Here is a 56,907-nt window from a genome sequence, read left to right as displayed (position 1 = left end):
TATCTGCGCCCACACGCCGGCTTCATGGCTTTCCAGCGACTTCGTCGCCGTTTCCTGCTTCAGCTGCTTGCCCACGGCGGCCAGCCGCAGGTGCTTGTTCGGTTTCCATTCCACGCCGACCATGTGGTACCGCTCGCGGGTGCGCGGATCGATGTCCAGACTCATCCGGGTCTCCTCGTGGCGGCTGAACACAGCGTACTGTGGACTCAGCTGGTAGCTGCCCCACACCGACCAGCCACGCTGGTCATCGCTGCCCGGCTTGACCACCCGGGTCCAGTCTTCCGCACGGAAGTACTGGGCGCCGATCCGCCCCCGCTCCCCCACCCAGCTGGCCATCGCATTCCAGCGCTGGGCAGTGTGCTCACGTGGTCGATCACCCGCATCCAGCGCGCGGGTACCGCGGTAGCCGCCCAGCGCCAGCTCAACACCCTTGGCCGGTGCCCAGCCCACCCGTGCCTCGACGTCCGGGCGCTTGCCCAGACGCGGCTTCTGGTAGCCACCACCGGTGACCACCGAAGCGGCATAGGTGAAGTCGCCGCGGGTGTACTGGCCGTGCACGCCGTAATCGGCCGCGTTGCCCATCTTGCTGCGGGTGATCAGGGCACCATCGACATAGCGGTAACCATCACGCGCCGACTCCTGCTGGATCCACGGCAACGGCGCATTGCCCAGCCGCAGCCAGTTGCCCTTGCCGAAGCTGCGCTGCAGATAGGCGTGGCGCAGCCACACGTCGGTAGGATCACTGTTGCGCAGCCACTGCACATCGGTGGTGACCTGCGCCGACCACTGCGCGTTGAAACGGTGGTCGACGGTGATGAAGGTACGCTTCAGATCCAGCGCCAGACCTTCATCGTCGGTGACCACGCCATCACGATCCAACTGGCTGGCGTTGACGAAGATCTGTGCCGACACCTTGGTGGCCGGCGCGGCGTCCTGCGCCCAGGCAACTGCCGGCAGACAAAGCACGGCCACTGCGCTGGCTACTGCATTTCGGGATACAAACGGCATCACAACTCTCCTGGTGCCAGCCGGGACTGGCGGTTTGCGATCAATCGGGTATGTCTTTGGCCTGCGGTCTGGCTGCGCGGCACTCGGAAAACACGTGTCTCCGGCCGTTGCTTCGGGCTCGCCCGTCCCCTGCGCTGACGACGGCGGCAGGCGCCGAACCGAGGGGACGATGCAATGTTCGAAGGCTGTCCGCCGCTGCCCGTGGGCAGCTTGCCGGCACCACCCGTGAACGAGGCGTTCTCCCATAACGGCAGCGACAGCCATTCATTGAACGCCGTTGTGGCCTTGCCCGCGGCATGGCGTGCCATGACTGCCATGGGGAGACAACCATCAAGCCCCTCCCTTCGGCTGACAGCGCCATCCGGCCTGCCCCAACGCATTCCGCCAAGCTCGTTCATGTTTCCTGCCCTGCACGAAGCAGGTCCATTGTGGGCAAGCCGGGGCGCACTGGCCCTGATGATTATCAACCTCGCGGTGATCTGCCGTTCGCAGGAATTTGGCGCGGCCGAAACATTGCCCGGCGCAGAATCGATGTTGCCTGTTACCGCTGTTTCACCAAAGACGGCCCCACGCCGCCCGTCCCACGAGGCCCGCCATGTCCTACGTTGATGGTTTCCTGGCCGCCGTGCCGCTGGCCAACAAGGCCAGGTTCATCGAGCACGCCCATATTGCCGATGCGCTGTTCATCGAATTCGGCGCCCTGCGTGTGACCGAATGCTGGTCCGACGATGTGCCACACGGAACCCTGACCGATTTCTACCGTGCCGTGCAGGCCCGGGACGATGAAGCCGTGGTGTTCTCATGGATCGAGTGGCCAGACAAGGCCACCCGTGACATCGGCATGCGCAAGATGATGGAAGACCCGCGCATGGATCCGGCGACCAATCCGATGCCGTTCGACGGCAAGCGGCTGGTCTACGGCGGTTTCCTGCCGGTAGTGCACCTGGGCGAGTAAACCGCTGCGCAGAATGCGCAACGGCGTAGCCCGGGTAAGCGCAGCGCACCCGGGGCCTATCTGCGCAAGAGCGGCAAGACTGTGTGGATTTCCTTCCCCGGGTGCACTGCGCTTACCCGGGCTGCGAAACTGCTGTGAGCGTGCAGGAGCGGGGGAAGAGCGCCGCTGACCCCGCGGTCAGCGCCCGCCCCCCAGCACGAGGATCATCACCAACAGGCCGACCACAGCACCCAGCACCGCGAAGAAAATCTTCCACGCGCTGTAAGGGCGTTCGCCTGCCAGTTGCCCGGTATAGCCATTGGCCAGCATCTGGAAGCTGCGCCTGCCGTAGGTGTAACTGACCAGCCATACCGGCACCAGGATGTGTTTGAAGGTGCGCCTGCTGTAATCGGCCTGCACGCGCAGGTTGCGCTGGGTGTCGCCAGGCACCTGCTCGGAACACAGGCGATGCGTCTGCGCCTGCATCTGTTCCTCACCCTGCTCCGCAGCCTGACGCAGATCCACCTGGTAGCGCTCCACCGTCCACCCGCGCACGAACTCGGGCGAGTACGGCTTCAGGTCGCTGGTGGTCGGAAAGCGCCCGATCTTGGCCAGCAGTTCCGGATGCACGCCTACCGTGCCCGGCACCAGTTCATCATCGAAGAAATGCTGCAGCGAGCCGGATGCGGGTTCCCAGCGTATGCGGCGTTCCTGCCGGGTCTGGGTGTTCCCCTGGGAATCGCGGTAACTGACGGTGACGTAATAGTAGTAGCCGGCCTCGGCGGTCCAACGCGCCGCAACATGCGCGTCAAACGTCCAGTAAGGCAGGTAGACGCCCTTGAGCGTATCGGTCAACGCCGCGCGCTTGAGCTTGCTCGGCGCAAACCAGCGCGTGCCGTACCACCGGCGGATGCTGTCACGTACCTGGCCATCACTGATCTGGAACGGCAGCACGCTCTGCGGGGTAATCGCATCACCCAGCGATTCATGCGCGATGATCGAGGGCGAGCCGCAGAATTCGCAGCGGTCGGCCACCTTACCATCGACGAACACCGAGATCGCATGGCAGCTCTGGCATTGCACCTCGCGGGGCTGTGCACCGTAACCGCGTTGTTCGGCCGGGGTTGCCGCCATGCTCTGCAGCATGCCAACCACGCCGCCTTGCGGTAACGGTGGCAGCGGAGGCGGAAGGGCTTCCTCCGCCTGCAGCCGCTGCAAGGCGGCCAGCAGGTCCTGCTCGACCACGCCGGCGCTGCCATCGCCCACGCCTTCGGCCGCCGCCGACAGCGGCACGATGGTGCCGCAGTAGGGACAGGCCAGGGCTTGCTTGGTGGCGTTCCATTGCAGGTCCCCGCCGCATTCCGGGCAGGGGTGTTTGCCAACTGTTGCGTTGTTCATCAGCCGCGCAGGAACTCTTCCAGTGCCGAGCGCGCAATGCGGGTGGCATTGCCGATCTTGCGTGCCTTCAGCTCACCGGCGGCAATCGACGCCATCACGTCCTCGACCGACACCGACAAAGCCTGCGCGGCCTGCTCGGGGGTCAGTACGTCCAGCGCCGGCGCATCCGTGCCGGCAGCCGGCAACGGCGGCGGCACCGCCGGACCGGGCACCACCGGCGCACCGGTCTGCATGTTGCGCATCATTTCCTGCGCCATGCCGAAGCCCATCGCCATCTGTGCCGGCACCGCGGCGGCAGCGGCACCTTCACCACCCTCGCCCATGCCATGGCCCATCTGGTACTTCACGTAGTCGTTGAGGTTGCCGATCACGCCCATGCTGGAGCGCTTGTCGATGGCCTGCTCCACTTCCGGTGGCACCGACACGTTTTCCAGGATGAAGCTGGTGATCTCGATGCCGTACTTGCCGGACATGGCCGGGTTGATGATCGGCAGCAGCGCCTCGCCCAGCTCGGAGTAGCGCGCCGCCACATCCAGCGCCGGCACGCCGGCCTTGGCCAGGGCTTCGGTGAACACGCTGACGATGCGCGAACGCATGGTGTCGGCAAATTCGTCCAGGCGGAAATTCTGGTCGGTGCCGGCCACTTCCTTGAGGAACTTGGGCGGGTCGACGATGCGGAAGTCGTAGGTACCGAAGGCGCGCAGGCGGACCACGCCGAAATCGGCGTCACGCATCATCACCGGATTGGCGGTGCCCCATTTGTTGCCGGTGAACAGGCGCGTATTGAGGTAATAGACATCGCACTTGAACGGCGACTCGAAACCGTACTTCCAACCCAGGATGGTGGACAGCACCGGGATGTTCTGGGTGCTCAGGGTGTGCTTGCCGGGGCCGAACAGATCGGCGTACTGGCCGGCGGCGACAAACTGCACCATCTGCGATTCGCGCACGATCAGCTGCGCGCCGTTCTTGATCTGGCGGTCCTCGTCGGGCCAGCGGTAGGACAGCGTGTCACGCGAGTCATCGGTCCATTCGATGATCTCGATCAGTTCCTTCTTGATGAAGTCCAGAATGCTCATGCTCGGTCCCTAGTCGACAAGGCTGTGATTCTACGGCGGGAATGTTAAGAACGCGCGTGACGCCACGCAGACATGACTGGGCGCAGCATGGCCGCATCTTCCGGACCCGCAGGTACGCCATGCGTGTACTGACCCTGTTGTTGACCACGCTGTTCGGACTGGCCCTGGCGATAGGCGGCGCCTGGTTGCTGGCCCTGCACGGCAGCCCGTTCTACCTGCTCAGCGGCCTGCTGCTGTTGGCCGTGGCCTGGGGCCTGTGGCGCCACCGACGCTGGCCGACCTGGTTGTACGCCGGTTGGCTGCTGGTGCTATTGAGCTGGTCGCTGTGGGAAGCCGGCCTGTACTGGTGGCCGCTGGCCACGCGCCTGGGCGTACCTGCCCTGCTCGGCCTGCTGATGGCCTTGCCGGCCTCGCGCCGTTCCAGCCCGCGCGGCTATACCGGCCCGGCCGGCTGGCCGGTGCTGCTGGCCTCGCTGGGGGTGGCGGCGGTGGCCTTCGCCGGCATCCCGCGGCATCTGCATGAGATCGATGGCCAGCTGCCGATGGAGATCGTCAACGCCACCCCGGCGCTGGGCGACACCCCGCAACCGGCAGGCGAATGGCAGGCTTACGGGCGCAGTGGCTATGGCCAACGCTACTCGCCGCTGACGCAGATCACCCCGGCCAATGTCGGCCAGCTGCAACTGGCCTGGCAGATGCAGACCGGCGACGTGCGCCTGCCGCAGGACGTGGGCGAGACCACCTACGAGGTCACCCCGCTGAAGATCGGCAATACCCTGTATCTGTGCACACCACACAGCCTGGCGTTCGCGCTGGATGCGGACAACGGCAAGGTGCTGTGGAAGTTTGATCCGGGTGCCGGCATGGAGCCGCAGCGCCAGCACCAGACCTGCCGCGGGCTGTCGTATTACACCGAGCCGGCTGCCAGCCCGCCTGTGGCAGCAACAAACGCGACCAGCTGCAGCAGCCGCGTGTTCCTGCCCAGCGCCGATGCCAAGCTGCATGCGCTGGATGCACAGACCGGCCAGCATTGCCCGGATTTTGGCAACAACGGCGTGCTCGACCTGCTGCACAACATGCCGTTCAAACAGGCCGGTTATTACTACTCCACCTCACCGCCACTGGTGGCCGGCGGCAAGGTCATCGTCGCCGGCGCAGTCAACGACGACTATGCGATCAACTCGCCCTCCGGGGTGATCCGCGCCTATGACGTGCACAGCGGCCAGCTGCTGTGGAACTGGGACTCGGGCAACCCCACCCAGACCGCGCCGCTGGATCCGAACAACCCCAACCAGGTCTACACCCCCAGCTCGCCGAACAGTTGGTCGGTAGCCAGTGCCGATGAAGCATTGGGCCTGGCCTACTTCCCGATGGGCAACCGCACCCCCGACCAACTTGGCATGTACCGCAGCCCGGCCGAGGAAACCTATGCCTCTTCGGTGGTGGCGCTGGATATCGCCAACGGGCAGGTGCGTTGGGTGCAGCAATTCGTCCATCACGACCTCTGGGACATGGATACCCCGGCGCAACCGGTGCTGCTGGACCTGGACCTGCCGCAAGGCCGCGTGCCGGCGCTGGTGCAGCCAACCAAACAAGGCGACGTGTATGTGCTGGACCGTCGTGACGGCAAACCCCTGCTGCCGATCAGCCAACGCACCGCACCACAGTACGTGGACATTCCCGGCCAGTTCGCCGCACCCACGCAACCTGCGTCGGCGCTCAGCTTCGAACCCGAACCGCTGCGCGAGGCCGACATGTGGGGCGCCAGCCTGATCGACCAGATGCTGTGCCGCATCCAGTACCGGCAACTGCGCTATGACGGCCGCTATACGCCGCCGACGTTGCAGGGCAGCCTGATCTATCCGGGCAACTTTGGCACCTTCAACTGGGGCAGCGTGGCGGTGGATCCGCAGCGGCAGGTGATGTTCGGCATGCCCACCTACCTGGCCTTCGTGTCGAAACTGGTGCCAAAGCAGCAGGCCAGTGGCCGTGCGATGAACAAGGGCGAGCATGGCCTCAATGAGAACAAGGGTGCCGACTACGCGGTGGAAATGACGCCTTTCATGTCGCCTATCGGCGTGCCCTGCCAGGTGCCGCCATGGGGCACGATCGCCGCCGCCGATCTGCGTACCGGCAAGATCGCCTACCAGCATCGCAATGGCACCATCCGCGATCTCTCACCTGTGCCGCTGCCGATACGCATCGGTGTACCCGGCATTGGCGGACCGATGCTGACCGCGAGCGGCGTGGCCTTCATGAGCGCAGCCACCGAAGACAACTTCCGCGCCTACGACCTGGCCAGCGGCAAGGTGCTGTGGGATGTGCGCATTCCGGCCGGTGGACAGGCCACGCCGATGACCTACCTCAACGGCCAGGGCGAGCAGATGGTGCTGCTGGTGGCGGGTGGTCATGGCTCGACCGGGACCAAGGCGGGCGATTATGTATTGGCGTACAAGTTGAAGAAGTAGGGGCTTCTACGAGTGGAGCGGGAGCAGAAGCACCCCTCCCCAACCCTCCCCTTGCCTTCGGCAAAGGGAGGGAGCGCAAGCAACAGCCCAGCGCTGCACGATCCGCCCCCTCCCTTGCGCAACGCGCAGGGGAGGGTTGGGGAGGGGTGCCTTTCGCGAGGAACCCGATCAGCCCAGATCAATCCGCGGCACGTCATACCACTCCGCATCCGGAAACCGCTTCAACACCCACTCCCGAATGAAGCCGCGGCTGTCCTCCGCAATCACCTCATCACAGCTGTCATCACGGCTGTTCCAGGCAACGCCATGCAACATGATCCCGCGCGCGGCAATCGCTTCCAACGACAACAGCGTGTGGTTGATCGAACCCAACCGCCCGGAGGTCACCAGCAGCACCGGCCAGCCCTTTTCGGCAACGTAATCAATCGTCAGCAGTTGCTCGGTCAGCGGCACCATCAAACCACCGGCACCCTCGATCAACACTGTCTCGTAGCGCTCACACAAGCGCGCTGTAGCGCTCTCGATTGCAGAAAGATCCAACGCCCTGTGCTCCAGCCGCGCGGCCAGATGCGGCGACGCCGGGTAGGCGAACAGCGCCGGCATCGTGGTGCCGTCACGGTCCTCCTCGAACAAGCCAGTGCCCATGATGCGCCGGTGCAGCAGGATGTCATCGGAAGCGGCCACGCAACCGGTCTGCACCAGCTTCTGGGTGATCACGTCCTGGCCCTGCTCGGACCATTGCCGGGCCAGCCAACCGGTCACCACGGTCTTGCCGATCTCGGTATCGATACCGCTGACAAAAACAATCTTGCCACTCATGCGCGCATATCCTCTTCCTGCAGGCTGGCCACCAGCGTGACCATGCCATCACACAGCTGCTGCAGCTGTGCATCATCGATTACAAACGGCGGCATCACATAGACCAGCCGACCGAACGGCCGGATCCAGATGCCATGCTCCAGCATCCGCTGCTGGATACGTTCCAGCCGCAGCGATGCCTTCAACTCGATCACGCCGATGGCCCCAAGCACGCGCACGTCGGCTACCTGCTGCAGGGCACGTGCAGGTGCCAGACTCTCTTCAAGACGACGCTCGATCGCCGCCACCCTGCCCTGCCAATCCTGCGACAGCAGCAGCTGTACCGAGGCCAGCGCCACCGCGCAGGCCAGCGGATTGGCCATGAAGGTCGGGCCATGCATGAACACGCCCGGCTCGGCACTGGCGATCACATCGGCAAGCTCGCGCGTGCACAGCGTTGCGGCGAGCGTCATGTAACCGCCAGTCAATGCCTTGCCGATGCACAGGATGTCGGGGCTGATGCCCGCATGTTCACAGGCAAACAAGCGCCCGCTGCGACCGAAGCCAGTGGCGATCTCATCGCAGATCAGCAGTACGTCGTGCTCACGGCACAAGCGTGCCAGCTCGCGCAGGTACTGTGGATGGTAGAAACGCATGCCACCCGCACCCTGCACCACCGGCTCGATGATGAAGGCGGCCAACTCATGGGCGCTTTCAGCGAACAGCTGCGCAAGCGGTGCGATATCGGCTGGGTTCCAGTCCTCGCCGAAGCGCGTCTGCGGCGCGGGCACAAAACGTCGAGTCGGCAGTGAACTACCGAACAAACCATGCATGCCGGTAACCGGATCGCAGACCGACATCGCGTTCCAGGTATCACCGTGATAGCCCGAACGCGTGGTGGCGATATTGCACTTGCCCGGCTTGCCGCGCGCCGCCTGGTACTGGATCGCCATCTTCAGCGCCACTTCCACCGACACCGAGCCGGAGTCCGCGTAGAAGATCGCGTCCAGCCCCTTGGGCACGATCTGCAGTAGCTGCTTGCCCAGCGCGATGGCCGGCTCGTGGGTAAGCCCGCCGAACATCACATGTGACATGCGGCCCAGCTGGTCAACCACAGCCTGGTTCAGCTGCGGATGGTTGTAGCCATGAATCGCGCACCACCACGAGGCCATGCCGTCGATCAGCCGGGTGCCATCCTCCAGCTGCAGCAGCACGCCATCGGCACGGGCAACCTTGAGCACCGGCACCGGGCCGCCCAGGGCGCTGTAGGGGTGCCACAGGTGTTCACGGTCGAATTGATCTGTCAGCATCGTTCAGTACAGCTCTCGCCGCGGGAAGGCGGCTTGCAGGGGGCGTACCTTACCGCTTGCGCGGCTGCCCTGCATGCATCAGCGGCAGCGGATCAAAGGGCCCATCGCCGCCGTAGATGCCGTAATGCAGGTGCGGCGGCGTACCGCGCGCATTGCCGCTGTCACCGACGAAGCCCAGCACATCCCCGGCCTGCACGATGCGCCCGTAGGCCAGCCCCGGCGCCCAGTCCTGCAGGTGCGCGTAGTAGTGCCGTTGCCCGGCCGGCCCGATCACCCATACCTGGCGCCCGCCCAGGCCACTGTCGCGCACCGCCGCAACCACGCCCGGGGTAGCGGCGACTACCGGCGTGCCGCGCTTGGCGAAGATATCCACGCCATGGTGTTTGCGCTCGCGTCCGCGCGGTGCGCCGAAGGTATCTGCAATCTGCCGCGGTTTGATGCCTTGCACCGGAACGGCTATCGCTGTTGGCGCCGGCAGGCGTGAAAGCTTCCAGCCTTCGCGGGCGACCACGCTGAACGGCTGTCGCCACAGCCAGCTGGCGGCCAAGGCCAGCACCATCAGCAACAACACGATACGTACGGCGCGCGGCCACTTGTTTCGTTCGGAAGAGTTCAAGATTCGCCCAAGCTGTGTGTTCGAGATGGCGCAAGCTAGCAGCAGCCAAGCTGACATTTCCAGCACTTTCTTGCTGCCGACCGCAGGCAACCATCACTTCAAATTCGCTTCACATTGGGCGCATATCCAGCACATGCAGTGCACCTAGAATTCGTCGCCACCCCGCCAACAAGCAGGCATTCCGAAGATGGACATTCTCTACTTCGTCGCGCGGACACCAGCACTGCCGGCGACGATGTATCTGCTGATCCTGGTTGCTGCTTGGTACTTCAGTCGATTGCTGTTCGATGCACTTTCCATCCTCGGATTCATTGGCTTGCTGATGGCTTTCCTGGCCAGCGACGGTGAAGCTGCCATGATCATTGCCGTTGCCGCGTGCACACACCTGTCGCTAAGCTTCGCCGGCAACAGGAAGCAACGTCGAAGCGAAATCAACAGCGAAGCAATTGCTCCCACCAACAAACCTTGAGCGCCCCGATGCAGGAGCGACGTCAGTCGCGAAGCGCGTAGATCGTGAGATCGCCGTTGGTTTGAGTGCCAACTGCTGCCAGCTTCGCGGCTCACGCCGCTCCTACAAGAGCGTGGCATCACGCTCATCTGAAAACCTCAGAACGATGCCTGCACCGCGGCCTCCCAGCGCGTGCCGGCGGCCTGCCCCCCAAACAGCTCACGTGCGTGCTGGTCGGTGAAATGCCCGCTCAGACGCAGCTCGACCGGCGCTGCCACTGCCCATATGGCGCTCAATTGGCCGTGCGCATAACCACCGCCAACCGCATCCTGCAGCTGGTACCAGCCGGCAGCGGTCTCCACCCGCAGGCGCGGTGACAGCGGCGCGCGCACGCCGACCTGGGTGTACAAACCATCCTGGCGGGTGCCCAGCGCCTCAGGCGACCAGCCCAAGGCCAGCCAATAGTTGTCCTTCCAGGTCAGCGTGGCATTGAGCTCGGTCCAGTTCAGATCGACCGTTGTCGCCGGATAGCGGTAGTGCAGCAGGTTGGCATCCAGTGCCCAGTCATCGGCCAGCTTGCCGTTCCAGCCGACAATGAAGTCCAGCTCGCTGCTGGCATGCGTTTCCGGTGCGAACTCCACACTGGAGCCGGACACAGCCGCATACACCCCGCTGTCGCCAGCCACACGGAAACCGGCCTGTACGGCAGCGTCACCCTGGCTTTGGGTGGAGCCGCGCCAGACATAGTCGCTGGTCAAGGCAGCGCTGCCGCTGGTGTCGATGGCCAGTGCATCCGCGCTGGCGACGAGTGCAATGAGGGCAGCGAAGTACAACGAAGAACGTGAGCGTTTCATGGGGTTTCCGAATGCGGCCACGCGAACTGCGCAGCGATGCGGAATTGTTCACGCGACGCCCATAAACCGGCGATGGCGACAAGCCGCGCGCCGCATCAAATCTGCGTAAAACCGGAAATCCCTGCGCCTGCATCAGTTCTCGCGCGTGAACACCTGCCGGGTCGCACCCGCCGGCATCGGCTCGGCGAAGACAGGCTTGATCTCCAGCGGTCCCCGGTCGCTTTCACAGTGGGTGAACTGCCACTGGCTGGGTTTGAAACGTGCGGCTGCGCCATCCGGCTCGCCGGTCGTGAACTCGGCCTGGATGTCATAGTCGATCAACGGTGTATTGAACCAGGCGACCTCACCGGCCTTGCAGTCGATGAACGGACGCGAAGGATCGACCACCCAGTCGCCACGCTCCGGATCGGAGTGATAGACCGGGCTGATGCGTTGATCGGCAGTCAAGCGCACACGCCCGGGAGATGTTTCCAGCACATCAACCCAGAGACCTGCCAGCTGCACCGGCGCCGGAAACTGCAGCGCATCGAGCCCCCGCAATCCCAATGGCCGTTGTGGTTCGCCGTTGTCGAAGACATCGCGGCGATTGACCAAGGTGCCCTTGGGTACATTGAACTCGCCGTACTGGAAATCACGTTCCAGCACGAACTGGGCGCGGCTGCCCCGCTGCCAGCTCTCGATGGCGAACTCCCGTTTGAACTGGAAGGTCTTGTAGAGCAGCAGCCCCACCCATGCCGTCACCAGTACGACAAACACCGTGGCCAGCCGCACCGTCCAGCTGAAGAACGCGCGCCAATCTCCGTTGCCTTGGCGCCGGAAGCACCATGCCCTCACCAGCAGGCCAATCGCCACTGCAGCACCCACCAGCGGCAACACAAAGACCAACAGCAGGAACGGCCAGGAAATCAACGGTCCAGGAATCATCACGCACACAACGGCAGAAGGCTGCTCCCATCCTACCTTTCCTGTTCCGCTGCATGCACCTGCGGCATGAGCACCAAACAAATCCGCATCAGCCGACGTCCAAACAACCGATCCGGACTCATGTAGCACACGGAAAACGCGGCAAAATGGCCTCCCCTCCAAGCAACCACGGCCATGAAGTCCAGCAGCAAGCCCCTGCACCCTCTCCGCAGCTGGTTGAGCATAGAGCGCAACCAGACCAGCCACGGAGAGAAGTGGATCTCGGCGCTGGGCGCGCTGATCGGCATCAGCGTGGTCTACCAGCTCACCCATTGGTGCTTCCCGGGCGGCTTTGGCAACCATGCCGGCGGTGCGATCCTGCTGGCCTCGATGGGGGCAAGCGCAGTGCTGGTGTTTGCCGTACCGCATGGCGCCCTGTCGCAGCCGTGGGCGGTGATCGCCGGGCATCTGGTATCGGCCTTCATCGGCGTCAGCTGCCAGCTGATGTTTCCCGAACAGGCCTGGACCGGAGCGCTGGCCGTGGGCCTGGCCGTCGGCGCGATGCATTACCTGCGCTGCATCCATCCGCCCGGTGGCGCCACCGCGCTTGCCGCGGTGATAGGTGGCAGCGATGTGCATGCACTTGGCTATCACTACCTGCTCACGCCGGTAGCGATCAATGTCGCCGCCATCCTGTTGGCCGGGGTAGCGTTCAATGCCTGCTTCGCCTGGCGCCGCTATCCGGTGCACCTGCATCGGCGTCGCCAGCAGACCGTGAGCATGCCGTCCTCGCAGCGCCACGTGGATCTGACCCAGGAAGACTTCCACGCCGCCATCGGCCAACTCAACTCCTTCGTCGACATCACCGACGAGAACCTGACCGAGCTGTTGGAACTGGCCAAGCAGCATGCCGAGCGCGATGCCTTGCACCCGGCGCAGATCGAACCCGGCCGCTGCTACAGCAATGGCCGGCTCGGACGTGCCTGGAGCGTACGCCGGGTATCGGTGACACCGGCCCTGTCCGGGCCCTCGGCCGATCGTCTGGTATATGCGGTGGTGGCCGGCGATGGCATCGGCGATATCGGCCATGCAACCGCGGCCGAGCTGCGCCAGTGGGCGCGCTTCGAAGTATCGCTACGTGAGGGTGGGCGCTGGGACAAGCTTGGCAACGCTTGACTCCGCCAGCCGGCCGACACCACGCGTTACCAGGATTCAGAGCGAGAACAGTTCCAGCACGGCACCGAACAGAGCGATCGGCAGGCGACAGGAGAGCGATTCATGCATGCCGAACCAGTTGCAGGCAACCCAGCCGAACGGCATCAGCAGCAATCCCAGGATCAGCGCATCGGTGATCCAGTTCCAGTGCTGCCGGCGCACCAACTGCAACACCGCGTCCACCAAGAATCCCACCAGCATCAGCAGTGCAACAGCCCCCAACAGCAAGGCAATGCCCAGACCGGTATCACCGCGATGTTGTTGCGTGGACGCATACGCGACGGCCATGCGCGTGTACAGCAGCAACGCCAGCAAGGGCGTAACGAAAGCAGCAATGCGGATCACAATCGACCACGGATAACGCGAGTACCAGGCTCGGCGCGGCGAATCAATCACGATCGGGCGCCCCCAAGGGAAACAGATGGCGGTAGACGCGTGCCTCATCCACCGCACGCGCGAAGGACGGACGCTGCAGCAGGCGCTGGCGGTAGTCCAGCAGTAGCGGGTAGTCGTCGCTGATGCGGTGCGTCCAATCGGCGTAGAACAGCGAAGGCGCTGCGGCACAGTCGGCCATCGAGAAGGCTTCACCACAGGCCCATCGACGGCCCGGCAGCTGGCTTTCCAACCAGGCGTAGGCAAGTTCCAGCTTCTGCACACTGAAAGCGCGCGCTTCATCGCGCTTGCCATCGTCGCCACTGAGCGCGCCGTTCACTGCATGCTGCACCGGACTCATCACATGCAGGTCGAAGAAGCGATCATGGAAGCGCACATCCAACGCCTGCATTGGATCCTCGGGCAGCAATCGCACCCGCCCGGAATGCTTCAACTGCAGGTATTCGATGATGATGCTGGTTTCCACGATGCTGCGCTCGCCGTCGAGCAGCAGCGGGAACTTGCCCAGCGGCCAATGCTGCAACCACTGGCCGATGTGCTCTGGCGTGTCAGGGCCGAGTTCGCGGAACTCGAAGGCGATGGCGTTCTCGTACAGCGCGATCAGCACCTTCTGCGTGTACGAGGAAAACGGATGACCGTAGAGCACTAACGACATGACGAAGTCTCCATTATCGGAATCGCAGCGGGATATCCCGCTGACTGGACAGGCTCTTCACTGCGTGCAGCCTGCATTATCCGCTGGCTGCTGACCCGGCGCGCATCGCCAGTCCACAGTCGCTGCCAGCCGGTTGCCCGCTGAAGCGTTCGGCGATCCAGGCGATGGCACGATCCGCCGAGGCAATCGCCGTGGTGGCATGGCCAGTGTCTGGCAGGCGCAGGTAGTTCACGGCAGCACCGCGCTTGCAGGTCTGCTCGAAGAAGTTCCAAGTGACCGGCGTCGCCACCAGGCCGTCTGCATCGGATTGCACCAGCAACAGCGGTGCCGAACCGGCGGCCAGCGCCGTGATCGAATTGCGTGCCATCAAACCATCCCAAGGTGCGCGACCGCTCAGATCCAGACTGCCCAGGCGCGCGCGCAAGCGCAGCAGGCGCACCAGCGCCGCCGCCGAGAACGGATCGCCCTCGCAACCGCTGGTGGCACGCTCGATCACGCCACGCGTTGTCCTGTTGGCGATGGTGGAGAGATCCGCACCGTAGACCTTGGACCAGCTGCGGGCAGTGAATGCGGTCAACAACCCGCGTACCGTCGCATCGGCACGCTGCATATTGGCCGCCAGATCGGTGGGTGGCGACACCGCGACCACGCCCTGCAACTGCAGATCCGGCGCATAGCTGCGCGCACGTTGCGCGCTGAACAATGCTGCATGCCCGCCCTGCGAATGTCCCCACACCGCGAAGCTGCGGCGGGCACCCGCCGCCGGGATCGCTGTTGCCGCGCGCACCGAGTCCAATAGCGCCGCGGCGGTGGCGTCACCGGCCAGATACGCATGCGGCCCACGCGTACCCAAGCCGGGATAGTCACTGGCCACCACCACCCAGCCACGGCCCAGCATGTCGGCCAATCCCGGGATCTGGTCCAGCGTTCGGATGGGTGTACAGGCCGGATCGATGCCCACCGTGCCATGCGCCCAGGCCACCACCTCACGTCCTTGAACCGGACTTGGCCCGTCGGGGGCGATCACCACGCCGGTGGATTGGGTCGGATCGCCATCGACATCGGTGGTTTCGTAGCGGATGCGCCAGGCCTTCGCGCCGGCGGGTGCGCCCTCGCTGGCGATCGCCTCCAGCAGCTTGCCCGGTGCTGCCATCGCTGGCGCACTGCCCAGATGCAACAGGGAGACCAACACCAGCCAGCGCATCACGGCGTTCTTCATGCGTTCCAGTCCCTGGGGCATCCGGTTGCGCTGATGCTAGCTCAAACCGCGCGGCAAGTTCGACGAAAGCGTGTCAGTTCCCGACCTCGCCCCCCCGAGATCAAAAGGCGGACGGCAACTGCGCCGTTACAATGCCGCGCCAGCATCCTGTTTGCCGCAGCCCTGCAGCTGCGGCCGCTGCCGTCATCTGGAACCGCACTCAATGACACTCTCGCTTCTGCCGCAGAACATGCTTGGCCATTGGACAGACCGCACCCCCGCGGTCTGCGAGTTCCAGCACGGCAGCACATTGATCTTTGTCGAATACGTCGGCGCCTATCCATTGGAGCGCAAGCTGGCCAGTGCCCAGCAGACCATCGACGATGCGTTCGCGGAATGTGCCTGCGCGGTCGCCTTTGCCTCCGCGGTCTCCGCTGCAAGGCATCCCGCTTTCTGGAAGCATGCCAACCGAATCGCCCTGACGCAGGCATTGCTGATCGTGTTCAGCATCCGCTACGTTCCAGATTGCGATCAGCCCATCTATGAGATTTCCTGGAACCCACGCTTCCGGGCGGAATCCGGCGTCGCGTACTCCGAAGACTGGCTGGAGGAAACCGTTGAAGTAGTCGCCCCCATGGATCATGAGTTCATCCGCGTGAAGCGGATCGGCAGACACCAATATCAGCTTCTGGACGGATCGCCGGCCTAGAACTGCCCCCGCTCCACACCCTGTCTCCACGCCTCGGGCCGCGGTGTCCATTCGCCCTCGCCAAGCACGGCCTCAAGCAGGTTCTGGATGGGATAACCCAGGTGCTGCTGCGCGGCCAGGCCGCCATCGTTCATCTGCGCCGCGGCCACGAAGGCGCGGAACGCGCGTTCGTCGCCTGCTGCAAGCGCGGTGATCTTCTTGGCCAGGTCGTAGGAGAGCCGGTTGCCATCGTCCGCCGCCAGGAACGACTTGCCGGACCAGAAGGCCTGGATGCTGTCCTGGTTCCAGTAGGCCGCGTGCTGGGCAGCAATCTCGTGCGGGAAGTACATCTGCGCGCCCGGTGCCGCCAGCTGCGGGTACAAGGTGTGTTCGGTATTCACCGCCAGGCCCTCGTTCAACCACGCCGGTATCGGCAGGTGTTGCAGCAGACAGTGGGTGAGTTCATGGGCGATCACCGGCTCCATCGAATCGATGATCTCCAACGGCATCACGAAGTGCCCGTAGCCCGCCTTGATGAACATGCCCGACGACATGGCGTACTCGCCGCCGTCCGGGTAGTAATGCGATACGTAGGCGTAATAGTCCTCCTGGTCGGCGAACACCATCACCACATGCTTGCCAAGACCGGGCGCGACTGCGAGATCGCCAAGGCTGCGATTGATCCGCGAAAGCAGGCGCTGGCAGGTCGCGAGGAATACCTCGCCGGGCCTGTCCATCAGGTTCGACAGCAGCAGGAAGTCCGCGGACTCGGTGATGCGGTAGTGCTCTCCCAACTGCTGGTTGAGCGCTTCCAGCCACTCCTTCGCCGCCGAGGTGCGATGGATATGCGTGGCGTCGGTATCCATTCCCGTCGGCGCGTCCTCGCTGATACGTTCCCAATCCGCGATGGGCAGCTGGGTGCCGTCATACCAATGCATGCGCACCGGAACACGCGGCAAAGGCGCTACTTTCGCGGCTCTCTTTTCGCGCGACAGGTGCGTTGCCAGCCAAGCAATCAGGATGAAGACCACGAGGAAGAACGTCACCGCATAGAGTGCGTCCTTTCCTTTTTCCCTGTCATCAGCGAACGGACCGGGGTCTGCAGCCGCTACAACCGACGGCAGCACGGTATGCGCAGCATCAGCCGGAGCCGCCAGTGAACTGCCGATGCCGGGTGCCAGCAGAGCAGGAATCAAGAAGAATTTCATATTGCTTCGTCTACCTGTGCCAAACCAATTCCAATATTGAAGTCACTTTCCACCCGATCTATTCATCTGTCTGCGGTAGCTTCCGAAGCAGGAAGCCACCGCACCCGTCGCTCTGGAAGGGCCGCACAGCGGCACCTGATTTTGTGGGAGCGGCGTAAGCCGCGAAGCTGGCCATCCCTCCCATCTGCATGTGCCATGGATCTGGGCCGTTTGAAATCATCAACTTCGCGGCTTACGCCGCTCCCACATGCAACTGTTGCTACCGCGAGCCCAGCACGAGGAAATACTTCTCATTCTTCCCGGATCCAACCCGCAAGCAGCCATCGTCCATCTTCCGGTCCAGCGCATGATCCCGATCCAGCGCCAGATACCGGAACACCACACCGATATCACCGGACGCGGTTACGATCCATGGCGTTTGGCAACTGTCGCCATCGCCACTTGCCATGATGGCCCGCAACAACCCGTCAAACCCAAAGCGCACATCCGCATCATCGCCGGCAAGGCTTTCCAGCGCATGCAAATGCAGGGGATACCGCCGCAGAAAATCCTGGTAAAGCTGCATACGCGCGCCAGCTGGGCCGCCCGCCTCGTCCAACGCAGCAAGCTGGCTGCGCAGTTCGAGATAGCCCTCGGCGGCCGCCAGCTCATCTGCCCCGGTGAATGGCGAGCTGGCTTCGGCGGGTGTCGGCCCGAGTTCGCGCCGCAACCATGCGCCGTAGTAAAGATGGGCGAACTCATTGGCGCCAAGCGCCCTATCACGAGCGATGAATCGGGCCAGCAACTTCGGATGGAACGTTGCCTGCTCAGGCTCCAACACCGCATCCGCGCGCACGCCAGCGACGCTCGCCATCATGTCCGGCCCTGCCGCATCACCGCGTGCCCACAACTGGCGTCCCGCGCGATAGCTCATCGGTGCTACAGGACCGTCATTCGTGCTTCCATAGCGCCGGACCAGCAACATCACATCGGTCCCGGCGCTATGTGTATAGCCGTCAACCGCCAGGACGTCGTCGTTCCAATCCGATGCAGCGTTCTCCCGACCATCCAGCGCCACCTCGCGGAACAGCAGGCAACGATTACCGGGCAGCCAGGTGTTCGCGCATCCAGCCGATGTCTCCTTGATCTGCAGCAGTCGTTCCGCTCCCTGCACACCGTAGTGCGCATCCTGCGCAAGCGCCGTCCCTTCGAAACGCAATACCCCGCCAAAAGCGTCGCCAAGCTCCAGTTGCGGCCGGTCCTGCTTCGCCTGCTCAACGCGCATACGTAGCGCATGCCCGCCGGACAGCATCTGCAGCAGGCGCAGCTCTGCGCTGTAGGACGGCTTCTGGCAGGTCAATGCAGGCGTGCGCTCATGCGGCTGCCTGCGCAGATTCAGTTGCCAGGCCACCTCACGCCGTGAATCAGCGCCTTGCACCTGATAGCGGCGCAACACCACCTCACCATCCACCTGCCGCTTGCATAGCTCGCTATGCACTAGCAGAGACGGTTCCGCTGACGGACCCTTTTCCTCGACACCGAATCGCAGCTGCGGCGCATCCGCGCCCTCACCGAACCAGGTTCGCGGCATTCCTTCCTTGTCCACCGCAGTGAGCAAACGCCAGCGGTAAAGTGGAAGCAGCTGTTGATAGCGCTGGGCGGTCTGGCGTGCTGCAGATTCGTCGGGGTGCGTTGGAGGCGGCGCCAGTGCAGCCGACATTGATGCGGACTGTGGCCCAATCGCCAGTGCGGGCAGCGCAAGTACAGCAAGCGCGATCGCCATGCGGATGCCGGGCAAGCGGCGAAAACGAATCCAGGTCATTCCACATCTCCCTATGTGGCTCTGGACTGTCGAACAGTCCAGAGCGCCTTCAACATTCGGCTCAGTCAATCAACCCTGCTATCGAACTTCGGTGCCCCTGTTGCCGTTACACGCCGGCCCTTCGCGACGAAGGTAACCGGGCATTCCCGCGATCTCAGGACTCCACCTCACATGTCGCTTCATCGGTGAGCAGCGCGGGGTCTACCGGCCGGGTGGTATCGATGAGCGCACGCTGCTCCTCCGTCGGATCCCCCAACCACCAGACCTGGCAGCGCGAGACCAGGCGGCCAACCATTCGGGCTTGCTCAGGCTGGTAAAGCATCGCCAACTGATGCGTACCGCACTGGTGTGCCTGGCAGGCCGTGTAATACCACCATGTTTCCTGGCCCAGCAGCTTCGGGACGCCAGGCGCGCTGGGGCCACTGAGCAGACGGTCGCGCTGCGAAGGCACATCCGGATCGGCGATGTCACCCTGCGCGGCCTCTTTCAGCAACGCATCGAATGCTGCAGTCACTTTGGCATCGGCACGCCCACAGTTGTCCACGCTGTTGCCACCTACCAGGGTGAAGAAGTAAGTGGCCAGCGGGTTCTCTTCGCAGCTCGGCTCGTAATCGAAGCCCGCCGGCGTGGGGACATCGCTATCACCCTCCTCATACGGCGCGGAAGCAGTGTCTTCAGGTTCATTCGTCACACCAACACCGCCGGATGCAGCCGGTTCCTGCGCCGCTACGGCGTCGGCGGCAGCATCATCGGCCGCAGGCACGGCTGCCTGCTTGCAACCCAGCAGTGAACCCAGCGCCAAGGCCACCCACAAAATCCGCAACTTCATCTACCACCCCAGGTAATCAGCACATTGCATCCATGTCATTCCCGGCAATGCTGCGGGAATCTGCCGATTGTAGCTTCTGCCTCCAGCGGCCGTGCTATCAGATTGAAAGCAAACACCAAACCCAGCTCTTGTGGGAGCGGCGTAAGCCGCGAAGCCAGGAAACCAGAGGAACCACACTTTCCGGAGCTGTCGCTACTTCCCGCAGCTTCGCGGCTTACGCCGCTCCCACAAGTCAGCTTCGCTTTTGTTTTATCGCAAGCACTCTCAAAGCAGCACGCTTCGCCGCACCGCTACTGCAACTGCACAGGCATGAGCCGCCGGCTAGCCAACCAGAACACCAGCGCAACGCCACACGTAGCAGCACCCAACACACAGACGCCGCTCCACCCTGCGCGCGCATAAATAGCCGTGGTGGCAATCGCCCCCAACCCGCTGCCTGCTGCATAGAACAGCATGTAAAGCCCGACCAGCCGACTGTGCGCTTCAGGCCGCTCGCGAAGGATCATGCTCTGGTTGCTCACGTGCAGCGCCTGCCCACCAAGGTCCAGCAACACAATGCCGAACGCCAGCGCCCACAACGACACCGGCATCAACGACAACGGCCACCACGCCAACAACAGCACCAGCAGCGCCATCGCCGTGACGGTCTGGCCACGCCCCTTGTCCACCCAGCGACCCGCACCGGCAGCGCCCAGTGCGCCAATCACGCCCACCAGACCGAATGCGCCAATCACCGTGTGTGAGTAGCCGTAGGGTGGCGCACTCAACGGCAGCACCAGCGCGCTCCAGAAGATATTGAGCGCAGCAAACATCAGCAACGCCAGCATTCCCCGGATTTGCAGCACCCGCTCCTCTCGCAGCAGACGTGCCATGGAGCCGATCAGCTGCAGGTAGCCCAGCGCCGCCGGTGCCGCAGGCAGTCGGGGAAGTTTGCGATGAAGCAGGCCCGCCAGTAGCAGCATTGCCAGCGCGGAAACGACATAGACGCTACGCCAACCGCCCAGGTCGGCAATGCCACCGGCGACCACCCGCGCCATCAACAGACCAATGAACACGCCGGCCTGCGCGGCACCTACCACGCGTCCACGCTCGCCGTCGCCAGCGGCACTGGCGGCATAGGCAATCAGCCCCTGCGTCATCGCCGTGCCCAGCAGACCAATCGCCAACATGCCCAGCAATAGCAGCCACGGCGATCGCGCCCAGGCCACCCACAGCAGCGCGACCACCAAGCCCAGTTGCTGGACCAGCATCAAGCGGCGGCGCTCCATCCTGTCGCCCAAGGGCACGAGCAGCAGCAAGGCCAAGGCGCTGCCGATCTGGGTTGCTGTCACCACGCTGCCAACCGCAGCCAGGCTGATGCCCAGCGATGCAGCAAGCAGGTCCAGCAGGGGCTGCGCGTAGTACACATTGGCAACGCACAGCCCGCTGGCGATGGCGAACAGCCATACCAGACCGGCAGGCAGCGCCTGACCTACCCGGGTCACAGCTGCCTCGGGACGTTCCAAAGCACTTTCCAAAGGCAGGTTCATGGCGCATCCGAATCCAGTTGCATATCGCAACCAGATGCATGCTAGCGAACTGTGGTTTTAAAATGCAACTACAATGGGTTCAGCCACAGGAGTCGCCATGTCCCGCCGCAGCCTCGAATCCGACTCACCCTGCCCGGTAGCCCGCAGCCTCGACCTTGTTGGCGACCGCTGGTCACTGCTTATCCTGCGCGATGCCTTCGATGGCGTCCGCCGCTTCGGCGACTTCCAGCGCGGCCTGGGCGTGGCCCGCAACATTCTCACCGACCGCCTGCGCAGACTCGTGGATGCGGACATCCTGCAGCTGCATGCCGCATCGGACGGCACGGCGTATCAGGAATACGTACTCACCCCGAAGGGCGAGAGCCTGTTCCCCCTCCTCGTCGCCCTGCGCCAATGGGGCGAGCAGCACCTGTACCAACGCGGCGAGCGGCATTCGCAACTGCTCGATAACCGCACCGGCAAGCCGGTTCCGTTGATGCGCTTGCAGGGTTCGGATGGGGCGCTGTTGGCAGCGGCGGACACGCAGGTTCGCAAGCTGAAGTGATGCCGCAGATGTGGCTTGAGCTGCGTGCTGCGGAACATCCAAAACCCGACTCTGACCCCGGTTTTCTTTCAGCTGCCGAAGCGTTGGGCGTAGCGGCTGACTACGTCGATATTCTGCTGCGCTACGGTCTGAATCTCCGGCGCAATCTCCGATTCCGCTACCCGCCGCCAGAACTGCTCAGCCAGTTCTGCGGCCCAGGCAATGAATGGCGCTTGCCCGGCTCTGCTGGGCGCATTGATGTTTACCGGTACGAGTGCGCGAATATTTCCGGTTTGCGCGGATGGCGCCATATACATCGGCAGCATGTCGTATGCAGGACACAAGGGTAGCGGGCCATCGTCGATCAGATGGAAACCGATGTTGCCAAGATGCATGTCGGTATTGCCGATCAACCGGCCGAACCAATGCAGCCGGGCCAGGTTCTCGGCGGTGCCCTGAGTAATCAATCGCTCATCAACGAGCTGCTCGCCGGCCAGCCCCCAGTCGCGCGGCCCCTCACCGATGAATGCTGCATCCAGCGCCAATAGCGAAACGAAACCGCGGCGGCCCAGTACGTCCACAGTGCGATCAAACCGCTCCACTTCAAGGAACACATGTTCCTCGCTGCGCAGAAGCTGTGTGCGGGAAGCCGGGAAGCCGGCCTCGCGCAGCGTGGATAAGGCCAGATGCTCGCAGACGAGCAGATCCGCCCAACGCGCGCCCAACGGGTTCAACGACGGCAGCGCGAACTTGACCAAGGCAGCGTAGCGACCAGTAGTAGTAACAACAGTCGCGGTGAACTTGGGCTGCTCGCCTCCTGGAGACGAACCAACTTCCTCGCCATCCAGGGCTTCCTTTGCGCGTATAGCGTAGTCGTCGTGCCGGCTGGCTACGTCCACGCGATCCAGTGGCGCATCCACATCCAGCAACGCACGGTCGATGGCAGCCTGTCCCAACAACAAATCGCCGACACTGGTGCCGCCATGCAGGATGCCGAGCAGGTTGTCGCGCGACTGCCAGCTCTTCAAGTCTTCGGGCACACCCAATGCCCGGCCCAATCGATGCGCCATGGAACGGCCGAGGAAGCCTTGCGGGCGCACGTCATCCAGAAACCAGGGCAGCCCCGGGAAGTAGCCCGCCGGGCCATCTACTGCGCGCATCAGGTTCGGACGATCACCCGAGGGTTCAAAAAGGAAGCTGTCTCCACGCAACGCGTGAAGGCTGCCCAGCTCTTCCATGTTCGCGTCCGCGCCCATCCGGTAAAGCGGCCACATATTGGGCCGGACCAGCGCAGTGGCTACGTAAGCCGTGGCGCGCGCCTTGCCAACCCGGCGCACCTGATCACCAGCCTCCGTGACCAACCGCGACAGGACGGGACGGGAGACGGCCAGCTTCTCGACCAACTCGCCGGCCGGCACCGGATCGCCGCTTTGAAGCAGATCAAGCAGTTGCAGGACGCTAGCTGAGGGAGGACGGGCCATGATCAGAGCTCGTTTCTTTACGATTCAAGAAACGATACTTCATGGCGACCACTACTGCAATACACTGATCTATATGAATATTTACAACTTCTCCAGCACTAACGTCGGTTCATTTCTTTACGATTTTTTATCGATATTGCGCTCTCTCTGCAGCAGGGCCAGTTGGTTCTGGAAGCCCAAGACCCCTCAACGATCAAGGGCCAGAGCGGAAACCCCACTCTGACCACGATTCCCCGCCTTGGCGGGCTGACGCCCGCCGAGTTCCGCCAATACCACGAACCGGACACCTCTAATTTAGCCTGGCATTGAATTACGGGGAGTCGACAACCCGACTCGCCCCCTGTTTTCTACCCCATGCTCTCAGACACCACCAATCCCTCTCTTGAAAACAAGAGAACAATATGCCCAAGTATCAATCTCCAGGGGAAAAGAAGATTTCACATGCACCTTTCGCACATTAAAGTTTTCAACTTCAAATCAATACAAAATTTAGACATTTCTATAGGTCGGTACAACCCAATTGTTGGGTACAACAACGCCGGAAAGTCAAATTTCTTAAGAGCTATAAACTGGCTTTTAAAGAAGACTGCACTAACGGAATCGTCGTTCCACGATCAAAATAAAGAAACTTGGGTACAAGGAGTGGCGGAAGGGGTTTCGAATGCAATCCACTTATTACCTCCAAATCAGCAACAACAGATTCAACCATTCATAATAAACGATCAACTAACCTTCCGTAGAATTCAACAAACCCCAGGAACCACAGCATCACTAGCCAAGCTCGAAGTTCTAGATGCGGGCGGCACTTGGAGGACGAATCCTACTGGCCTCGACAATGCATTGGGCACCATGCTACCCGAGCCCGTATATATAAAGGCAATGGATGACGCTGGTGATGATGTAGGGAAATTTGCAGCAAAGAATACAATCGGCCTGCTTATCAAGTACGCATTTGACTTGGCACGCAACAATAATCCGGCTGCCATGCAAACTATGGACAACTCACTCTCCGCACTTGGAACGCATCTGAACGGACCTAACCGAGTAAATGAGTTAACCCAACTCGAAACACTTGCAACTCAAAGCCTGTCCTCTCTTTTCTCTGGAATAGGCATCCAGATAGAAATTCCGCCTCCCAGCCTTGATGAAATTATCAAGACGACCACAATCAAGCTGATTGAAGGCGGAAATCAACCGCGTTCTTTCGCTGACTATGGCCATGGCACTCAGCGAACCGTTCAAATGGCTCTAATCCAACTCCTAGCGAAGTATGTTGGCCAGGCCGGTCAGTCTGGGAAAAACACCGTTATCCTGATAGATGAACCAGAGCTCTACCTCCACCCACAGGCTATCTACTCCGTCTCATCTGCCCTCAAGCAGCTTGCAACAAATGACTTCCAGATTTTCTTCTCTACGCACTCCCCAATGATGGTCACCGCAGAAGATGCTGCAAACACCGTTGTTTTCTGGAAATGCAATCAAAATGGCACCAACTACCGTCCAAAGGTAGCATCGGCACTATCTGGAATAAATAACTCACAACATAATACGGATGTGATTTATTCATTGAGCCACTCTTCCCAGTGGCTATTCTCGGAAAAGCCGATAATTGTAGAGGGAAAAACAGAGCGCCACCTAATACCCGCCATCTATTTCGGAGCAACGGGCAAACAATTCAGTCAAGTATCTGCTGCCATTATTGAATCTGGAGGAAGCAGCGGGTCGCTAGAAATTTCAAACCTATTTAAGAATTTGGGATATACACCAAAGGTAGTCTTTGATCTCGACTTCGCCTTCAAACTCGCGCCATCGCTAAACCTGATCTCGCGCACCGACGCAAATCTTTTGGCTTGCATGCAATGGCTTTCAGCAAATGGATCAGCACTTGGAATCCATTTGGACAACTCAGGCCTTCCAAAGAAGGGAGGCAAGACCCCACCTGAAAAAGCATATGAAAGTCTTGCAGCCGCCCTACCGGCAGAATGCCTAAACATTCACACAGCACTAAAGGCACATAATGTTTGGGTTTGGCCGCGCGGCGCCATTGAGGCGCATTTGGGAATCATCAAGTCGAACACAGCGCGCGCCCAATTCGCAGCACAGGCATTAGCGGGAAGCATCAGCCATGCAACCGACCCACAAACCCTGCAAGACTTCTCTAACTGGCTATAGAAAGAAGAGGGCCCATGTGGGCCCTCTTCTTTCTCGTCCAAAATCACTTACCCCAAGAGCAAACAAGTGCAGGGCATAGAATCAACCGCACTTGCTATACCCACAATTCAAGCAAGTCTGGCAGCCGTCCATGATCACCAGCGCCTTGGTGCTGCACTTGTGGCACATGCTGGCGCTGGCCGGGAAGCTGCCGTTGTCGGCGCTTTCGGGGTCGGCTTCGGGGGCGACGGCAACATCAAGGGCTACCCCTCCCCGGCCCTCCCCTTCGCTTTGCGAAAGGGAGGGGGCGAGCGCGGCGCTTTGCGCCGACGCTGCGTTTACTTCACTGTTTTTTTTTGAGCGTTCTTCGAACTGCTTGCGCTTTTCGGCGATCAGGGCGCGCTGGTGGGCGCTCATTTCCGGGTCCTGCAGCAGGCCGATCGACTTCATGTGGTCTTCGACGATGGAGCCCAGCTCGGCCACCAGCGACGGCATGTACACGCCGCCGGCCTTGAAGTAACCGCCCTTGGGGTCGAACACGGCCTTCATTTCGTCAACGATGAAGGTGACGTCGCCGCCCTTGCGGAATACGGCAGACATGATGCGGGTCAGCGCCACGATCCACTGGAAATGCTCCATCGACTTGGAGTTGATGAAAATCTCGAACGGACGGCGCAGTTCGTGCTCGGTGCCCTGGTTGAGCACGATGTCATTGATGGTCACGTAGAAGGCGTGTTCCACCAGCGGCGATTTGATCTTGTAGGTGCTGCCGATCAGCACTTCCGGGCGCTCGATGCGCTCGTGCATGTGCACGATGTTGTCGGCCGGGGACTCGTCCAGGGCCACTGCCACCGGGGCCTTGGCCGCTGCTGCTTCACGGGCCTTGTCGTCCGGGGTGATGACGGAATAGCCCTTGATTTTCTTGTCGATCTTGACGGCCATGGTGCGAGTCCTGGTTATGCGTTGCTATACGGATTGGCAGCAACCCCGTCCCGGGGGACGGGGTGCGCGGTGCGGCTTACTTGCGGGTCGCCTTCTTGGCGGCCTTCTTCACTGCGGTAGCCTTTTTGGCAACCGCCTTCTTTGCGGTAGCGGCCTTCTTGGCCACGGTCTTCTTGGCCACGGCAACCTTCTTGGCAGCGGTCTTCTTGCTGACGGCTACTTTCCTGGCGACCTTCTTTTCAGTGGCCTTCACCGTCTTCTTGACGGCGGCGACCTTCTTGGCAGCCTTCTTTTCGACCTTCTTCACTGCCTTCTTGGCAGCGGTGGTCTTCTTGACGACGGCCTTGGCAATCTTCTTCTCGGTGGCCTTCACCGACTTCTTGGCGGCGGCAGCCTTCTTGCTGACGGCCTTGGCGACCTTCTTCTCGGCAGCCTTCACCGTCTTCTTGGCCGAGGCGACCTTGCTGGCGGCCTTCTTCTCGACCTTGGCGATGGCCTTCTTGGTGGCCGCACGCTTGCCGGCACCCTTCTTCTTCAGCTCGGTGGCTTCAGCCTGGGCGTTGGCCTTGGCGGCCTCCAGCTTCTGGCGCACGGAAGCGACCTTCTTCTTCACTTCCTTCTTGGCGGCGGCCGCTTTCTTGGCAACGACCTTTTCGGCCTTCTTGACGGCCTTTTCAGCCTTCTTCACTGCCTTCTTGACCTTGGCCACCTGCTTCTTGGCGCCGGCCTCGACCTTGTGTGCGCCGGTCTTGACGGCGGCCACGGCATCGCTGGCGGTCACGGCCAGGGTCTCGCCGACGTTGGCTGCGGTTTCTTTCACGTTCTCGGCAACCTGGGTTACGGTCGCGGTCACACCATTACCATTGCTCATATAGCCCTCCTCAGGGCATCGGGTCTTTTAACGTTGGCGATGCTATATCGAAGCCGATGCAACGTGAAACAAACGCGCAACAACCCGGTGGCGGTGAGACCACCGTCATGCCCTCCCAGCGCGCGGCCGGGAGGGCGATGAAGGCACTCAGAACTTGCCGTAGTAGCCTTCCTTGAGGGCGTCGAACAGGTTGGCGGCGGTGTGCATCTCGCCGTCGTACTCGATCTGTTCGTTGCCCTTGACCTCCACCACCTGGCCGTCTTCCAGCTCGAAGCGGTAGGTGGTGTTCTCCAGGTCCGCTTCCTTGACCAGCACGCCCTGGAAGGCGGCCGGGTTGAAGCGGAAGGTGGTGCAGCCCTTCAGGCCCTGCTCGTGGGCGTAGCGGTAGATGTCCTTGAACTGCTCGTACGGGTAATCGGTCGGTACGTTGGCGGTCTTGGAGATCGAGCTGTCGACCCACTTCTGCGCGGCGGCCTGCACGTCCACGTGTTCCTTGGGTGAGATGTCGTCGGCGCTGATGAAGTACTCCGGCAGCTGGGCGTCGGCCTCGTCGGAGAACGGCATGGCCTTGGCGTTGACCAGCTGGCGGTAGGCCAGCAGCTCGAACGAGAACACGTCCACCTTTTCCTTGGACTTCTTGCCTTCGCGGATCACGTTGCGGCTGTAGTGGTGCGCGAACGAGGGCTCGATGCCATTGGAGGCGTTGTTGGCCAGCGACAGGCTGATGGTGCCGGTCGGGGCGATGGAGCTGTGGTGGGTGAAGCGCGAACCCACCGTGGCCAGTTCTTCCACCAGTTCCGGGGCCACCGTGGCCACGCGCTGCATGTAGCGGCTGTAGCGGGCGTGCAGCACCTTGCCGGCGATCTTCTGGCCGACCTTCCAGCCGTCCTTCTTCATCTCCGGGCGCTGGCGCAGCATGGCGGCGGTGACCGGGAACTGTTCTTCCATGATCGGGGCAGCGCCCTTCTCACGGGCCAGCTCCAGGCCGGTTTCCCAGCCGGCCACAGCCATGTCGCGGGCGATGGCTTCGGTGAACTCGCACGATTCGGTGCTGCCGTACTTCATCTTCAGCATGGTCATGGTGCTGCCCAGGCCGAGGAAGCCCATGCCGTGGCGGCGCTTGCGCATGATCTCGTTGCGCTGCTGCTCCAGCGGCAGGCCGTTTACTTCGACCACGTTGTCGAGCATACGGGTGAACACGCGCACCACTTCCTTGTACTCGTCCCAGTCAAACGAGGCCTTGTCGGTGAACGGGTCGCGCACGAACTTGGTCAGGTTCACCGAGCCCAGCAGGCAGGCGCCGTAGGGCGGCAGCGGCTGCTCGCCGCAGGGGTTGGTGGCGCGGATGTTCTCGCACCACCAGTTGTTGTTCATCTCGTTGACGCGGTCGATCAGGATGAAACCCGGCTCGGCGTAGTCATAGGTGGAGACCATGATCATGTCCCACAGGTGACGGGCACGGATGTGGCCGTACACCTTGCAGGCCACCAGGCCGTCGTCGCGGACGATGTAGTTTTCGTGGGTCGGCCATTCGCGCCAGACCACGTCGGTGGCGTTCTGGTCGACTTCGGCCTGTTCCTTGGTGTTGATCGGGAACACCAGCTGCCAGTCGGCGTCGTTGTTGACCGCGTCCATGAAGCCGTCGGTGATCAGCAGCGACAGGTTGAACTGGCGCAGGCGGCCGTCCTCGCGCTTGGCGCGGATGAAGTCCTTCACGTCCGGGTGCGACACGTCGAAGGTGCCCATCTGCGCGCCACGACGGCCACCGGCCGAGGACACGGTGAAGCACATCTTGTCGTAGATATCCATGAAGGACATCGGCCCGGAGGTGTAGGCGCCCGCGCCGGCAACGAAGGCACCGCGCGGACGCAGGGTGCTGAACTCGTAGCCGATACCACAGCCGGCCTTCAGGGTCAGGCCGGCTTCGTGGACCTTCTCCAGGATGCCGTCCATCGAGTCGGTGATGGTGCCCGACACGGTGCAGTTGATGGTGCTGGTGGCCGGCTTGTGCTGCTGCGCGCCGGCATTGGAGGTGATGCGCCCGGCCGGGATCGCGCCACGGCGCAGGGCCCAGGCAAAACGCTCATACCAGTAGGCGCGCTTGTCGTCGGTGGCCTCGGCGTCCGCCAGGGCGCGGGCCACGCGCAGGTAGGTGCCGTCGATATCGGCGTCCAGCGCTTCGCCCGCCTTGGTCGTGAGGCGGTACTTCTTTTCCCAGATGTCCTGCGAGGCAGGTTGCAGAGGGATCATGTCCGACTTGGTTTGATTGCTGACCACTTCCAGACGCACCGTACTCATGATTGTGGAAACTCTCCTGGGGCACCTTGCGGTGCGATTTTTCTTTTCCCAAACAGGCCAGGCTGCAAAGACAACGACGCGCAGGCGCGTACTTACGCGCCTGTCGGCGGGATGAGGGGATTCCGGGAACTACCGGTTTTCTGCATCACTGTCGCGGTCATTGCACGCCTTCCGTTGGGGTGCTTGCACCCCGAGCACTAAACCCTACTGCTTGGGGACGCTTTTCACATCAACCCAACATCTAGTGGGTGATGACCGGACCAAGCTTACCCACCCACGGGGTGATGTCAAACGAAAAATCTACCGCCGGACTATTGCAATCCGTGCAGGGCTTGGGCCTCTTGGGATTGCGGCGATGCAGAGGTTTCATTGCCGATTTAACCGGCCCCCGCCACACTCGCGTTCAGCAACCCGCCCCACCCCGGCGCCGCCCTCGGGCGCCCCCGCATGGAACCCCCGGCAATGCGACCCATCCCGACCCTGCTGACCCTGGCCCTGGCCGCCGCCTTCGGTGGCTTTACCGCCACCGCCATCAATGCCCACCTGGACAACCGCGCCGACGCCGCCTCGCTGGGCACGGTGTTGCCGACCACCGCTGCGCTGCCGGCCGCCGTCGCCGGGCAGGCGGTGCCATCGCTGGCGCCGATGCTGGAACAGGCCATGCCGGCCGTGGTCAGCGTCAATACCAAGCAGGTGGTGCGGGTACGCAACCCTTACTTCGACGATCCGTTCTTCCGCCGCCTGTTCCCGCAGATACCGCAGGAGCGCATCAACGAGTCGCTGGGCTCGGGCGTGATCATCGATGCAGCGCGCGGCTATGTGCTGACCAACCACCATGTGGTCGAGAATGCCGACGACGTACAGGTCACCCTGGCCGACGGGCGTACGGTCAAGGCCGAGTTCCTCGGTTCGGACCGCGACACCGACATCGCCCTGATCCGCATCCCGGCCGAAAAGCTCACCGCGCTGCCGCTGGGCAACAGCGACCAGCTGCGCGTGGGTGACTTCGTGGTGGCGATCGGCAACCCGTTCGGCTTCAGCCAGACGGTGACCTCCGGCATCGTCTCGGCAGTGGGCCGCAGCGGCATCCGCGGATTGGGCTACCAGAACTTCATCCAGACCGATGCCTCGATCAACCCGGGCAACTCCGGTGGCGCACTGGTCAACCTCAACGGCCAGCTGGTCGGCATCAATACCGCCAGCTACAACCCGCAGGGCAGCATGGCCGGCAACATCGGCCTGGGCCTGGCCATTCCGTCCAACCTGGCCCGCGACGTGGTCGAGCAGCTGATCACCAAGGGTGTGGTGGTGCGCGGCACGCTGGGCGTGGAAACCCAGAACCTGACCCCGCAGATCGCCCAGGGCCTGGGCCTGGAAGAAGCCCGCGGCGCGCTGGTGACGCGCGTGCTGGCCGGTTCCGGCGCAGCCGCTGCTGGGGTCAAGGCTGGCGACGTGGTCACCGCGATCAATGGCCAGCGCGTGGACAGCGCGCAGGCCCTGCACAACTTCGAAGGCCTCTCCACGGTCGGCCGCACGGTTGATCTGGAAGTGCGCCGCGACGGCAAGCCATTGCAGCTCAAGGCCACCTTGAAGGAACAACCGCGCGCCGTGGCCGGCGACACGCTGGACCCGCGCCTGAGCGGTGCCACCTTCGCCGACCTGCCCGAATCACTGCGCCAGGCCGGCATCAACGGCGTGCTGGTCAGCGAAGTGGCGCGTGGCAGCCGCGCCGCGCAATCGGGCCTGGCCGGTGGCGATGTGATTCTTGCAGCCAGCAGCGGTGCGTTCACCGACCTCGCCGGCTGGCGCGCAAGCTTCGGCCAACGCCCGCCACAGCTGGTGCTCAGCATCCTGCGCGGTGGCAGCCAGCGTGGCCAATTGATGATGCGATGATGCCCAGGTGAGCATCTTGTGCTGTCGGCGTAACGTTGTTTACACCCGCCAGCTGCTATTTGTTGAGTTCTGTTGCAACCGCGCGCCATCCGGCGCACCCGCTGAAACCAGGAGATCACGATGAGCCCCACCAATACCGAGAACATGAAGGAACACCTGGGCGAGGCTGGCGCACACCTGAAGTCCGCCGCTTCCGCCGCTGGCTCGGCCGTCAAGGGCGCCGCCGGTGCCGCCGGCGACGAACTGCGTCTGGGCAAGGCCAACATGAAGGCCGAATTGTCCGACAGCGCGCTATCCGGCCTGGCCGCTGCTGAACTTGGCGGTGCCGCTGCCAAGGAACAGGTCGATGCCTTGATGGACAAGGGCAAGGACCTGATCGACAGCGCCGCCGACCTCATCCGCGAGCGTCCGCTGGCCTCGTTCGGCGTGGCCTTCGCCGCTGGCTGGATCATTGCCAAGCTCGCCCGCAGCAACGACTGATCGGCGTGAGCGATAACGCAACACCGCCCACTGGCGACGATTCCACCCCGGGCCAGGCGCCCGGGCTGGAAGAAAGCATCCGCCAGGTTGGCGCGGCCGGCCGGCAGACGCTGGACTCGGCTTCCAACACGCTGCGCTCCCTGCGCCGGCTGGCTTCGGCCGACCTGGCCCTGGCGCGCAGCGCGTTTGGTCGCTCATTGGCATGGAGCGGCGTGGCCATCGTGTTCGGCGCCTCGGCGTGGCTGCTGTTGGCGGCCACGGCGGTGGCGATGCTGCAATACATGGGCCTGTCGCTGTTCGTCTCGCTGCTGATCCCCACCCTCACCAGCCTGGCCGTCACCGGCTACGCGATATGGCGGGTGTCGTACTTCTTCCACCACACCGGCATGCACGCCACCCGCCGGCAGTTGTCGCGGCTGGGTCTGTTCGACGAACCAAGTGGCGACGACCCCGATGCCGAAGTGAAGATCCCCGGGGAGCACACACCGTGAATTTCGAAGCCCTGCAACGCCGTGTGCGCCGCGCCGAAGCCGTGGTGCAGGTCCGTGGCGAGGAAGCCACCCAGCACTGGGACCGGCTCAACCAGACCTGGCGCAGTGCATGGACGCCCGGCCGCATCGTGGTTGTCGGTCTGGCTGGCGGCTTCCTGGCCGGCAAGCTGGAACCCGGCGGTGCCTTCAGCGGCAGCCGCTGGCTGCAGATGATCGGCTCGGTGTCCGGGCTGGTGGCTTCGGCCCAGGCCTCGGTGGCCTCGTTTGCCGCCGCCGCAGCTGGCATGGCCGCCAGCCAGGCGGCCGGTGCCGCCGACGATGCGGATCAGGCCGCAGCCGATGCCGAACAGGCTGCTGCACCTGCGGCAACCTCCGCGCAGGCAACGGCCCGGTCCCCGGACGCCTCCAATCCTGTGCCGCCGCGCGCCGCCGAAGCCGCCACGGAACTGTCAGAATCCTGAGCCGGGCGCGGCACCGCGCCGCGCCTTATCGTCCGGAGCATCGCCCGCATGTCCGAGCCGTTGCCTGAAGCTGCCGCTGCGGCGGCCGAACCTACGCCCCTGCCGCCGCGCCCGCGCGCACCGGCGGCGCTGGTGGTGCTGGCCACCCTGGCCGTTGGTTACACGCTGTGGGCCGCGCAGGAAGTCATCCTGCCGGTGCTGCTGGCGATGTTCTTCGCGCTGATCGGCAACCCCATCATCCGCCTGTTGCAGAAACTGCACCTGCCGCGTTTCCTCGGCGCGCTGCTGGTGCTGTCGGCCGGCTTGGCCGGCGCGGCCGTGCTGACCGTGCAGCTGGCCGGCCCGGCCACCGAATGGGTGCAGGAAGCGCCGCAGCAGATGCGGCAGATCTCGCGCAAGGTGCAGGACTTCGTCAAACCTGTACAGCAGGCCAACCTGGCGGCGGAGAGCTTCGCCCGCGCTGCCGGTGGCGAAGGCAACCGCAAGGTGCAGGTGATCCGCACTCAACTCGACGATCCCTACAAGGCACTGGTGCGCACGCCCAAGCTGGCCGCATCGGCGCTGGCGGTGGTGCTGCTGACCCTGTTCTTCATGATCTACGGCGAAAACCTGCAGCGGCACGTGATCGCGCTGCTGCCCAATCGCCAGCAGAAGCGCTTCACCGCCGAGATACTGCGCTCGATCGAGCGCGAGATATCCCGCTATGTACTGACCATCACCCTCATCAACGTCGGCCTGGGCCTGATCCTGTCCGGTGTGCTGATGCTGCTCGGCATCGCCCTGCCCGAAGCACTGCTATGGGGCACGGTGGCCGCGCTGCTGAATTTCGCACCGTATGTGGGGCCGCTGATCGGCATCGTGCTGATGCTGCTGATGGGCTTCGTCGAATTCCGCGATCCACTGACCGCCCTGCTGCCGGCGCTGGCCTATCTGGGCCTGCACACACTGGAAGGGCAATTGATCACGCCTATCGTGCTCGGCCGCAGCATGGCGATCTCGCCGCTGATGCTGATCCTGGCACTGATGTTGTTCGGCTGGCTGTGGGGCATGATCGGCCTGCTGCTGGCGGTGCCGCTGCTGGTCTGCGTGAAACTGGTGCTGAGTCGCGTCGACGGCATGCAAGGCTGGGCAAAGCTATTGGAGTAGCGTCGCTATTGTGGGAGCGGCGTAAGCCGCGAAGCTGACAATGCTGAAGCAACCAGCGCCTCTGCCAACTGATGATGTCCGTAGCTTCGCGGCTCACGCCGCTCCCACAAGCAAGATCGGGCAACCACGGCCCCTACAGGCCCGGCTCATGGGCTTGGCGTAAAATGGCCGGATGAATTTCCCCGTACTCGCCATCACCCTCGATCTGGACGACACCCTGTGGCCGTTCGCTCCCATCGGTGCCCGCATCGACCAGGTGCTGCATGACTGGATGCTGGAACACAGCCCGGCCACCGCCCGCATGTACCCGGTCGCGGCCATGCGTGAACTGCGCGAACGCTCGTTCCGCGACAACCCGCATCTGCACTACGACCTCAGCGCGCTGCGCCGGCTGACCCTGGCCGAGGCGCTGGAAAAGAGCGGGGCCAGCATGGACCTGCTCGATCCGGCCTACGAAACGTTCTACGCCGCGCGCAACCAGGTCGAGTTCTACCCCGATGCATTGGCGGCACTGCGCCGCATCGCCGCACGCGTGCCGGTGGCAGCAGTGAGCAACGGCAATGCCGACCTGCAGCGCATTGGCATCGGCGAGCTGTTCGCCTTCCAGCTGGGCTCGCGCGAATTCGGTGCGGCCAAGCCGGACCCGGGCATCTTCCACGCCGCTTGCGAACGCCTTGGCGTTGAGCACGCGCAGGTACTGCACGTCGGCGATCACGCTGAAATGGACGTAGCCGGTGCGATGCGCGCCGGCCTGCGTGGTTGCTGGATCAACCGCGAAGAACATTCATGGACCCACACCGAGCTGCAGCCTGACCTGCAGTTCGACACCCTGACCGGACTGGCCGACTGGCTGGATGGCAACGCCTCCAACCCGCAGCGCTAAGCCCACGGCCGCCAGCAGACGCAAGAGAACACCATGACCCCGATTACCGCTTACACCACCGATTCCACCAACGCCCTGCCGCTGTACGTGTTGGACCGCGACGGCTTCGCCGCGTGGAAGGCACAGCAGCCGGCCGCCGTGCAGGCCTGGGCAGCAGCGCAGCAGTTCAACGCCGCACCCAACAGCGTGCTGCTGTTGCCCGGCGACAACGGCATTGCCGGCGCCGTGCTCGGCGTTGGCGACCATGCCGATGCCTACGCCTATGCACATGCGCCGTTCGCGCTGCCGGCCGGCACCATCTGGCAGGTCGCCAACGCGCTGGATGCCAGCAGCAACGCCAACCTGCAGATCGGCTGGGGCCTGGGCAGCTACCGCTTCGACCGCTACCGCAAGCTGGCCCGCCCGGCCGCACAGCTGCTGGCAAGCCCGGCCGCTGAAGTTCTCGACGTGGTGACCGCCTGCCTGCGCGTGCGCGACTGGGTCAACACGCCGACCGAAGACATGGGCCCGCAGCAGTTGGAAGACGCCGCGCGCGAGCTGGCCGACGCCCACGGTGGCGAGCTGGAAGTGATTGCCGGCGACGAGCTGCTGGAAATGAATTTCCCGACCATCCACGCCGTTGGCCGCGCCTCGCACCGCGCGCCGCGCCTGATCGTGCTGCGCTGGGGCAACGCGGGTGCGCCGCATCTGGCGCTGGTCGGCAAGGGTGTGTGCTTCGACACCGGCGGTCTGGACCTGAAGCCGGCCGATGGCATGCGCAACATGAAGAAGGATATGGGCGGCGCCGCCCACGCCATCGCCCTGGCGGGCGTGGTGATGGCGCAGCAGCTGCCAGTGCAGCTGACCCTGGTGGTGGCTGCGGTGGAAAATGCCGTCGGCCCGGATGCCTTCCGTCCCGGCGAAGTGATCACCACCCGCAAGGGCATCACCGTCGAGATCGACAACACCGACGCCGAAGGCCGCCTGGTACTGTGCGACGCGCTGACCTACGTCAGCGAGCAGAACCCGGACACCATCCTCGATTTCGCCACCCTCACCGGTGCCGCACGCATCGCACTGGGCCCGGACCTGCCGGCCTTGTTCGCCAATGACGACACCCTGGCCAACCAGTGGCTGCAGGCCGGCGACAGCACCCGCGACCCGGTCTGGCGCATGCCCTTGTGGCGTCCCTACCTGCGCTACCTCAACAGCGGCATCGCCGACCTGGCCAACGCCGGCTCGCGCATGGCCGGCTCGGTCACCGCCGCGCTGTATCTGGAGCGTTTCATCAACGAAGGCCAGGTGTGGGCGCATCTGGACGTCTACGCCTGGAACGACGGCGAACGCCCGGGCCGCCCGGCCGGCGGTGAAGCGTTGGCATTGCGCTCGGCGTGGGCGATGTTGAAGACGCGTTACGGCGCATAAAGCGTCCCTGTAGTGCCGAGCCATGCTCGGCTTTGGGCCAATACGGGAAACGCATCACCGGTTGTCCGGTGCCAGGCGCGGATTGGGGGCTCTAGCGGGTACGCCTCGCCCGCGCTGGGCGCGGCACTACAGACGGCAAGAGCCCCCTCCCCAGCCCTCCCCTTGCCTGCGGCAAAGGGAGGGAGCAATGCATCAAGCCTTCAGCGCCGCCAGCGACTCGGCCTGCAGCCGCTCATAGATCGCGAACTCGTCACTGACCGGCATACCCAATGCCTGCTCGAAAGCATCACGGTTCGCACGCGCTGCATAGGCCCGCTGTTCGCCACCACCAAGATTCGACTGGAAAATACCCGCCGCACTCACCGGCAGGAAATCCTCATAGATGATCGGATCAGCGCTGGCCAGGCCGCGCTCGATCAACACCTCCGCCGGCAAGGCACGGGTTTCCTGGTCCGCGGCAAGGCCCGCATCGGTCAGGCTGTAGCGGTAATAACCCAGGCCTTCGCGGCGCAGCGTTGCATGGTCATCCGGGAACGCGGTGAACGCGCCCTGCAGGCGCTGCATGTAGTCGCCACCGGCGCTGCCTTCGCCGCCGCGCGCCTGCGCAAGCAGGGCGTCATACAGATCACGGCCCTTTGGCGTCAGCGCCAGGCCGCGCTGTTCGATCTCACCGAAGCGCGCGGTATGCGTGCCGGCTTCGTTGTCGGCGCCCGAGGGGAAATGCACCATTTCCTCCAGCGCCTTGAAGCTGGTCTGGCGCAGCAGGATGGCGCAATCGCGGCGCGGCGGGCCTTCGATCACGGCCTTTGCCGCCAGACCACGCTCGTGCATTGCCGCCTGTGCGGCATCGATGTCCAGCGTGCGCGGGGTGAGGTGGTTGATATGCGGGCCACGGAAACTGACCACGTCGGCAACCAGACGGTGCGCGCCATGCAGGGCGTGATAGGTCTCCAGCGAGACGGTGGCTTCGTTGTGCCAGCGGAAGGTCTCCAGCGACTCGACGACGAAGCGCCAGGCATCGTCTTCGCTCAAACCACCGTCGCGCTCGCACTGTTCAATCAGCTGCAATGCGCCGGGGGTGAAGATGTTGCGGCGGGCGAGGATCTCGGCGGCCTGCTCGCGCAGCGCGGCGTCCTCGATCAACTCCAGCCGCAGCAGCGAGGTGAACACACGGAACGGGTTGCGGTTCAAGGACTCGCCGTCCACCGGCCGGAACGCAGTGGAGTGCACCGGCACGCCGGCCACCGACAGATCGTAATACCCCACCGGCTGCATGCCCATGACCGCGAACAGGCGGCCAAGCGTGGCCAGCTCCTGCGCGGTGCCGACGCGGATTGCGCCATGGCGTTCCACGTCCAGGCGCTCGCGTTCACCACTGCGCTGCATCTGCGCGGCCAGCTCCGGCTGCGCTGCGAGGACGTCGGCGTTGATCGCGCCAACCAGTTCCACCAGCGTGCCGTACAACGGCACTTCGGTGCGGTACATATGCGACATCGCCTGCGAGAACAGGCTGCGGATGTGATCGGGCGAAACGAAACGGTCGGCGGTCATGACAAAGCGCTTTGACGCGAAATCGAAGGAACGCCATTTTCGCCCGGAATCGCCCCCTGCGCCTATCTGCAGGGCAGCAAATACCGCCGCGGTTTACTCCACGTCACTCCTGCGCGCCGCCGCCTCGCGCTGGGCGCGGTCGCCGAGCTGGCGCTGCAGCAGCGGATCCAGCGCTATCGGCCGGTCCCAGTGGTCGAAACTGGCGACGATGGCGTGGCGCAGGGCCCGCCAGCGCAGGTTGTCCGGGGCCGGCTGCAGGCCAGCCAACACCTCTTTCCAGCTGGCCTCGGGCTGCTGTGCGCGGGCCTTCACCGCATTACGGCAGTTGCTGCCATTGAGCTTGCCCCAGAAGCAGGCCAGATAGACATCGCCGGGCTTCCAGCCATGGTCCTGCAGCAAGGCCTGCACATAGCCCGGGCGGGCACTGGCATAACGCGCCAGCTCATCGACGAAGGCCTCCGGGTAGCGCGCGGCATAGGCGTTGATATCGGCCAGCTGCTTGTCCACCCAGACATCACCGGTGGCCGGCGCGTAGACCTCGGCCACCGCTGCCGTTGCCGGCTGTTGTGCCAACAACGGCAAGGGCAGCACGGCAGCTGCCAGCAGACCCAGTCGCAGCAGCAACGCTGGCCGACGCAGGTGGTGCCGGAAGCCTGCCGCGCTCACCTCAGTTGCCCTGTGCCGCTGCAGCCTGCGCGGCGACCGCACGCACGGCTTCCGGCCACTGGTGGGCGGTGTCGGCATGATGCAGGCGCGGCTCTTCCGCGGAGACACCGTGCTCGGCCTCGTGTGCCCAGGTCATCGCGTACGGGGTGTGGATGCCCCAGCCGCCCAGACCCAGCACCGGCTCGATATCCGAGCGCAGCGAATTGCCGATCATCACGAAACGCTCGGCCGGCATGTTGAACTCGGCCAATACCTTGGCGTAGGTCGACTGGTCCTTCTCGGAGATGATCTCGATGCGCGGGAACAGGTCCAGCAGGCCGGAACGCTCGATCTTCTGCTCCTGGTGGAACAGATCGCCCTTGGTGATCAGCACCACCGGGTATTCGGCAGCTATGGCAGCCACGGCTTCGCGGACGCCATCGATGACATCGACCGGATGCTCCAGCGTGCGCCGGCCGATCTCGACGATCTGGCGCAGGTCATGCGCGGAGATCTTCTCGTCGGTGAGCTCGATGGCGGCTTCCAGCATCGACAGGGTCATGCCCTTGGCGCCGTAGCCGAACACGGCCAGGTTGCGCCGCTGCACCTTGAGCAGATGCTGGGCAGTACCGGCGTCGTGCAGGTCGATGTAGTTGCTGAGGATCAGGCCAAATTCGTGCTCGGCCTTCTGGTAGTAGTCTTCGCTCTTCCAGAGCGTGTCATCGCCGTCGAAGCCGACCAGGCCGATGGCGGAGGGGGTGGTCTGCGTGTTCATGCCGCACAGGATAGCAATCTGCCTTGAAGTGAATAGGGGATTGCGTCCGGGAGGCGGGGGGTGGCGGGCTGGAATGGCAGCTCAAGCAAAGTGCAACGGCAAGAGCACCCCTCCCCGGCCCTCCCCTGCACTGCGTGCAAGGGAGGGAGCGGACCGCGCAAACTGCTGGTGCATCGCGCAATGCCGCTTCTACCCCCTCCCTTGCGCAAAGCGCAGGGGAGGGTTGGGGAGGGGTGCTCTTCGAGCCCTACCCGGGTTACCAATTACTTCTTATGCGCGGCCGCATAAGCGCGGTACTCCTCCGGTGTCAGCTTGCCATCCTTGTTGCCATCGGCTTCGTCGAACACCTGCGCCAGGCCGGCGTTGGCCTGCGACTCTGTCTTGGTGATGGCACCATCGCCATCGGCATCCACGTCGGCCCAGCTCTGCCCACCGCCGGCGGCTGCCGATGCCTTGGCGGCGCTGCTCGATGCACTGGCAGCAGCGTTCTGCGCCTGTTCTGCCGAATCCTGCGCCTGTGCAGCCTGTGCCTGCGCGGCGGCGGCCTGATCCTGTGCATCCTGCGCCATGGCCGGCAATGCGAGCGCGGAACCTACGATGGCAACCAGGGCGAACAGCGGAGTGCGATTACGTACGGTCATCAGGTCTTCCTCGTGTGTTGGCTAAAGCGCGGAAACTCCGCACGCCTCCACCCTGACAAGCAGCGACTGAATCGTTTGCACCCTGCAAAACCGCGAAGAACATCCTGTTAACCACTTCCGCTCAAACAGCGGTTACCGCCCTCGTTAGTCATGCATGAAGCGAACGTAAGCCCGGGATTAGAGCGTTCCAGCCATCGCGCCTATCCGCACGATCATGGCCATTCAATGCTCATGCGTAGTACCAGCCAGGGGTTGCCGCGAACTGAACAACAACCAACCCAGGCCGACGCCAATCGCTACCCCGATCAGTTCCAGCAGCACGCGCGTACCCAACTGGTCCGGATCATGGATCGAAGCCAGGGCCAATTTGGCGTACAGCGGTGACTGCAGGTTCACCATACCCAGCGAGAAAAGCTTCCAGCCATCGACACCTGCGGCGATGGCCGCTGCCATCAGGCTTGCGTAAGCGATGGCGTGACCGTTACGCAATCCCGTACGGCGGCACACCTGCCACCACAGCGCGAACACCACGAAGCCAACGGCCAGGGCAATCAAGCCCGCCTCCAGCGAGCCCAGCAGTCCGTAATGCAGAACCAGATTCATCGGTGCGGTGCGGTCCATTCGGGGAACCGCAGTCTACCCGCCCCTGCGCCGCTCAACGCACCGGGAAGTCATAGGCCGTGGTCGGCGTGGGCTCGGGCTTGAAGGTGTAATGCCACCATTCCATTGGATAGTTGGCAAAACCCTGCGCCTGCATCGCATCCAGCAGCAGCTGCCGGTTCTGCTTCTGCAACGTGCTGATATCGGGATTGGCGGTATGCGCCAGCACATCGAAGCGATCGAAGCCGGTGCCCATGTCCAAGGCGGTGCAAGGCATGCGGCGGCAATCCAGCACGCCCAGGTCCACCGTCGCCGCCCGGCTATGGCCCGAGGTTTCGGCGATGTAGCCGTCGAGCAGGCGGCTCTTGTCGATATTCGGGTAATAGCGCTGCTTGGCGATCTGATCCTTGCCATCGTGCACCCAGGCGACAAAGGACGTCACCGCGTGCACCGGCCGGTAGCAGTCAAACACCTGCAATCGATAGCCCTGCGCACGCAGCCCGCGCTGCACCCGCGCCAAGGCCTGCGCCGCCGGCTGCAGCAGATAACAGCGCGGTGCTTCATAGCCGGGGACGACGCGACCGGTGAAGTTGTCGGTGCCGGCATAGCGGATGTCCAGGGCGATGTCCGGGGCCAGCGCGGTGACATCGACGATGCCTGCCTGTGCCGGCGTCTTTGCCGCTGATACCTGCACCTGCTGGGCAGGTGCGGTGAGCGGCAACAGTGCCAGCAGCAACGGCAGCGATTTAGTGGCAATCGCCATGGCGTTGGAATTCCAGATCGGGGTAGTCATAGCTGAAGTCGATATCCGGGTCGATGGCGCGCAGGTGCAGCAGCGGGTGTTGTGCGTCGCCGGAAAAGTCCAGCCAGGCGTCGGCATCTTCGCCCAACCCCTGCCAGGCCACATACCAACGCTCACCGGCGCGCATCACCTGCCCGCTCATGCGCGGTGATTTGAGCGAGGCGAACTGCAGCTTGCCATCACGCGGGCACAAGGACACCTCGCCGAACCACGGATCTCGCCAGACGCCAGCCTTGCTGCCGAACTCGGCCGGCGTGGCCGGGCGTGCATCCGGCAATGCAGGGCGCACATGCCCTGCAGAACGGCGCTGCGCGGCAGCATCGTCAATCAACCTGGCGTAATGCAGCACGTCATTGTCCGCGGCCGGTGCGGTGTAATGCTTGAGCATGGCCTGCATCAGCGCCGTGCGTGCGTCTTCGCCCTCACCGTTGATCAGGATCACCACGCCGGTCTTGAGATCCGGCAGCAAGGCCAGCGAGGAATACATGCCGGACAAGGTGCCGGTATGCGCGACCTTCCACTGCCCATCCATATCCGACAGACGCCAGCCATAGCCATAGGCGTAGAAGTGCATGTTGTCCCAGTCGCGCAGGCGTTGGCTGATCGGCATCGGCATATGCGCCGTCCATAACGCACGCCGCTGGCCTGCATCCAGCCAGCGCGGCGCCTGCGCCGGGTCCAGCAGCACCTGCATCCAACGCAGCATGTCGTTGAGGCTGCAGCGGATTCCGCCGGCAGCCATCGACGGAAAGTCGGTGACCTCAGCCGGGTCGCGCTCGGCGGCGACGTTACCCTTGCCATCACGATGATGTGGCTGGGCGATATTACCGAGCGCCGCGGGTGACCACGCGCCAACCTGGCAACGCTGCATGCCCAGCGGCTGGAAGATCTCCTCGCGCACCAGCTGCGCGTAAGGTTTGCCGCCTGCGGCAGCGGCGACTTCGCCGGCCACCACATACATGAGGTTGTCGTAGGCATACGCGCTACGGAAGCTGCCGGTCGGCTTCAGATGCGCCAAGCCGGCAATGATGTCCTGGCGATCAAAGTTGTTCGGTTCGGGCCACAGCATCAGGTCGCCTGCGCCCAGGCCGAGGCCGCTGTTGTGGATCAGCAGATCGCGCACCTGCATGTTGCGCGTCACCCATGGGTCCTGCATGCGGAACTGCGGCAGGTACCTGGTGACCGGATCATCCCAACGCAGCTTGCCGGCCTGCACCAAACGCGCGAGCACCGCTGCGGTCATCGCTTTGGTGTTGGAGGCGATCTTGAACAGGCTGTCGTCGTTGATCGCTGCGCCCTCGCCCACGGCCAGCTCACCGCGGGTGATACGCCGCACCACCTTGCCGTCCTCGATCACGCCCACCGCAATGCCGGGCAGCTTATAGCGCTGCATCGCCTGGTCAACCAGGGCATCCATCCGCACAGGGTCGACGTCCGCTGCCAGCAGAGGATTAGCCAGCAGCATGGCAGTAGCGGCCAACAACAGTTTCAGTCGCATCGTCATCGTTCTCCACAAAAGCGAACGGCCCGCCGAAGCGGGCCGTTCTCAAACACTACATCAGAAGTTCCAGGTTACGACCAGGTTGCTGTAACGCGGAGCCTGCCAATGCGTACCTTCGCCGAAGTAAGGCATCTTCGTGCCCGGGGTGCTCTCGTAGCGGGAGTGCACGTTGACCACGGTCTGCCGGTTGAGCAGGTTGTAGACCGACAGGCGTGCCGTCAAGTCGATACCTTCCACCGGCAGGGTCCACATCACGCTGGCTCCGAGATCGATTACCCACGGCATGCGGCCAAAGGCACCGCGCCCGGAGTACTCCTGCTCGCGGCTGGCCCACGTCGAGCAGTTGGCTTTGCACAGCCAGCCCGAACCACCACCACTGTATTCACCCGGGCCGCCGGCATTGCGGTTGTCGTTTGGCCAAACCACGCCAAACGCGGTGATTGGGCCACCCGAACGGGCCGATAGCGTGCTGCCGAAGGACCACTGTTCATTCAACTTGAACGCACCACGCAGCTTGAACTGGTGACGGGCATCATTGAAGGTCACGCCAAAGCGCTCGTTGACCGCCGGGTGATCGTAGTACTGCACCAGATTGGTGTCGTTGTAGCCGGTGTCCGAGTTCACTGGTCCTTCGATATTGCCTTCGCTCTTGGACAGCAGATAGCTGGCATTGAACGACCACTTGTCATTCCAGGCGCGGTCGATCTGGAACTCCAGCGCCTTGTAGGTCCGCTTGGGACGCTTGTAGCCCATGATGGTGCCGCTACCCAGTGCCTTGTAGCCGTCCTTGGACGAATCAAGGCTCACCCAGCTGTTGGTATCCGGGCACCACAGCTGATTTGTTTCACCCGGATTGATGATCGGCCAGTCACCCGAATACCAGTCGCAGCCTTCCACGTGGTTGATGCGCGCATCTTCAACGGCGCGGGTCATGCGGCGGTAGGTCGCATTGACGCCGTACGACCATTCTTCGTTGATCGCCTGCTGGAAGCCGAGGATGTACTCATCCTGGAACACCTGCTTCAGGTCACGCGCTACCGCCGTGCGAACGTCCGTGGGCGCCGGAGCATTGCCTTCGGTGTTGACCGGGCCGATCTGCTGGCCGAGCACCGGCACCTTGTAGGTACTGCCGTTTGAGCTCTGCTTCTCTTCCCACCCATTGAACGCGTAATACGTATGCTCATCGGTGGTGCCGCCACCAAAGTAGTCGGTGAGCTTGTTGGTGAGCGGGGTGTAGTAGCGGCCCGCGTTACCGAACACCTTCATCGAGCCATCGCCCTTGACGTCCCAGCTGAAGCCCAGACGCGGCGAGATCATGTCATTGAACTTGGACTTGGCGAAGGTGGCACCAGAGGCCAGCTTGTTGTGGAACTGGTCGAAACGCACGCCAAGGTTCAACAGCAGGTTCGGGGTGACGTTCCAGTTGTCTTCCAGATAGAACGCCTGCGCCTTGGTGCTGACCGGCGCACCGGTGACCTTGTAGCGCGCGTCAACGATATCGGTGATACCGGCAGGCAGCGTTACTCCGTTTACGGAACTGCCCGCGTCCACGGAGAGCACCTGGTAGGTGGATCCATCACCCGGATAGATGGTCGAGCTGACCGAATCCATCACCTCCTGATCCAGACCGAAACGAATCAGGTGATCACCCAGCGTCCATTCAAAGTCCAGGCGCGCAGCTTCACGCTTGTCTTCACGGTTGCTGATGGCGTCGTTGGTCGGGTGGCAGCCCACGCCTTCCTGTTCGCCATAGATCCTGCTGTAGCTGGACGCCACCGTGATGATGCTGCACTCGCCATCCGACGGGCTGTCACTCACTGCGCTACGCTTGTTGACGCCGTACATCGCCTTGGCAACGAAGTTGTCGCTCAGATGTCCGGTGTAAGTCAACGACCAGTTGTCGCCGCCGGAGGAGCCACTGCTCTGACCGCTGGATTCACCAAAAATGTTGGTATTCCAATCATAGTCGTCGTAGCTGGTGGTCACTGAATCCGACTTGTCGGAGAAAGCGAGAAACTCCAGCTGATGGTTGTCGCTGATGCGCCAATCGAGCTTGGTGCCCCAGAAATCGTTATTGCTCTTGGTCTTCCACGCTTCGGAGTTATCGAGGTCCTGCGACTTGCTGTCGCGGTTCTCATACATAGCGAAGAAGAACAACTTGTCCTGCATGATGGGACCGGACGCCCATACATTGGTCTTCGTCAGCGGGGCGCGATCTCGGCTGGTGCGGTTACGCTCGTCGATGCTGCCATCGCTGTGGAAATGATCCTTCTTCTCCGAAGCCCATGCCGACGGCTCCATGGTGACTTGCACGCCACCCTTGAACTCATTGCCGCCCGAACGGGTGATGGCATTGATGACGCCACCGGTGCTGCGGCCGAACTCGGCCGAGTAGCCACCGGTCTTGATCTGGAACTCTTCATAGAAGTTGAAGGGAACCTCCGAGAAACCCTGGCGGCGGTAGGGATCGGTAACGTTCAAACCGTTGATGTAGGCCACGTTCTCGGCTACGGAGGAGCCACCGAAGCTCAGACCACCGAAGCTCGAGCCGGAATCCACCACGCCGGGCGCCAGCAAGGCGACAGCGGCTACGCTCTGGTCCACCGGCATGTGCGCCAGTTCTTCGCGCTTGATGTTGAACGAAGATTCGGTCGAATAGACATCCACCCGATTGACGATCTTGGAGCCGGTTACCTGCACCGAGTCCAGGGTAACCGCGTTGCCTGCTCCACCACCACCCAGATTGACGTTGGTGGTGCCGCCCAGCGACACGTTGACCGCCACCGGCTCCTTGTCGACTTCCCCGTCGCGCTTGACCTGCAGGCTGTAGTCGCCCACCGGCAGCTGGCTCAGGCGATACGAGCCGTCAGCGCCCACGGTTACGGTACGGGTCAAACCCGTCGCCTTGTTCACCACGGTGATCTGGTCACCGGAGTTTGCGCGGCCGGCAATCGCACCGTTCGCACTCTGTGCCATCACGCTCGGCGCCATCACGCCAAGACAGGCACCCAATGCGACGGTCAGCGCCGCTCTTTTCAACATTTTCCTGTTCATCCCCTGCTCTCTCCTGCAGACGTAAATCGATAAGTAAGACAACGGTTACGACGTTCTATTACTTGGACTCCGGCGCCAGAACCTGCGACTGGAAGTCGTATTGCCACTGGTTGAAGTAAAGGTTCCCCCCTTCCCACTCAACCTCACCTCGTTGCAGATCAACGGTCTCCGAACGGAAGTGCTGCTTGGCAGGCACGAACGCGCGTGAGTAGTCATCGTTGAACGCGATGCGGTAGGCATCCAGCCCGCCGAAATAGAAATTGCGTTGTTCGGGCTGGTCGCTGTCCAGTGCACCCGTGCTTACATCCATCGGCACCCAGCCGTAGGGCGCAAGATAGAGCGCGCCCCAATCGTGCAGGTTGTTGTAGCCGACCTCGTTGTCCGAATACACCATGCCCGACTGCCAACGCGCCGGGATACCGTTCATCCGCAGCAGCGAGATCAGCAGCAAGGTCTGCTGGCCGCAATCGGCGTGCCCTGCATGCAATGCGTAATCGGAAATATTGCTGATCGTCGAGTACTCGCGGGCGCCGCCCCACGGAATCGCATCCACCGCGTCGAACAACTTCTTGGCGACGCGGTAGGGATTGGTTTCATTGCCCACCGCCTTGCGCGAGAACTCCCGCATGGCCGGGGTGAACACCACATGCGGTGCGCGCTCGGCCAGATAGGGCGCAAGCAGCGGGTCCCGCGGCGTTGGCAGCACCTTGTCCGGGTCGATGATGAAACGGCGCGCGGAGATGGTGAGCTCGTAGCTGACCGAGAACTCGGTCGGCGTGCCGGCTACGGCCTTGCGCTCAAGATAGGCGGTGCGCTGCAAGGTGTCTTCGGGTGCGATCTGTGCGCCCTGCGGCACGCTGGACAGCCATTGGATGTTTTCCTGCTGGCCGGGTATCGAACGCGGGTACGGCAGCCAGGCGCGCACGGTCTTTCCCGCCGGCACCGCATCGGCATCGACCTTGATGGACTGGGTGATACGCACGCGGCGCGGGCTGATGCTGGTCTGGCCGCCCTGCTCCGATGCCTGGATCACCTCCAGATGGTGCGAGCCGAGTCGCTCATAAGGACCGGGCCGGGAAACACGCTTCTCCGGCGGCCGCCGGTTGGAAGCCTCGGCACTGAACAGGAACAGATTATTGGGGGCGCGCTTGAACCAGCGACGCTGGCCATCGATGTCCAGATGCTCGATCAGGCCGGCGTCGTCCCAAGCCTTGAACTCCTCGTCGCGCAGGTCGGGGACCGACTTGCGCACCGCCGCCTTGGCCTGCGCTTCGTCCAGAGTGAAATCCAGGCGGATACGGCGCATGCGCTCACGCTGGAACAGGTAGGCGGCGCGGCTGTCGGCATCGGTAGCGGGCGCGGCCAGCGCCTTGTCGATTTCAGCCTCCGCGCCGGCAAAATCGCCACGGTCCACGCGCGCTACCAACTCGGGCAACGCCGTCGATGGCGCCTCACCGGCATGGGCGATCCAGGCCAGGCCCATGCACAGGGCAGAGGCGAGGACCTTGCGGGCGAACGGTACGCGGGCAAAGCGGGCAGAATCGGCGTTTGAAGCCACGGCAACACTTCCACGTGCAGGGTGGTTAACGCTGTGTAACACGCACCCGACAGCGGGTCAATAATTTATTCTTGCTTTCGACGACGAAAGGAATAAGTATTCCTGAGCATCAACGAGGGGAGCTTCCCAATGCTTGCTTTGCCGCCGCTATCCCAGCGCCGACGCTTTGCCCCGCTGGCGCGGGCTTTGATCCTTGCCACGGCAGTGTGCGCCGGGCCGGCTTTCGCGCTGTCGCGGGCCCCCGTGGCCGCGATTGCTCCCACTTATGCCGGCATCATCGGCCTGGAAGACGCCCTGCTGACGCCGCAGCCCTGGATCAGCAAGCTGCCCAATGCCGACGCGGTGATCCTGGACCGCGCCGCCATCGATGCGCAGAACGCCCGCATGCGCCAGCTTGATGCTTCCATCATCGACCTGCACAAGCTGCCCACGCTACTGCCACAAGTACTGGTCCGCGAGCAGATCAACGGCATTTCCAAGGCCCCGAGCCGCCCCCTGTACGATGTCCATGGCAAGCTGGTCACTCCAGCCCAGCTGCAGGCGGTGACCGCCAACCTCGGCCTGGATGCGATCCCGGCCACGCGCCCGATCCAGTACGGGCTGGTGGTACACCGCGCCGCGCTGCGCGCCTTCCCCACCGAGCTGCGCGTATTCAGCAGCCAGGGCGATACCGATATCGACCGCTTCCAGGAGTCGGCGCTGTTCCCCGGCGACGCCGTGGCGGTGCTGCATGAGAGCGCCGACGGCAAGTGGGTATTCGTCGCCAGCGAACGCTATGCGGCATGGATGGAAAAGCGCTTCGTCGGCATCGGCAGCGCCGAACAGGTATTCGGCTACGGTGCCAGCGGCCCGTATCGGGTGATCACCGCCGGCAAGGCGTTCACCGCACACACCCCGGAAGAGCCGCGTGTCTCCGACCTGCAGTTGGAAATGGGCGTGCGCGTGCCCGTGCTGGCCGACTGGGCGGTCATGGACCCGGTCAACGGCCAGCAGGCGCATGGCGGCCATGTGATCCAGCTACCGGTGCGCAATGACGACGGCAGCCTCGCATTGGTGCCTGCGCTGCTGCCGCGCTCGCAGGAATCGTCCAGCGATTACCTGCCGCTGACCCAGGCCAACCTGATCACCCAGGCCTTCAAGTTCCTCGGCGAACGCTATGGCTGGGGTCATTCCTATGACACCCGCGATTGCAGCGGCTTCGTCTCCGAGATCTACCGCAGCTTCGGCGTGCTGCTGCCGCGCAATACCAGCGCGCAGGCAATCAGCCCGGCCTTGAACCGCGTGCCGTTCACCGACAAGGACAGCAAGGCCAAACGCAACGAGGCCATCGCCAACCTGCAGGTCGGTGACCTGGTGTACATCCCCGGCCACGTGATGATGATGCTCGGCGAAGCCAATGGCATGACCTGGGTGATCCACGATACCTCCGGTGGCAGCTGGTTCGACGCCAGCGGCAAGCGCGTGCATGCCAGCCTCAACGGCGTATCGGTGACCCCGCTGCAGCCGATGATGGCCAGCGATACCGCCAGCTATATCGACCGCATGACCAACATCCAGCGCATCCGCCTGCAAGACACCAAATGAAGATCACCGACATCGAACTTGGCATGCTCCGCGTGCCGCTGAAAACCCCGTTCAAGACCGCGCTGCGTACCGTGGAAACGGTGGAAGACATCGTGGTGATGGTACGCACCGACACTGGCCACACCGGTTACGGCGAGGCGCCGGCCACCGCGGTGATCACCGGCGACACCCACGGCTCGATCATCGAGGCCATCAACACCTTCATCAAACCCCGCCTGATCGGCGAGGACATCAGCAACCTCAACCGCATCTGCGGCCTGATCCAGACCTCATTGGAGCGCAACACCAGCGCCAAGGCGGCGGTGGAAATCGCCATCTACGATCTGTGGGCACAGCTGCACAAGGCACCGCTGTACCAGATGCTGGGCGGCGGCGACCCGGTGATCACCACCGACATCACCATCAGCGTCGACTACATCGACAAGATGGTGGCCGATTCGCTGTCAGCGGTGGAGCGCGGCTTCGAGTCGCTGAAGATCAAGGTCGGCAAGGACATCGGCCTGGACATCGAACGGGTCAAGGCCATCCACGCTGCCGTTGAAGGCCGCGCACTGTTACGCCTGGATGCCAACCAGGGCTGGACCGCCAAGCAGGCGGTGTATGCGATGAACGTACTGGAGAACGCCGGCGTCGTACTGGAGCTGCTGGAACAGCCGGTGAAGGCAGCGGACATCGCCGGCATGAAGTACGTCACCGAGCGGGTCAACACACCGGTGATGGCCGACGAGAGCGTGTTCAGCCCGCACCAGGTGTTCGACCTGATCCAGCAGGGGGCGGCCGACATCATCAACATCAAGCTGATGAAGACCGGCGGCATTTCCAATGCAATCAAGATTGCCGATATCGCCTCGTTGTACGGCGTGCCGTGCATGATCGGCTGCATGCTGGAATCCAGCATCAGCGTGGCCGCAGCGGTGCACCTGGGCGTGGCCAAGTCCGGCGCGATCAGCAAGGTGGATCTGGATGGGCCGTCGTTGAGCCAGTTCAATCCGGTGGTGGGTGGTGTGATCTTCAATGAATCGGAGATCAGCATTACCGACGCGCCGGGCCTGGGCATCATCGAGGTGCGCGGGCTGGAGATGATCAAGCCGTGATCACGCAGGCGGCAACCGGTCTCTCCTCGGTTGCCGCCGCCGTGATCGCGCATGCGCAAACAACAGCACCGGCAAAGCCCGGTGCTGTTTTGTTTTGGGAGGAGCGCCCCTATCAACGCATGAAGCTGGCTTCAGCTTCGGCTGTCGCCCCCTCCCTTGCGCGCAGCGCAGGGGAGGGTTGGGGAGGGGTAGCTTCTGCTTCTGCTTCTGCTTCTGCTTCTGCTCCGGCTCCGGCTCCGGCTCCGGCTTCTGCTGTTGCTGTTGCTGTTGCTGTTGCTGTTGCTCCAGCTTTTGCCCCACCGGGTCCCCTTCCGCAGCGACGCAGCCACCGGACAAGACCCCGCAGGGGCGGCGTGCATGGATGCACGTCGTTTTTCGACGAGACAGGGACGTCTCGTCGAAAAATCCCGGCGGCGGAGTGGACCCGCGACGCGCAGCGTCGTGGGCGCGTAGGCAGGGTGTGCTTTCTTTTGGTTAGCTTTTCTTTGCACAAGCAAAGAAAAGTAACTCGCTCCCCGAAGGGGAGTGAAAGCCCTTGCTTTGACTTTGACTTGCCCTTTGGCACCTCCAAAGCAGCTGCAACGGCAACGGCAAAACCAGAATCAAAAGCTTTCACCCTCCTTCGGGGCGCGAGCGCACCTTTGTTTGCTTGTGCAAAGGAACGTGGCCCAACGAGGCGCCTTTTCAACAGCCGAATGGCTGGTCAAGCACACCCTGCCTCCGCACCTTCCGCGCTGCGCGCTCCAGGTCCACTCCGCTGGCAGGATTTTTCGACGATACATCCCTGTATCGTCGAAAAACGACGCACATCCCTGTGCGTCGCCCCTTTCGGGGTCTTGTCTGCCAGCTCCGTCGCTGCGGAAGGGGACCCGGTAGATCAAAGGCAAGAGCAACAGCAACAGCTACCCCTCCCCAACCCTCCCCTGCACTTCGTGCAAGGGAGGGGGCTGGAGCAACAGCAGAAGCAAAAGCAAAAGCAGAAGCTACCCCTCCCCGGCCCTCCCCTGCGCTGCGCGCAAGGGAGGGAGCGACGCATTGCTCCGCTTGCTTGCGCAATCCCTTAAAGTCATCAGCAGATAAACACCCATACGCCCATGCCACCTCTGGTAAAAATCCGCTCCGAACGCGAACAGATGTCGGCCATCGAACGGCGCATCGCCGACTTCATCCTCGACAACGCACACCTGCTGCGCGATTACTCCTCGCAGCAGCTCGCCAATGCCCTGGATATCAGCCAGTCCAGCGTAGTCAAGTTCAGCCAGAAGCTCGGCTTCAAAGGCTATCCAGACTTGAAATACTCGGTAGGCGCCGCCGTGGCCGCCGCAGGCAACGGCGAAAGTACCCGTTGGCCACCGGAAGACCAGCCAGGCGGCTACCTGCTGATCGCCGAGACCCTGCGGCGTGCCAAAGTGGCGGCCGAAGAAGAAACGAAGGCCGCCAACCCGCAGGCCGATGTCGAGGCCATCATCGGCTTGATCGATACCGCACCCAAGGTCTTCATCTACGGACTCGGAGACGATGGCCTGTACGCGCGTGAGTTCGCCATGCGCCTGTCACTGCTCGGCTTCCTCACCGTGCAGCATGCCGACCCCATCCTGATGACCGCCAACCTCTCGGCGGCCCGCCCCGGCGACGTGCTGCTGGTGTTCTCCGAGTTCGGCAAGCTGCCACAGCTGTGGCAGTTGTCGCGGCAGTTCCAGGAAGTCGGTGGCAAGGTCGTGTCGATCACCCGCCACACCGCCAACCCCCTGCGTGCACACGCCGATGCGGCGCTGGCCATCTGCGCGCATGACCCGCAGCCACCCATCGCGCAACTGCTGTACCGCAGTTCGCTGCAATACCTGCTGGATTTCGTGTTCGTACTGCTGTGCCAGACCAATCCTGATCGGCAGCGGCAGCTGGCATTGAACCAGGAACGCATCCAGCATCTGATCGACAACTGACCCAGGAGCCGGCGCCATGCTCAGCTTGTTACACCGAAACTTCCGTCACCTGCTGGGCAGCGCATTGATGCTGATTGCCCCGGTCAGCATCGCTGTGCCGCTGGCCACACCCATGGGCGAAGCACACCAGCTGATCGTGGTCACTTCTGCCGGCTGGGACACACCCAATGGCCACCTGCAGGCCTTCGAGCGCACCGCCAGCGGCTGGAAAGCCCATGGCGCGGGTTTCGATGTCAGCCTCGGCCGTAGTGGCAGCGCCTGGGGCATGGGCGTGCACCCGCAACAGGCAGATGGCCCGCAGAAGCGCGAAGGCGATGGTCGCAGCCCGGCCGGCATCTTCGCTATCGGCCCGGCCTTCGGCTATGCCGAACACATCAGCAGCGCCATGCCCTACCAGCCGATGCTGGCCAGCAGCTACTGCATGGATGTCCCTGCCTCGCCGCTGTACAACCAGATCGTCGATGCCGCCAAGGTCGGCGAAGCCGCGGTCAAGGGTTCCACCGAGGCCATGCGCCTGGACCTGCACAACGACGGCGACCGCCGTTACCGCGAAGGTTTCGTCATCGAGCACAACCCAGGTGCGGTGCCTGGCCAGGGCAGCTGCATCTTCGCCCATCTGTGGCGCCAGCCCGGCGAAGCGACCGTCGGCTGCACGGCAATGGAGCCAGCGCGCATGTCGGCCTTGCTGGCTTGGTTGTCTCCCGACGCCAAGCCGCTGTTCGTGCTGCTGCCCGACGCCGAGTACCAGCGCCTGCAGCGCAGCTGGGATCTGCCCGCACTTCCAGAAACCACTCGTTGAGCATTTCTCCGTTACCGGGCATCTTCCCTTCCTTTAGCCAGACCTTCTCTTCATGACCGACAGCGCACCCGCAAAAACTTCCAAGGTCTCCGCGCCCGTCAAGGTGCTGATCGCGCTGGTGCTGGCCGCCATCGTCGGCCTGGCATTGACCGCCTACGACCAGACGCTGGCACTGAAGATCGCCGACGTGCTGCGGCCAATCGGCCGACTCTGGCTCAATGCGCTGCAGATGACGGTAGTGCCCCTGGTCACCGCATTGGTGATCGTCGGCGTCAATACCGCCAGCAATGCCGCCGCCTCCGGGCGTACCGCCCGCAACGCAATCATCGTGTTCCTGATCCTGTTGGTCGGCTCGGCCGCTTTCTCCGCGGTGATCACCCCGTTCCTGCTGGACCTACTGCCGCGTGATGCCGACAACATCCAGGCCTTCCGCGATGCACTGCGCTCACCAACCACCGCCGCCACACCGCTCAGCGCCGCGCAGTGGATCAGCTCGCTGATTCCCAGCAATGCACTGGCGGCAGCCGCCTCCAGCGCGATGCTGCCGCTGGTGGCCTTCGCCATGTTCTTCGGCTTTGCCCTGAGCCGGCAGGAACCGGAGCGCCGCGACCGCATCCTGGAAATCATCCGCATCATCGCCGACACCATGATCACCATCGTGCGCTGGGTGCTGTGGGCGGCACCGGTGGGCGTGTTCGCGCTGGTCTTCGTGGTCTGCGCCGAGGTCGGCATGAGCATCATCGGCGTGCTGGGCTATTACATCGTGCTGATGTGCGTGATCTACATCCTGATCACCCTGCTGCTGTACCTGGTCGCCCGCTTCGCCGCCGGCGAGCCGTTCGGCCGCTTTGCCCGTGCATTGGTGCCGGTACAGGTGATTGCCGGCAGCACGCAGTCCTCGCTGGCCTCGCTGCCGGCCATGATCGACAGCGCGCGCAACCGCCTGGGCTATCCGCCGGCGCTCACCTCGCTGGTGCTGCCAATGGCGGTATCACTGTTCCGCATCACCAGCCCGGCGCAGTACATCGCCGTGGCCAGCTTCATTGCCTGGTTGTACGGCATTGATGTGCATGCCTCACAGTACGCAGTGGCGGTGTTGCTGGCAGCGGCGATCAGCATGGGTTCGACCGGCCTGCCCGGCCAGGCCAACTTCATGACCAACAACATGCCGATCACCCAGAGCCTGGGCCTGCCGGTGGAACCGCTGGGCGTGCTGCTGGCGGTGGATACCATCCCCGACGTGTTCTGCACCATCGGCAATGCCACCGGCGGTGTCACCGCAACCGGCATCGTCGCCCGGCGCACGGCACAGCACCCGGAGCAGGACCCGGGCAGCGACAGCTGATCGGCTGCAGCCACTCCCGCCATCGGCGGGAGTGGCATTCACTCACTCCTGCGGCGGCAGCGGCGGGGTGCCGTAGGCCGCGTCGGCCGCCATCACGTCGCGGGTGTTCTTCTGCACCGCCACGGCGCCGAACAGCGACAACGCGAACGACATGCCGTAGAAGCCCTTCTCGCTCAGCAGCAGGGTCGCGTTCCACAAGCCAACCAGCAACAACAGCAGCGCACACAGCAGTGCGAACCAGCACAGGCTGTAATACAGGCTGCTCACCGGGATGTTCTCCAGGCGGTCACGCACGCTCTTCTGCAGCGACACCGCCGAGAACAGGCCAAACAGCAACAGGGTCAGGTAATAGCCTTTCTCGTTGAGCAGCATCTCGGCGTTGAACAGGCCAACCAGATACGCCACCGCCCCCAGCAGCAAGGCCGTCCACGCAGCGGCAATGAACGCGCCGGACGGGCGATAGATCTGATGTTTCGTCATGAAAACTCCTTTTTTGTGGAACCACGAGCCCAGTATCCGCGGGCACTCGGCCGCTACGGTAAGCGATTCCATGCGGCAGGCCCATCCCCCGAACGGGCAGCATCGGTCGCCATGGTGTAAAACCCTGCACTGGTATCGCTTACCGCTTCCGGAGACCTCCATGCCCCGTACCCTCCTGCTCAGCATGACCCTGGCCCTGGCCCCCGCCCTGTTCACCAGCGCCTGTGCGGCCGACCCCGACCCGGCAGCAGAAGCGGCCGTGAAGCCCGCGCAGTGGCCGTTCACCGCCACCGAAGCCGCCCGCTTCAACGAGCCCTGGGCGATGACCTTCCTGCCCGACGGCAGCCTGCTGGTCACCGAGAAGGGCGGCAAGCTGGTCCATTTCGACCCGACCAGCGGCAAGCGCGGCGACATCAGCGGCGTACCCACCGTGGCCTACGGCGGCCAGGGCGGCTTTGGGGATGTTGTTGTCCATCCGCAATTCGCCAGCAATGGCCTGGTCTATTACAGCTATGCCGAAGACGGCACGGATGACACCCGTGGTGCGGCCGTCGCCCGCGCCAAGCTGATCTTGAATGCCGACGGTAGCGGCGCGTTGAGCGACGCGCAGGTGATCTGGCGGCAGACGCCCAAGGTCAGCGGCCGAGGCCACTACGGCCACCGCCTGGCATTCGGCCCGGACGGCAAGTTGTGGATCAGCTCCAGCGAACGGCAGAAGTTCGACCCGGCGCAGGACATGAAGACCAACCTGGGCAAGATCATCCGTCTCAACGACGATGGCAGCGTGCCGGCCGACAATCCCTTCGTAGCGCAGGGCTCGCCCGCAGACCAGGTATGGTCGCTGGGCCATCGCAGCGTGCTCGGACTGGCCTTCGACGCCAACGGCAAGCTGTGGGAACACGAGATGGGCCCGAAGGGCGGCGACGAGCTGAACCTGATCCAGCGCGGCGGCAACTATGGCTACCCCATCGTCTCCAACGGTGACCACTACGACGGCCGCACCATCCCCGACCACGACACCCGCCCCGAGTTCATCGCCCCGGTGGTGACCTGGCGGCAGGTGATCTCGCCGGCCGGCTTCATCATCTACAACGGTGCATTGTTCCCGCAGTGGCAGGGCAGCGGGTTCATTGGCGGGCTGTCGTCCAAATCGCTGGTGCGTGTTGCCTTCGATGGCGACAAGGCCCGCGAAGCCGAACGCTTCGACATGGGCAACCGCATCCGCGAAGTGGAGCAAGGCCCGGACGGCGCCCTGTGGCTGCTGGAAGATGGCGCCAACGCGAAATTGCTGAAGCTGACACCAAAGGCAGGTTGACGCCCGCTCCCTGTAGCGCCGAGCCATGCTCGGCAAGGGGCCTCACCGGTAAAGCTTCACCTGTAGTGCCGAGCCATGCTCGGCATGGGGCCTTACCGGTAGAGCCCCTGCCGAGCACGGCTCGGCACTACAACTAAGAGCGCAGGCGTATCGCCAAACCTATCGCCTGCACGAATCCATAGCTGATCAAGGCCGCCGCCAATGCCAGGGTCAAGGGACTGGCGTTGCCCATGCCCGCCCCCATGCCCTGGCTGAAAGCGCCGCCATACCAACGCCAGGCCAAACGCCCCATCAGCAATACCGCCAAGGCGCCACCAATCCAGGGATTCGGTGTGTAGCCGACGCGGCCATCGCGCGAGCTGATCAGCGTGTGCCTGAGTGCGAACAAGCCCAGTCCAACTCCGGCGATCGCGCCGACAATAATCCCCAGCGCAACATGCGGGATGTAGATCGCCGCCGCTACCAGCGCAGCACCCACCAACGACAGGATGCCGATACGGACGGCGTTGCGAACCGGCCGCCACGGCTGCCAGCCGAAATGGCGACGGATGCGCCGGTAATACAACCAGCCGAAACCGGCCGTCATCAACCAAGGCATGTAGACAGGCACTGCAGCAGGCATGAAACGTCCCCGTATGTAGGAGCGGCGTAAGCCGCGAAGCTGACAACGAAACAGACATCCGTAGTGCCGAGCCATGCTCGGCAGGGCCTTACCGGTAAAGCCCCACCTGTAGTGCCGAGCCGTGCTCGGCAGAGGCATTACCGGCAATGCATCAAAAGCCAACCCCTCCCCAACCCTCCCCTACGCCTGCGACGCAAGGGAGGGAGCGTAGTGCCGAGCCATGCTCGGCAGAGGCCTTACCG

51 protein-coding genes (1 of these 51 only partly in view) are annotated in these 56,907 nt (G+C 63.4%); 21 read left to right on the top strand and 30 right to left on the bottom strand.

Annotation, left to right across the window (positions count from 1 at the left end):
- Positions 1-1,008, bottom strand: the 5' portion of a protein-coding gene (locus AC1VXC_RS08235; RefSeq protein WP_313170974.1) for a hypothetical protein. Its footprint begins 9 nt before the window's first position; only the first 1,008 of its 1,017 coding nucleotides appear in the window; the start codon lies at positions 1,006-1,008; its stop codon lies off the left edge, out of view.
- Between the two features lie 225 nt (positions 1,009-1,233).
- Between AC1VXC_RS08235 and AC1VXC_RS08230 the strand changes: the two genes are divergently transcribed.
- Together AC1VXC_RS08230 and AC1VXC_RS08225 are read left to right on the top strand one after the other, a co-directional pair.
- Positions 1,234-1,617, top strand: a complete 384-nt coding sequence (locus tag AC1VXC_RS08230; RefSeq protein WP_481539044.1) for a hypothetical protein — start codon at positions 1,234-1,236, stop codon at positions 1,615-1,617.
- On the top strand, positions 1,604-1,963 hold the full coding sequence (locus AC1VXC_RS08225) for a DUF1428 domain-containing protein (protein WP_313493314.1): 360 nt from the start codon (positions 1,604-1,606) through the stop codon (positions 1,961-1,963). Before AC1VXC_RS08230 ends, AC1VXC_RS08225 begins: the two co-directional genes overlap by 14 nt.
- Positions 1,964-2,140: 177 nt before the next feature.
- Here the strand turns inward: AC1VXC_RS08225 and AC1VXC_RS08220 are convergent, their stop codons facing one another.
- Together AC1VXC_RS08220 and AC1VXC_RS08215 are read right to left on the bottom strand one after the other, a co-directional pair.
- A complete protein-coding gene (locus tag AC1VXC_RS08220; RefSeq protein ID WP_481539043.1) occupies positions 2,141-3,340 on the bottom strand; it encodes a TFIIB-type zinc ribbon-containing protein in 1,200 nt (399 codons plus the stop codon).
- Positions 3,340-4,419 (bottom strand): SPFH domain-containing protein, encoded by a 1,080-nt coding sequence (locus AC1VXC_RS08215; RefSeq protein ID WP_313170981.1) that lies wholly within the window; start codon positions 4,417-4,419, stop codon positions 3,340-3,342. The genes AC1VXC_RS08220 and AC1VXC_RS08215 overlap by 1 nt, the downstream gene beginning before the upstream one ends.
- Before the next feature lie 56 nt (positions 4,420-4,475).
- On the opposite strand from AC1VXC_RS08215, the gene AC1VXC_RS08210 reads away from it, so the two are divergent.
- Positions 4,476-6,887: a membrane-bound PQQ-dependent dehydrogenase, glucose/quinate/shikimate family gene (locus AC1VXC_RS08210; protein WP_481539042.1), complete on the top strand. Its 2,412-nt coding sequence runs from the start codon at positions 4,476-4,478 to the stop codon at positions 6,885-6,887.
- A gap of 168 nt (positions 6,888-7,055) precedes the next feature.
- Here AC1VXC_RS08210 and bioD read toward each other — a convergent pair whose 3' ends face one another.
- The 3 genes from bioD to AC1VXC_RS08195 are packed head-to-tail and all read right to left on the bottom strand — an operon-like array spanning position 7,056 to position 9,554.
- On the bottom strand, positions 7,056-7,706 hold the full coding sequence (bioD, locus tag AC1VXC_RS08205; RefSeq protein ID WP_481539041.1) for a dethiobiotin synthase: 651 nt from the start codon (positions 7,704-7,706) through the stop codon (positions 7,056-7,058).
- Complete coding sequence (bioA, locus tag AC1VXC_RS08200; protein ID WP_481539040.1) at positions 7,703-8,995, bottom strand: adenosylmethionine--8-amino-7-oxononanoate transaminase; 1,293 nt, start codon at positions 8,993-8,995, stop codon at positions 7,703-7,705. Before bioA ends, bioD begins: the two co-directional genes overlap by 4 nt.
- A 49-nt stretch (positions 8,996-9,044) precedes the next feature.
- Positions 9,045-9,554, bottom strand: a complete 510-nt coding sequence (locus tag AC1VXC_RS08195) for a M23 family metallopeptidase (protein ID WP_481539051.1) — start codon at positions 9,552-9,554, stop codon at positions 9,045-9,047.
- 244 nt (positions 9,555-9,798) lie between these two features.
- On the opposite strand from AC1VXC_RS08195, the gene AC1VXC_RS08190 reads away from it, so the two are divergent.
- Positions 9,799-10,080, top strand: a complete 282-nt coding sequence (locus AC1VXC_RS08190) for a hypothetical protein (RefSeq protein WP_313170988.1) — start codon at positions 9,799-9,801, stop codon at positions 10,078-10,080.
- Between the two features lie 137 nt (positions 10,081-10,217).
- On the opposite strand, the gene AC1VXC_RS08185 is transcribed toward AC1VXC_RS08190, so the two are convergent.
- Positions 10,218-10,913, bottom strand: coding sequence for a TorF family putative porin (locus tag AC1VXC_RS08185; RefSeq protein WP_481539039.1), 696 nt, complete (start codon positions 10,911-10,913; stop codon positions 10,218-10,220).
- 132 nt (positions 10,914-11,045) lie between these two features.
- On the bottom strand, positions 11,046-11,837 hold the full coding sequence (locus AC1VXC_RS08180) for a hypothetical protein (protein ID WP_481539038.1): 792 nt from the start codon (positions 11,835-11,837) through the stop codon (positions 11,046-11,048).
- A 174-nt stretch (positions 11,838-12,011) separates the two neighbouring features.
- Here AC1VXC_RS08180 and AC1VXC_RS08175 point away from each other — a divergent pair, with 174 nt between their 5' ends.
- On the top strand, positions 12,012-12,992 hold the full coding sequence (locus AC1VXC_RS08175) for an HPP family protein (protein ID WP_313170994.1): 981 nt from the start codon (positions 12,012-12,014) through the stop codon (positions 12,990-12,992).
- Positions 12,993-13,028: 36 nt separating this feature from the next.
- On the opposite strand, the gene AC1VXC_RS08170 is transcribed toward AC1VXC_RS08175, so the two are convergent.
- The 3 genes from AC1VXC_RS08170 to AC1VXC_RS08160 all read right to left on the bottom strand — a co-directional run bounded on the left by AC1VXC_RS08170 (position 13,029) and on the right by AC1VXC_RS08160 (position 15,298).
- Positions 13,029-13,427: a hypothetical protein gene (locus AC1VXC_RS08170; protein ID WP_313170995.1), complete on the bottom strand. Its 399-nt coding sequence runs from the start codon at positions 13,425-13,427 to the stop codon at positions 13,029-13,031.
- The gene (locus tag AC1VXC_RS08165) at positions 13,420-14,079 is read right to left on the bottom strand and encodes a glutathione S-transferase family protein (RefSeq protein WP_481539037.1); all 660 of its coding nucleotides are present in this window, start codon (positions 14,077-14,079) and stop codon (positions 13,420-13,422) included. Before AC1VXC_RS08165 ends, AC1VXC_RS08170 begins: the two co-directional genes overlap by 8 nt.
- Positions 14,080-14,155: 76 nt before the next feature.
- A complete protein-coding gene (locus AC1VXC_RS08160) occupies positions 14,156-15,298 on the bottom strand; it encodes a lipase family protein (RefSeq protein ID WP_481539036.1) in 1,143 nt (380 codons plus the stop codon).
- Between the two features lie 202 nt (positions 15,299-15,500).
- Here AC1VXC_RS08160 and AC1VXC_RS08155 point away from each other — a divergent pair, with 202 nt between their 5' ends.
- The gene (locus tag AC1VXC_RS08155) at positions 15,501-15,986 is read left to right on the top strand and encodes a hypothetical protein (RefSeq protein ID WP_481539035.1); all 486 of its coding nucleotides are present in this window, start codon (positions 15,501-15,503) and stop codon (positions 15,984-15,986) included.
- Here AC1VXC_RS08155 and AC1VXC_RS08150 read toward each other — a convergent pair.
- The 4 genes from AC1VXC_RS08150 to AC1VXC_RS08135 form a co-directional block, all read right to left on the bottom strand.
- A complete protein-coding gene (locus AC1VXC_RS08150; protein WP_481539034.1) occupies positions 15,983-17,173 on the bottom strand; it encodes a DUF2268 domain-containing putative Zn-dependent protease in 1,191 nt (396 codons plus the stop codon). The genes AC1VXC_RS08155 and AC1VXC_RS08150 overlap by 4 nt on opposite strands.
- Positions 17,174-17,432: 259 nt before the next feature.
- A complete protein-coding gene (locus AC1VXC_RS08145) occupies positions 17,433-18,974 on the bottom strand; it encodes a DUF4919 domain-containing protein (protein WP_481539991.1) in 1,542 nt (513 codons plus the stop codon).
- 154 nt (positions 18,975-19,128) lie between these two features.
- Positions 19,129-19,803 carry a hypothetical protein gene (locus AC1VXC_RS08140; RefSeq protein WP_481539990.1) on the bottom strand — a complete coding sequence of 225 codons (675 nt, stop codon included), beginning with the start codon at positions 19,801-19,803 and terminating at the stop codon, positions 19,129-19,131.
- Between the two features lie 290 nt (positions 19,804-20,093).
- Positions 20,094-21,332 carry an MFS transporter gene (locus AC1VXC_RS08135; protein WP_481538861.1) on the bottom strand — a complete coding sequence of 413 codons (1,239 nt, stop codon included), beginning with the start codon at positions 21,330-21,332 and terminating at the stop codon, positions 20,094-20,096.
- A gap of 97 nt (positions 21,333-21,429) precedes the next feature.
- On the opposite strand from AC1VXC_RS08135, the gene AC1VXC_RS08130 reads away from it, so the two are divergent.
- Complete coding sequence (locus AC1VXC_RS08130) at positions 21,430-21,876, top strand: winged helix-turn-helix transcriptional regulator (RefSeq protein ID WP_481538860.1); 447 nt, start codon at positions 21,430-21,432, stop codon at positions 21,874-21,876.
- Between the two features lie 68 nt (positions 21,877-21,944).
- On the opposite strand, the gene yjjJ is transcribed toward AC1VXC_RS08130, so the two are convergent.
- Positions 21,945-23,336 (bottom strand): type II toxin-antitoxin system HipA family toxin YjjJ, encoded by a 1,392-nt coding sequence (yjjJ, locus tag AC1VXC_RS08125; protein ID WP_481538859.1) that lies wholly within the window; start codon positions 23,334-23,336, stop codon positions 21,945-21,947.
- Positions 23,337-23,777: 441 nt separating this feature from the next.
- Between yjjJ and AC1VXC_RS08120 the strand changes: the two genes are divergently transcribed.
- Positions 23,778-25,508 (top strand): ATP-dependent nuclease, encoded by a 1,731-nt coding sequence (locus tag AC1VXC_RS08120; RefSeq protein ID WP_481538858.1) that lies wholly within the window; start codon positions 23,778-23,780, stop codon positions 25,506-25,508.
- 81 nt (positions 25,509-25,589) lie between these two features.
- Here AC1VXC_RS08120 and AC1VXC_RS08115 read toward each other — a convergent pair whose 3' ends face one another.
- The 3 genes from AC1VXC_RS08115 to AC1VXC_RS08105 form a co-directional block, all read right to left on the bottom strand.
- Positions 25,590-26,429 (bottom strand): TSCPD domain-containing protein, encoded by an 840-nt coding sequence (locus tag AC1VXC_RS08115; protein WP_481538857.1) that lies wholly within the window; start codon positions 26,427-26,429, stop codon positions 25,590-25,592.
- Between the two features lie 76 nt (positions 26,430-26,505).
- A complete protein-coding gene (locus AC1VXC_RS08110; RefSeq protein ID WP_481538856.1) occupies positions 26,506-27,300 on the bottom strand; it encodes a hypothetical protein in 795 nt (264 codons plus the stop codon).
- A gap of 147 nt (positions 27,301-27,447) precedes the next feature.
- Entirely contained in the window at positions 27,448-29,598 is a 2,151-nt protein-coding gene (locus AC1VXC_RS08105; protein WP_313171022.1) for an adenosylcobalamin-dependent ribonucleoside-diphosphate reductase, read from the bottom strand.
- A 462-nt stretch (positions 29,599-30,060) separates the two neighbouring features.
- Between AC1VXC_RS08105 and AC1VXC_RS08100 the strand changes: the two genes are divergently transcribed.
- The 7 genes from AC1VXC_RS08100 (at position 30,061) to AC1VXC_RS08070 (ending at position 36,356) form a co-directional block, all read left to right on the top strand.
- On the top strand, positions 30,061-31,491 hold the full coding sequence (locus AC1VXC_RS08100; protein ID WP_313493292.1) for a Do family serine endopeptidase: 1,431 nt from the start codon (positions 30,061-30,063) through the stop codon (positions 31,489-31,491).
- Between the two features lie 120 nt (positions 31,492-31,611).
- A complete protein-coding gene (locus AC1VXC_RS08095) occupies positions 31,612-31,971 on the top strand; it encodes a hypothetical protein (protein ID WP_296246876.1) in 360 nt (119 codons plus the stop codon).
- 5 nt (positions 31,972-31,976) lie between these two features.
- The gene (locus AC1VXC_RS08090) at positions 31,977-32,462 is read left to right on the top strand and encodes a phage holin family protein (RefSeq protein WP_481538855.1); all 486 of its coding nucleotides are present in this window, start codon (positions 31,977-31,979) and stop codon (positions 32,460-32,462) included.
- On the top strand, positions 32,459-32,923 hold the full coding sequence (locus tag AC1VXC_RS08085; RefSeq protein WP_313171030.1) for a protein sip-5: 465 nt from the start codon (positions 32,459-32,461) through the stop codon (positions 32,921-32,923). Before AC1VXC_RS08090 ends, AC1VXC_RS08085 begins: the two co-directional genes overlap by 4 nt.
- A gap of 48 nt (positions 32,924-32,971) precedes the next feature.
- Positions 32,972-34,069 carry an AI-2E family transporter gene (locus tag AC1VXC_RS08080; RefSeq protein ID WP_313171032.1) on the top strand — a complete coding sequence of 366 codons (1,098 nt, stop codon included), beginning with the start codon at positions 32,972-32,974 and terminating at the stop codon, positions 34,067-34,069.
- 172 nt (positions 34,070-34,241) lie between these two features.
- Entirely contained in the window at positions 34,242-34,952 is a 711-nt protein-coding gene (locus tag AC1VXC_RS08075; protein WP_313171033.1) for an HAD family hydrolase, read from the top strand.
- A 33-nt stretch (positions 34,953-34,985) separates the two neighbouring features.
- Entirely contained in the window at positions 34,986-36,356 is a 1,371-nt protein-coding gene (locus AC1VXC_RS08070; RefSeq protein WP_481538854.1) for a leucyl aminopeptidase family protein, read from the top strand.
- Positions 36,357-36,548: 192 nt separating this feature from the next.
- Here the strand turns inward: AC1VXC_RS08070 and hglS are convergent, their stop codons facing one another.
- The 9 genes from hglS to AC1VXC_RS08025 all read right to left on the bottom strand — a co-directional run bounded on the left by hglS (position 36,549) and on the right by AC1VXC_RS08025 (position 47,408).
- Positions 36,549-37,907 carry a 2-oxoadipate dioxygenase/decarboxylase HglS gene (gene hglS, locus AC1VXC_RS08065; protein WP_313171037.1) on the bottom strand — a complete coding sequence of 453 codons (1,359 nt, stop codon included), beginning with the start codon at positions 37,905-37,907 and terminating at the stop codon, positions 36,549-36,551.
- 93 nt (positions 37,908-38,000) lie between these two features.
- Positions 38,001-38,531: a hypothetical protein gene (locus tag AC1VXC_RS08060; protein WP_481539420.1), complete on the bottom strand. Its 531-nt coding sequence runs from the start codon at positions 38,529-38,531 to the stop codon at positions 38,001-38,003.
- A gap of 43 nt (positions 38,532-38,574) precedes the next feature.
- On the bottom strand, positions 38,575-39,327 hold the full coding sequence (locus AC1VXC_RS08055) for an HAD family hydrolase (RefSeq protein WP_313493286.1): 753 nt from the start codon (positions 39,325-39,327) through the stop codon (positions 38,575-38,577).
- Positions 39,328-39,590: 263 nt separating this feature from the next.
- Positions 39,591-39,968, bottom strand: coding sequence for an EF-hand domain-containing protein (locus AC1VXC_RS08050; RefSeq protein WP_313171043.1), 378 nt, complete (start codon positions 39,966-39,968; stop codon positions 39,591-39,593).
- A 222-nt stretch (positions 39,969-40,190) separates the two neighbouring features.
- Entirely contained in the window at positions 40,191-40,571 is a 381-nt protein-coding gene (locus AC1VXC_RS08045; RefSeq protein WP_481539413.1) for a hypothetical protein, read from the bottom strand.
- 52 nt (positions 40,572-40,623) lie between these two features.
- Positions 40,624-41,331, bottom strand: a complete 708-nt coding sequence (locus AC1VXC_RS08040; protein WP_482995024.1) for a M15 family metallopeptidase — start codon at positions 41,329-41,331, stop codon at positions 40,624-40,626.
- A complete protein-coding gene (locus AC1VXC_RS08035) occupies positions 41,315-42,868 on the bottom strand; it encodes a serine hydrolase domain-containing protein (RefSeq protein WP_481539415.1) in 1,554 nt (517 codons plus the stop codon). The genes AC1VXC_RS08040 and AC1VXC_RS08035 overlap by 17 nt, the downstream gene beginning before the upstream one ends.
- 60 nt (positions 42,869-42,928) lie before the next feature.
- Positions 42,929-45,925, bottom strand: coding sequence for a TonB-dependent receptor (locus tag AC1VXC_RS08030; RefSeq protein ID WP_481539416.1), 2,997 nt, complete (start codon positions 45,923-45,925; stop codon positions 42,929-42,931).
- Between the two features lie 58 nt (positions 45,926-45,983).
- Positions 45,984-47,408, bottom strand: coding sequence for a transglutaminase-like domain-containing protein (locus tag AC1VXC_RS08025; RefSeq protein WP_481539421.1), 1,425 nt, complete (start codon positions 47,406-47,408; stop codon positions 45,984-45,986).
- 204 nt (positions 47,409-47,612) lie between these two features.
- Here AC1VXC_RS08025 and AC1VXC_RS08020 point away from each other — a divergent pair, with 204 nt between their 5' ends.
- From AC1VXC_RS08020 to AC1VXC_RS08000, 5 genes are all read left to right on the top strand, one after another.
- Positions 47,613-49,067, top strand: coding sequence for a C40 family peptidase (locus AC1VXC_RS08020; RefSeq protein WP_481539417.1), 1,455 nt, complete (start codon positions 47,613-47,615; stop codon positions 49,065-49,067).
- Positions 49,064-50,161, top strand: coding sequence for a dipeptide epimerase (locus tag AC1VXC_RS08015; protein ID WP_313171055.1), 1,098 nt, complete (start codon positions 49,064-49,066; stop codon positions 50,159-50,161). The genes AC1VXC_RS08020 and AC1VXC_RS08015 overlap by 4 nt, the downstream gene beginning before the upstream one ends.
- A gap of 1,094 nt (positions 50,162-51,255) precedes the next feature.
- On the top strand, positions 51,256-52,104 hold the full coding sequence (locus tag AC1VXC_RS08010) for a MurR/RpiR family transcriptional regulator (protein WP_313171057.1): 849 nt from the start codon (positions 51,256-51,258) through the stop codon (positions 52,102-52,104).
- Between the two features lie 67 nt (positions 52,105-52,171).
- Positions 52,172-52,903: a L,D-transpeptidase family protein gene (locus tag AC1VXC_RS08005; RefSeq protein WP_481539422.1), complete on the top strand. Its 732-nt coding sequence runs from the start codon at positions 52,172-52,174 to the stop codon at positions 52,901-52,903.
- 52 nt (positions 52,904-52,955) lie between these two features.
- Entirely contained in the window at positions 52,956-54,248 is a 1,293-nt protein-coding gene (locus AC1VXC_RS08000) for a dicarboxylate/amino acid:cation symporter (RefSeq protein ID WP_481539418.1), read from the top strand.
- A gap of 42 nt (positions 54,249-54,290) precedes the next feature.
- Here AC1VXC_RS08000 and yiaA read toward each other — a convergent pair whose 3' ends face one another.
- Positions 54,291-54,728, bottom strand: coding sequence for an inner membrane protein YiaA (gene yiaA / locus AC1VXC_RS07995; RefSeq protein ID WP_313171061.1), 438 nt, complete (start codon positions 54,726-54,728; stop codon positions 54,291-54,293).
- A gap of 160 nt (positions 54,729-54,888) precedes the next feature.
- Between yiaA and AC1VXC_RS07990 the strand changes: the two genes are divergently transcribed.
- Positions 54,889-56,043, top strand: a complete 1,155-nt coding sequence (locus AC1VXC_RS07990; RefSeq protein ID WP_481539419.1) for a PQQ-dependent sugar dehydrogenase — start codon at positions 54,889-54,891, stop codon at positions 56,041-56,043.
- A gap of 133 nt (positions 56,044-56,176) precedes the next feature.
- Here AC1VXC_RS07990 and AC1VXC_RS07985 read toward each other — a convergent pair whose 3' ends face one another.
- Positions 56,177-56,665: a CcdC protein domain-containing protein gene (locus AC1VXC_RS07985; RefSeq protein ID WP_313171065.1), complete on the bottom strand. Its 489-nt coding sequence runs from the start codon at positions 56,663-56,665 to the stop codon at positions 56,177-56,179.
- Positions 56,666-56,907 lie beyond the last annotated feature (242 nt).

Source organism: Stenotrophomonas sp. STEN033, assembly GCF_056856655.1.
The sequence above is the reverse complement of the archived record's forward strand: the minus strand, read 5'-3'. Positions and strand labels throughout refer to the sequence as shown.

Excerpts from the sequence above, each read along its gene's own strand:
- AC1VXC_RS08115 (WP_481538857.1), bottom strand. The coding sequence starts at position 26,429 with ATGGCCGTCAAGATCGACAAGAAAATCAAGGGCTATTCCGTCATCACC.
- AC1VXC_RS08165 (WP_481539037.1), bottom strand. The coding sequence starts at position 14,079 with ATGTCGTTAGTGCTCTACGGTCATCCGTTTTCCTCGTACACGCAGAAG.
- yjjJ (WP_481538859.1), bottom strand. The coding sequence starts at position 23,336 with ATGGCCCGTCCTCCCTCAGCTAGCGTCCTGCAACTGCTTGATCTGCTT.
- AC1VXC_RS08050 (WP_313171043.1), bottom strand. The coding sequence starts at position 39,968 with ATGACCGTACGTAATCGCACTCCGCTGTTCGCCCTGGTTGCCATCGTA.
- AC1VXC_RS08070 (WP_481538854.1), top strand. The coding sequence starts at position 34,986 with ATGACCCCGATTACCGCTTACACCACCGATTCCACCAACGCCCTGCCG.
- AC1VXC_RS08020 (WP_481539417.1), top strand. The coding sequence starts at position 47,613 with ATGCTTGCTTTGCCGCCGCTATCCCAGCGCCGACGCTTTGCCCCGCTG.
- AC1VXC_RS08195 (WP_481539051.1), bottom strand. The coding sequence starts at position 9,554 with ATGGTGCTGGCCTTGGCCGCCAGCTGGCTGTGGCGACAGCCGTTCAGC.
- AC1VXC_RS08010 (WP_313171057.1), top strand. The coding sequence starts at position 51,256 with ATGCCACCTCTGGTAAAAATCCGCTCCGAACGCGAACAGATGTCGGCC.
- yiaA (WP_313171061.1), bottom strand. The coding sequence starts at position 54,728 with ATGACGAAACATCAGATCTATCGCCCGTCCGGCGCGTTCATTGCCGCT.
- bioA (WP_481539040.1), bottom strand. The coding sequence starts at position 8,995 with ATGCTGACAGATCAATTCGACCGTGAACACCTGTGGCACCCCTACAGC.
- AC1VXC_RS08145 (WP_481539991.1), bottom strand. The coding sequence starts at position 18,974 with ATGACCTGGATTCGTTTTCGCCGCTTGCCCGGCATCCGCATGGCGATC.
- AC1VXC_RS08030 (WP_481539416.1), bottom strand. The coding sequence starts at position 45,925 with ATGAACAGGAAAATGTTGAAAAGAGCGGCGCTGACCGTCGCATTGGGT.
- AC1VXC_RS08015 (WP_313171055.1), top strand. The coding sequence starts at position 49,064 with ATGAAGATCACCGACATCGAACTTGGCATGCTCCGCGTGCCGCTGAAA.
- AC1VXC_RS08135 (WP_481538861.1), bottom strand. The coding sequence starts at position 21,332 with ATGAACCTGCCTTTGGAAAGTGCTTTGGAACGTCCCGAGGCAGCTGTG.
- AC1VXC_RS08220 (WP_481539043.1), bottom strand. The coding sequence starts at position 3,340 with ATGAACAACGCAACAGTTGGCAAACACCCCTGCCCGGAATGCGGCGGG.
- AC1VXC_RS07990 (WP_481539419.1), top strand. The coding sequence starts at position 54,889 with ATGCCCCGTACCCTCCTGCTCAGCATGACCCTGGCCCTGGCCCCCGCC.
- AC1VXC_RS08035 (WP_481539415.1), bottom strand. The coding sequence starts at position 42,868 with ATGCGACTGAAACTGTTGTTGGCCGCTACTGCCATGCTGCTGGCTAAT.
- AC1VXC_RS08040 (WP_482995024.1), bottom strand. The coding sequence starts at position 41,331 with ATGGCGATTGCCACTAAATCGCTGCCGTTGCTGCTGGCACTGTTGCCG.
- AC1VXC_RS08075 (WP_313171033.1), top strand. The coding sequence starts at position 34,242 with ATGAATTTCCCCGTACTCGCCATCACCCTCGATCTGGACGACACCCTG.
- AC1VXC_RS08110 (WP_481538856.1), bottom strand. The coding sequence starts at position 27,300 with ATGAGCAATGGTAATGGTGTGACCGCGACCGTAACCCAGGTTGCCGAG.
- AC1VXC_RS08190 (WP_313170988.1), top strand. The coding sequence starts at position 9,799 with ATGGACATTCTCTACTTCGTCGCGCGGACACCAGCACTGCCGGCGACG.
- AC1VXC_RS08185 (WP_481539039.1), bottom strand. The coding sequence starts at position 10,913 with ATGAAACGCTCACGTTCTTCGTTGTACTTCGCTGCCCTCATTGCACTC.
- AC1VXC_RS08180 (WP_481539038.1), bottom strand. The coding sequence starts at position 11,837 with ATGATTCCTGGACCGTTGATTTCCTGGCCGTTCCTGCTGTTGGTCTTT.
- AC1VXC_RS08100 (WP_313493292.1), top strand. The coding sequence starts at position 30,061 with ATGCGACCCATCCCGACCCTGCTGACCCTGGCCCTGGCCGCCGCCTTC.
- AC1VXC_RS08140 (WP_481539990.1), bottom strand. The coding sequence starts at position 19,803 with ATGAAGTTGCGGATTTTGTGGGTGGCCTTGGCGCTGGGTTCACTGCTG.
- AC1VXC_RS08215 (WP_313170981.1), bottom strand. The coding sequence starts at position 4,419 with ATGAGCATTCTGGACTTCATCAAGAAGGAACTGATCGAGATCATCGAA.
- AC1VXC_RS08000 (WP_481539418.1), top strand. The coding sequence starts at position 52,956 with ATGACCGACAGCGCACCCGCAAAAACTTCCAAGGTCTCCGCGCCCGTC.
- bioD (WP_481539041.1), bottom strand. The coding sequence starts at position 7,706 with ATGAGTGGCAAGATTGTTTTTGTCAGCGGTATCGATACCGAGATCGGC.
- AC1VXC_RS08225 (WP_313493314.1), top strand. The coding sequence starts at position 1,604 with ATGTCCTACGTTGATGGTTTCCTGGCCGCCGTGCCGCTGGCCAACAAG.
- AC1VXC_RS08025 (WP_481539421.1), bottom strand. The coding sequence starts at position 47,408 with ATGGGCCTGGCCTGGATCGCCCATGCCGGTGAGGCGCCATCGACGGCG.
- AC1VXC_RS08175 (WP_313170994.1), top strand. The coding sequence starts at position 12,012 with ATGAAGTCCAGCAGCAAGCCCCTGCACCCTCTCCGCAGCTGGTTGAGC.
- AC1VXC_RS08080 (WP_313171032.1), top strand. The coding sequence starts at position 32,972 with ATGTCCGAGCCGTTGCCTGAAGCTGCCGCTGCGGCGGCCGAACCTACG.
- AC1VXC_RS08160 (WP_481539036.1), bottom strand. The coding sequence starts at position 15,298 with ATGAAGAACGCCGTGATGCGCTGGCTGGTGTTGGTCTCCCTGTTGCAT.
- AC1VXC_RS08130 (WP_481538860.1), top strand. The coding sequence starts at position 21,430 with ATGTCCCGCCGCAGCCTCGAATCCGACTCACCCTGCCCGGTAGCCCGC.
- AC1VXC_RS08150 (WP_481539034.1), bottom strand. The coding sequence starts at position 17,173 with ATGAAATTCTTCTTGATTCCTGCTCTGCTGGCACCCGGCATCGGCAGT.
- AC1VXC_RS07985 (WP_313171065.1), bottom strand. The coding sequence starts at position 56,665 with ATGCCTGCTGCAGTGCCTGTCTACATGCCTTGGTTGATGACGGCCGGT.
- AC1VXC_RS08095 (WP_296246876.1), top strand. The coding sequence starts at position 31,612 with ATGAGCCCCACCAATACCGAGAACATGAAGGAACACCTGGGCGAGGCT.
- AC1VXC_RS08055 (WP_313493286.1), bottom strand. The coding sequence starts at position 39,327 with ATGAACACGCAGACCACCCCCTCCGCCATCGGCCTGGTCGGCTTCGAC.
- AC1VXC_RS08005 (WP_481539422.1), top strand. The coding sequence starts at position 52,172 with ATGCTGATTGCCCCGGTCAGCATCGCTGTGCCGCTGGCCACACCCATG.
- hglS (WP_313171037.1), bottom strand. The coding sequence starts at position 37,907 with ATGACCGCCGACCGTTTCGTTTCGCCCGATCACATCCGCAGCCTGTTC.
- AC1VXC_RS08105 (WP_313171022.1), bottom strand. The coding sequence starts at position 29,598 with ATGAGTACGGTGCGTCTGGAAGTGGTCAGCAATCAAACCAAGTCGGAC.
- AC1VXC_RS08155 (WP_481539035.1), top strand. The coding sequence starts at position 15,501 with ATGACACTCTCGCTTCTGCCGCAGAACATGCTTGGCCATTGGACAGAC.
- AC1VXC_RS08120 (WP_481538858.1), top strand. The coding sequence starts at position 23,778 with ATGCACCTTTCGCACATTAAAGTTTTCAACTTCAAATCAATACAAAAT.
- AC1VXC_RS08045 (WP_481539413.1), bottom strand. The coding sequence starts at position 40,571 with ATGAATCTGGTTCTGCATTACGGACTGCTGGGCTCGCTGGAGGCGGGC.